The organism is Bacillus mesophilum, assembly GCF_008923265.1.
GTDB lineage: Bacteria > Bacillota > Bacilli > Bacillales > Cytobacillaceae > Cytobacillus > Cytobacillus mesophilum.
The window spans coordinates 1-57,671 of record NZ_WBOT01000007.1 but is presented as its reverse complement, the minus strand read 5'-3'; the positions used below and the strand labels follow the sequence as shown (position 1 = coordinate 57,671).

General features: G+C 40.1%; 55 protein-coding genes, 11 tRNA genes and 1 other annotated feature (1 of these 67 running past the window's edge). Of the genes, 55 read left to right on the top strand and 11 right to left on the bottom strand.

Annotation, left to right across the window (positions count from 1 at the left end; all coding sequences use genetic code 11):
• The 5 genes in view from F7732_RS18305 to F7732_RS18285 are tightly spaced (at most 12 nt apart) and all read left to right on the top strand, a layout consistent with a single transcriptional unit that may run on beyond the window.
• A protein-coding gene (locus F7732_RS18305; RefSeq protein WP_151575533.1) for a S66 peptidase family protein crosses the window boundary here: on the top strand, positions 1–154 show its 3' portion. It extends 788 nt beyond the left edge of the window; the window shows 154 of its 942 coding nt (coding positions 789–942); the start codon falls outside the window, past its left edge; its stop codon occupies positions 152–154.
• A 12-nt stretch (positions 155–166) separates the two neighbouring features.
• Entirely contained in the window at positions 167–1,288 is a 1,122-nt protein-coding gene (locus F7732_RS18300; RefSeq protein ID WP_151575532.1) for a dipeptide epimerase, read from the top strand.
• Positions 1,260–2,186 (top strand): C40 family peptidase, encoded by a 927-nt coding sequence (locus F7732_RS18295; protein WP_151575531.1) that lies wholly within the window; start codon positions 1,260–1,262, stop codon positions 2,184–2,186. Before F7732_RS18300 ends, F7732_RS18295 begins: the two co-directional genes overlap by 29 nt.
• Entirely contained in the window at positions 2,186–3,196 is a 1,011-nt protein-coding gene (locus F7732_RS18290; protein ID WP_151575530.1) for an ABC transporter ATP-binding protein, read from the top strand. Before F7732_RS18295 ends, F7732_RS18290 begins: the two co-directional genes overlap by 1 nt.
• Positions 3,193–3,975, top strand: coding sequence for a serine hydrolase (locus F7732_RS18285; protein ID WP_151575529.1), 783 nt, complete (start codon positions 3,193–3,195; stop codon positions 3,973–3,975). Before F7732_RS18290 ends, F7732_RS18285 begins: the two co-directional genes overlap by 4 nt.
• A 131-nt stretch (positions 3,976–4,106) precedes the next feature.
• On the opposite strand, the gene F7732_RS18280 is transcribed toward F7732_RS18285, so the two are convergent.
• Positions 4,107–4,841 (bottom strand): YqcI/YcgG family protein, encoded by a 735-nt coding sequence (locus F7732_RS18280; RefSeq protein WP_151575528.1) that lies wholly within the window; start codon positions 4,839–4,841, stop codon positions 4,107–4,109.
• A gap of 227 nt (positions 4,842–5,068) precedes the next feature.
• Between F7732_RS18280 and F7732_RS18275 the strand changes: the two genes are divergently transcribed.
• The gene (locus F7732_RS18275) at positions 5,069–6,559 is read left to right on the top strand and encodes a sensor domain-containing diguanylate cyclase (RefSeq protein ID WP_151575527.1); all 1,491 of its coding nucleotides are present in this window, start codon (positions 5,069–5,071) and stop codon (positions 6,557–6,559) included.
• Between the two features lie 164 nt (positions 6,560–6,723).
• On the opposite strand, the gene F7732_RS18270 is transcribed toward F7732_RS18275, so the two are convergent.
• The 4 genes from F7732_RS18270 to F7732_RS18255 all read right to left on the bottom strand — a co-directional run bounded on the left by F7732_RS18270 (position 6,724) and on the right by F7732_RS18255 (position 10,098).
• On the bottom strand, positions 6,724–8,043 hold the full coding sequence (locus F7732_RS18270) for a TrkH family potassium uptake protein (RefSeq protein WP_151575526.1): 1,320 nt from the start codon (positions 8,041–8,043) through the stop codon (positions 6,724–6,726).
• A gap of 156 nt (positions 8,044–8,199) precedes the next feature.
• Positions 8,200–8,826, bottom strand: coding sequence for a pyridoxamine 5'-phosphate oxidase family protein (locus tag F7732_RS18265; protein WP_151575525.1), 627 nt, complete (start codon positions 8,824–8,826; stop codon positions 8,200–8,202).
• 110 nt (positions 8,827–8,936) lie between these two features.
• The gene (locus tag F7732_RS18260) at positions 8,937–9,374 is read right to left on the bottom strand and encodes a Dps family protein (RefSeq protein ID WP_151575524.1); all 438 of its coding nucleotides are present in this window, start codon (positions 9,372–9,374) and stop codon (positions 8,937–8,939) included.
• Positions 9,375–9,501: 127 nt separating this feature from the next.
• Positions 9,502–10,098, bottom strand: a complete 597-nt coding sequence (locus tag F7732_RS18255; RefSeq protein ID WP_151575523.1) for a YqaA family protein — start codon at positions 10,096–10,098, stop codon at positions 9,502–9,504.
• A gap of 112 nt (positions 10,099–10,210) precedes the next feature.
• On the opposite strand from F7732_RS18255, the gene F7732_RS18250 reads away from it, so the two are divergent.
• The gene (locus F7732_RS18250) at positions 10,211–11,074 is read left to right on the top strand and encodes a sulfite exporter TauE/SafE family protein (protein ID WP_151575522.1); all 864 of its coding nucleotides are present in this window, start codon (positions 10,211–10,213) and stop codon (positions 11,072–11,074) included.
• 1 nt (position 11,075) lies between these two features.
• Here F7732_RS18250 and argS read toward each other — a convergent pair whose 3' ends face one another.
• The 3 genes from argS to mgtE form a co-directional block, all read right to left on the bottom strand.
• Entirely contained in the window at positions 11,076–12,758 is a 1,683-nt protein-coding gene (gene argS, locus F7732_RS18245) for an arginine--tRNA ligase (protein ID WP_192913059.1), read from the bottom strand.
• A gap of 62 nt (positions 12,759–12,820) precedes the next feature.
• Positions 12,821–13,036: a binding site (T-box leader), on the bottom strand.
• Between the two features lie 32 nt (positions 13,037–13,068).
• On the bottom strand, positions 13,069–14,244 hold the full coding sequence (locus F7732_RS18240) for an FtsW/RodA/SpoVE family cell cycle protein (RefSeq protein WP_151575520.1): 1,176 nt from the start codon (positions 14,242–14,244) through the stop codon (positions 13,069–13,071).
• A 982-nt stretch (positions 14,245–15,226) separates the two neighbouring features.
• Positions 15,227–16,585, bottom strand: a complete 1,359-nt coding sequence (mgtE, locus tag F7732_RS18235) for a magnesium transporter (protein ID WP_151575519.1) — start codon at positions 16,583–16,585, stop codon at positions 15,227–15,229.
• A gap of 401 nt (positions 16,586–16,986) precedes the next feature.
• On the opposite strand from mgtE, the gene F7732_RS18230 reads away from it, so the two are divergent.
• From F7732_RS18230 to F7732_RS18205, 6 genes are all read left to right on the top strand, one after another.
• On the top strand, positions 16,987–17,766 hold the full coding sequence (locus F7732_RS18230) for a hypothetical protein (protein ID WP_151575518.1): 780 nt from the start codon (positions 16,987–16,989) through the stop codon (positions 17,764–17,766).
• Positions 17,767–18,010: 244 nt separating this feature from the next.
• On the top strand, positions 18,011–19,060 hold the full coding sequence (locus F7732_RS18225) for a FecCD family ABC transporter permease (RefSeq protein WP_151575517.1): 1,050 nt from the start codon (positions 18,011–18,013) through the stop codon (positions 19,058–19,060).
• A gap of 2 nt (positions 19,061–19,062) precedes the next feature.
• On the top strand, positions 19,063–20,469 hold the full coding sequence (locus F7732_RS18220) for an ABC transporter ATP-binding protein (protein ID WP_151575516.1): 1,407 nt from the start codon (positions 19,063–19,065) through the stop codon (positions 20,467–20,469).
• A gap of 88 nt (positions 20,470–20,557) precedes the next feature.
• Positions 20,558–21,136 (top strand): cob(I)yrinic acid a,c-diamide adenosyltransferase, encoded by a 579-nt coding sequence (locus F7732_RS18215; protein WP_151575515.1) that lies wholly within the window; start codon positions 20,558–20,560, stop codon positions 21,134–21,136.
• 59 nt (positions 21,137–21,195) lie between these two features.
• Positions 21,196–21,579 (top strand): VOC family protein, encoded by a 384-nt coding sequence (locus tag F7732_RS18210; RefSeq protein ID WP_151575514.1) that lies wholly within the window; start codon positions 21,196–21,198, stop codon positions 21,577–21,579.
• A gap of 531 nt (positions 21,580–22,110) precedes the next feature.
• The gene (locus tag F7732_RS18205; protein ID WP_151575513.1) at positions 22,111–23,577 is read left to right on the top strand and encodes a SulP family inorganic anion transporter; all 1,467 of its coding nucleotides are present in this window, start codon (positions 22,111–22,113) and stop codon (positions 23,575–23,577) included.
• A 163-nt stretch (positions 23,578–23,740) separates the two neighbouring features.
• On the opposite strand, the gene F7732_RS18200 is transcribed toward F7732_RS18205, so the two are convergent.
• Positions 23,741–24,931, bottom strand: coding sequence for a dicarboxylate/amino acid:cation symporter (locus tag F7732_RS18200; RefSeq protein WP_151575512.1), 1,191 nt, complete (start codon positions 24,929–24,931; stop codon positions 23,741–23,743).
• A 407-nt stretch (positions 24,932–25,338) separates the two neighbouring features.
• Here F7732_RS18200 and F7732_RS18195 point away from each other — a divergent pair, with 407 nt between their 5' ends.
• The 16 genes from F7732_RS18195 (at position 25,339) to F7732_RS18120 (ending at position 43,165) form a co-directional block, all read left to right on the top strand.
• Positions 25,339–26,418, top strand: a complete 1,080-nt coding sequence (locus F7732_RS18195; RefSeq protein WP_151575511.1) for a D-alanine--D-alanine ligase — start codon at positions 25,339–25,341, stop codon at positions 26,416–26,418.
• A gap of 172 nt (positions 26,419–26,590) precedes the next feature.
• Positions 26,591–27,967 (top strand): UDP-N-acetylmuramoyl-tripeptide--D-alanyl-D-alanine ligase, encoded by a 1,377-nt coding sequence (locus F7732_RS18190; RefSeq protein ID WP_151575510.1) that lies wholly within the window; start codon positions 26,591–26,593, stop codon positions 27,965–27,967.
• Between the two features lie 440 nt (positions 27,968–28,407).
• Positions 28,408–29,943, top strand: coding sequence for a phytoene desaturase family protein (locus F7732_RS18185; RefSeq protein ID WP_151575509.1), 1,536 nt, complete (start codon positions 28,408–28,410; stop codon positions 29,941–29,943).
• A 1-nt stretch (position 29,944) separates the two neighbouring features.
• A complete protein-coding gene (locus F7732_RS18180; RefSeq protein ID WP_240056681.1) occupies positions 29,945–30,847 on the top strand; it encodes a phytoene/squalene synthase family protein in 903 nt (300 codons plus the stop codon).
• On the top strand, positions 30,844–32,337 hold the full coding sequence (locus tag F7732_RS18175; protein ID WP_192913054.1) for a phytoene desaturase family protein: 1,494 nt from the start codon (positions 30,844–30,846) through the stop codon (positions 32,335–32,337). The genes F7732_RS18180 and F7732_RS18175 overlap by 4 nt, the downstream gene beginning before the upstream one ends.
• 12 nt (positions 32,338–32,349) lie before the next feature.
• Positions 32,350–33,471 (top strand): glycosyltransferase family 2 protein, encoded by a 1,122-nt coding sequence (locus tag F7732_RS18170; RefSeq protein WP_151575508.1) that lies wholly within the window; start codon positions 32,350–32,352, stop codon positions 33,469–33,471.
• Positions 33,472–33,480: 9 nt separating this feature from the next.
• Complete coding sequence (locus F7732_RS18165) at positions 33,481–33,957, top strand: glycosyl-4,4'-diaponeurosporenoate acyltransferase CrtO family protein (RefSeq protein ID WP_151575507.1); 477 nt, start codon at positions 33,481–33,483, stop codon at positions 33,955–33,957.
• Positions 33,958–34,123: 166 nt separating this feature from the next.
• A complete protein-coding gene (locus tag F7732_RS18160; RefSeq protein ID WP_151575506.1) occupies positions 34,124–34,846 on the top strand; it encodes a hypothetical protein in 723 nt (240 codons plus the stop codon).
• Between the two features lie 27 nt (positions 34,847–34,873).
• Positions 34,874–35,272, top strand: a complete 399-nt coding sequence (locus F7732_RS18155) for a GntR family transcriptional regulator (RefSeq protein WP_151575505.1) — start codon at positions 34,874–34,876, stop codon at positions 35,270–35,272.
• Positions 35,273–35,274: 2 nt separating this feature from the next.
• Entirely contained in the window at positions 35,275–36,132 is an 858-nt protein-coding gene (locus F7732_RS18150; protein WP_151575504.1) for an ABC transporter ATP-binding protein, read from the top strand.
• A 1-nt stretch (position 36,133) separates the two neighbouring features.
• Positions 36,134–37,066: an ABC transporter ATP-binding protein gene (locus F7732_RS18145; RefSeq protein ID WP_066450677.1), complete on the top strand. Its 933-nt coding sequence runs from the start codon at positions 36,134–36,136 to the stop codon at positions 37,064–37,066.
• Positions 37,059–38,270, top strand: coding sequence for an ABC transporter permease (locus F7732_RS18140; protein ID WP_151575503.1), 1,212 nt, complete (start codon positions 37,059–37,061; stop codon positions 38,268–38,270). The genes F7732_RS18145 and F7732_RS18140 overlap by 8 nt, the downstream gene beginning before the upstream one ends.
• Before the next feature lie 179 nt (positions 38,271–38,449).
• The gene (locus F7732_RS18135) at positions 38,450–39,160 is read left to right on the top strand and encodes an alpha/beta hydrolase (protein ID WP_151575502.1); all 711 of its coding nucleotides are present in this window, start codon (positions 38,450–38,452) and stop codon (positions 39,158–39,160) included.
• Between the two features lie 376 nt (positions 39,161–39,536).
• Positions 39,537–41,027: a degradosome RNA helicase CshA gene (gene cshA, locus F7732_RS18130; RefSeq protein WP_151575501.1), complete on the top strand. Its 1,491-nt coding sequence runs from the start codon at positions 39,537–39,539 to the stop codon at positions 41,025–41,027.
• Between the two features lie 214 nt (positions 41,028–41,241).
• The gene (locus F7732_RS18125; RefSeq protein WP_151575500.1) at positions 41,242–41,721 is read left to right on the top strand and encodes a PH domain-containing protein; all 480 of its coding nucleotides are present in this window, start codon (positions 41,242–41,244) and stop codon (positions 41,719–41,721) included.
• Positions 41,714–43,165, top strand: coding sequence for a PH domain-containing protein (locus F7732_RS18120; RefSeq protein ID WP_151575499.1), 1,452 nt, complete (start codon positions 41,714–41,716; stop codon positions 43,163–43,165). Before F7732_RS18125 ends, F7732_RS18120 begins: the two co-directional genes overlap by 8 nt.
• Before the next feature lie 135 nt (positions 43,166–43,300).
• On the opposite strand, the gene F7732_RS18115 is transcribed toward F7732_RS18120, so the two are convergent.
• Entirely contained in the window at positions 43,301–43,885 is a 585-nt protein-coding gene (locus F7732_RS18115; protein WP_151575498.1) for a rhomboid family intramembrane serine protease, read from the bottom strand.
• 111 nt (positions 43,886–43,996) lie between these two features.
• On the opposite strand from F7732_RS18115, the gene acpS reads away from it, so the two are divergent.
• The 14 genes from acpS (at position 43,997) to F7732_RS18045 (ending at position 55,459) form a co-directional block, all read left to right on the top strand.
• Positions 43,997–44,347: a holo-ACP synthase gene (gene acpS, locus F7732_RS18110; protein ID WP_151575497.1), complete on the top strand. Its 351-nt coding sequence runs from the start codon at positions 43,997–43,999 to the stop codon at positions 44,345–44,347.
• Positions 44,348–44,548: 201 nt separating this feature from the next.
• Positions 44,549–45,562: a LolA family protein gene (locus F7732_RS18105; protein WP_151575496.1), complete on the top strand. Its 1,014-nt coding sequence runs from the start codon at positions 44,549–44,551 to the stop codon at positions 45,560–45,562.
• 369 nt (positions 45,563–45,931) lie between these two features.
• Positions 45,932–47,089, top strand: coding sequence for an alanine racemase (gene alr, locus F7732_RS18100; RefSeq protein WP_420837702.1), 1,158 nt, complete (start codon positions 45,932–45,934; stop codon positions 47,087–47,089).
• Between the two features lie 157 nt (positions 47,090–47,246).
• A complete protein-coding gene (locus F7732_RS18095) occupies positions 47,247–47,528 on the top strand; it encodes a CopG family ribbon-helix-helix protein (RefSeq protein ID WP_066451796.1) in 282 nt (93 codons plus the stop codon).
• Positions 47,529–47,532: 4 nt separating this feature from the next.
• Positions 47,533–47,883: a type II toxin-antitoxin system endoribonuclease NdoA gene (gene ndoA / locus F7732_RS18090; RefSeq protein WP_019156408.1), complete on the top strand. Its 351-nt coding sequence runs from the start codon at positions 47,533–47,535 to the stop codon at positions 47,881–47,883.
• 364 nt (positions 47,884–48,247) lie between these two features.
• Positions 48,248–49,081, top strand: a complete 834-nt coding sequence (locus tag F7732_RS18085; protein ID WP_151575494.1) for an RsbT co-antagonist protein RsbRA — start codon at positions 48,248–48,250, stop codon at positions 49,079–49,081.
• Positions 49,078–49,443, top strand: a complete 366-nt coding sequence (locus tag F7732_RS18080) for an STAS domain-containing protein (RefSeq protein WP_066450646.1) — start codon at positions 49,078–49,080, stop codon at positions 49,441–49,443. The genes F7732_RS18085 and F7732_RS18080 overlap by 4 nt, the downstream gene beginning before the upstream one ends.
• A 2-nt stretch (positions 49,444–49,445) precedes the next feature.
• Positions 49,446–49,847 carry an anti-sigma regulatory factor gene (locus F7732_RS18075; protein ID WP_151575493.1) on the top strand — a complete coding sequence of 134 codons (402 nt, stop codon included), beginning with the start codon at positions 49,446–49,448 and terminating at the stop codon, positions 49,845–49,847.
• Positions 49,848–49,858: 11 nt separating this feature from the next.
• Positions 49,859–50,869 carry a PP2C family protein-serine/threonine phosphatase gene (locus tag F7732_RS18070; protein WP_151575492.1) on the top strand — a complete coding sequence of 337 codons (1,011 nt, stop codon included), beginning with the start codon at positions 49,859–49,861 and terminating at the stop codon, positions 50,867–50,869.
• A gap of 60 nt (positions 50,870–50,929) precedes the next feature.
• Entirely contained in the window at positions 50,930–51,262 is a 333-nt protein-coding gene (locus tag F7732_RS18065) for an anti-sigma factor antagonist (protein WP_151575491.1), read from the top strand.
• A complete protein-coding gene (rsbW, locus tag F7732_RS18060) occupies positions 51,259–51,732 on the top strand; it encodes an anti-sigma B factor RsbW (protein WP_151575490.1) in 474 nt (157 codons plus the stop codon). The genes F7732_RS18065 and rsbW overlap by 4 nt, the downstream gene beginning before the upstream one ends.
• On the top strand, positions 51,710–52,504 hold the full coding sequence (sigB, locus tag F7732_RS18055) for an RNA polymerase sigma factor SigB (RefSeq protein ID WP_151575489.1): 795 nt from the start codon (positions 51,710–51,712) through the stop codon (positions 52,502–52,504). The genes rsbW and sigB overlap by 23 nt, the downstream gene beginning before the upstream one ends.
• Entirely contained in the window at positions 52,501–53,097 is a 597-nt protein-coding gene (locus tag F7732_RS18050) for a PP2C family serine/threonine-protein phosphatase (RefSeq protein WP_151575488.1), read from the top strand. The genes sigB and F7732_RS18050 overlap by 4 nt, the downstream gene beginning before the upstream one ends.
• Positions 53,098–53,293: 196 nt before the next feature.
• A complete protein-coding gene (locus F7732_RS18045; RefSeq protein WP_151575487.1) occupies positions 53,294–55,459 on the top strand; it encodes a Tex family protein in 2,166 nt (721 codons plus the stop codon).
• Positions 55,460–55,658: 199 nt separating this feature from the next.
• Here the strand turns inward: F7732_RS18045 and cmpA are convergent, their stop codons facing one another.
• Positions 55,659–55,769, bottom strand: a complete 111-nt coding sequence (gene cmpA, locus F7732_RS18040) for a cortex morphogenetic protein CmpA (protein ID WP_151575486.1) — start codon at positions 55,767–55,769, stop codon at positions 55,659–55,661.
• A 99-nt stretch (positions 55,770–55,868) separates the two neighbouring features.
• On the opposite strand from cmpA, the gene F7732_RS18035 reads away from it, so the two are divergent.
• The 12 genes from F7732_RS18035 to F7732_RS17980 all read left to right on the top strand — a co-directional run bounded on the left by F7732_RS18035 (position 55,869) and on the right by F7732_RS17980 (position 57,551).
• Positions 55,869–56,342 carry a SprT family protein gene (locus tag F7732_RS18035; protein ID WP_151575485.1) on the top strand — a complete coding sequence of 158 codons (474 nt, stop codon included), beginning with the start codon at positions 55,869–55,871 and terminating at the stop codon, positions 56,340–56,342.
• Between the two features lie 98 nt (positions 56,343–56,440).
• Positions 56,441–56,515 (top strand) — tRNA-Asn (locus tag F7732_RS18030).
• A 4-nt stretch (positions 56,516–56,519) separates the two neighbouring features.
• A tRNA-Ser gene (locus tag F7732_RS18025) sits at positions 56,520–56,610 on the top strand.
• A 13-nt stretch (positions 56,611–56,623) separates the two neighbouring features.
• Positions 56,624–56,695 (top strand) — tRNA-Glu (locus F7732_RS18020).
• A gap of 25 nt (positions 56,696–56,720) precedes the next feature.
• Positions 56,721–56,796: transfer RNA gene (locus tag F7732_RS18015), tRNA-Asp, on the top strand.
• A gap of 9 nt (positions 56,797–56,805) precedes the next feature.
• Positions 56,806–56,880 (top strand) — tRNA-Gln (locus F7732_RS18010).
• Between the two features lie 7 nt (positions 56,881–56,887).
• Positions 56,888–56,963: transfer RNA gene (locus tag F7732_RS18005), tRNA-Lys, on the top strand.
• A 15-nt stretch (positions 56,964–56,978) separates the two neighbouring features.
• A tRNA-Leu gene (locus F7732_RS18000) sits at positions 56,979–57,060 on the top strand.
• Positions 57,061–57,135: 75 nt separating this feature from the next.
• Positions 57,136–57,222: transfer RNA gene (locus tag F7732_RS17995), tRNA-Leu, on the top strand.
• A 63-nt stretch (positions 57,223–57,285) separates the two neighbouring features.
• Positions 57,286–57,362, top strand: a tRNA-Arg gene (locus F7732_RS17990).
• A 6-nt stretch (positions 57,363–57,368) separates the two neighbouring features.
• A tRNA-Pro gene (locus tag F7732_RS17985) sits at positions 57,369–57,445 on the top strand.
• Between the two features lie 32 nt (positions 57,446–57,477).
• A tRNA-Gly gene (locus F7732_RS17980) sits at positions 57,478–57,551 on the top strand.
• Positions 57,552–57,671: the final 120 nt, after the last annotated feature.

Here is a 57,671-nt window from a genome sequence, read left to right as displayed (position 1 = left end):
AGTAATTGACTATTATATACAAAAAACGAATAAACCGGCAGTGAAGGGTTTTAAAATTGGCCACTGTTCCCCTCACTTCTCTGTTCCACTTGGAGTGAAGGCAGTTTTACATGCTGATCAAAAGGAATTCATCATTGAAAATGGTGTGATATAAGGGTGGGAAAGAATGAAAATAGCAAATATAGAAACATACCGGCTAGCCGTACCGCTTATTAAGCCGTTTAAGACTGCACTGAGAACTGTAGAAACAGCATATGCCGTTGTGGTGAAAATATCCTGTGATAACGGAGTCGTGGGCTGGGGAGAAGCTCCTCCAACTGTGGTCATCACTGGAGAAGGAATGGACAGTATTGAGGCTGCAATCCACCAAGTCTTAAAACCATTTTTAATTCAGCAAGATTTAAATCAGTATGAAACGATTTTTCAAGGAATTCATACACTGCTTGTTGGAAATACGAGCGCTAAGGCTGCTATTGATATGGCTTTATACGATTGTATCGCTCAGCAATGTAAACTACCTCTCTATCAATATCTCGGCGGACATAAAAACGAGATTGAAACCAATTATACAGTTAGTGTAAATGACCCAAAAGAGATGGGGGAGGATGCCGTTTCATATGTACGGCAAGGCTTTCATGTGTTAAAGGTAAAGGTAGGCAAAGACTTAATCGAAACCGATATTGAAAGAATTCAGGAAATTCGCAGGAGAATCGGCAATCATATTAAAATTCGGCTCGATGCCAACCAAGGCTGGAAGGCAAAGGAAGCAGTACGAGCTATTCAAAAGATGGAAGACTTGGATTTAAACATAGAACTAGTTGAACAGCCCGTAAAAGCATGGGATATTGAAGGACTAAAGCAGGTTACTGATCATGTTGAAACACCGATCATGGCAGATGAAAGTGTGTTCACACCCAAACAGGCCTTTGAAGTAATCAAAACAAGAAGTGCGGATCTAATCAATATAAAATTAATGAAGTCAGGCGGCATTTATCAGGCACAAATGATTAACCAGCTCGCCGAAATTAATGGAATGGAATGTATGGTCGGCAGCATGATTGAAACACGCATTGGCATTTCAGCCGCAGCTCATTTTGCAGCAAGCAAGAAAAATATCACCCGTTTTGATTTCGATGCTCCGCTTATGCTGGCACAAGATGTTGTAGAGGGCGGCATTATTTATAATGGAAGAAAAATTACGCTTCCAAATTCATTTGGTCTTGGAATAAGCAATATACAGAAGGAGGGAGGTGCTGCAAATGTCAAACAAAGCAAAATGGCGAATTAATGTACCAGTAGCAACCGTTTGGACAACTCCGCAATCAGCGCGGGATCTAGATCAAAAAGCAATTAGCTCTCCAGCAGACATAACAGGATGGCTAAATGGATTATCTTATGAAAACAGTTTGGAACTTTGCAGCAGCAACCTTGTACAATCACAAGTTTTGTATGGCGGGGAAGTGCTAATCGATAGGATTGAAGGAGATTGGGCATATGTGTTCGTTCCCGATCAGCCTTCTTCTAAAGATGAAAGAGGATATCCAGGGTGGATACCACTGGCACAAATAACGAAGGAGATCATGGATATTAAATCTGATTTTTTTGCTGTAATTACGAATAAGAAGGCAGATCTTTTTTCAGAGGAAAATGAATGTCTGCTGGAGCTAAGCTATATGACGAAACTGCCTGTTATTAGTGAGGAAAAGGAATTAGTAAGAGTCAGTACACCAGGCAGCGGTGCGTACCTGCAAAAGCAGGATGTCAGCATTTTCAAATCCATTCAGCGGCCGCTGGGAAATGGAGCATCTATTGTTAAAGCGGGAGAGCAATTTATTGGTCTGCCTTATTTGTGGGGCGGAATGAGCAGTTACGGTTATGACTGTTCAGGATTTGCTTATGCAGCATGCCGGGCGAATGGCTATGATATTCCCCGTGATGCCTCTGACCAGGCGCAGGCAGGATTAAATATTGATTTAGAACAAATCCGGCCAGGCGATCTCTTGTTTTTTGCTTATGAAGAAGGCAAGGGAAAGATTCATCATGTGGGGATTTACTATGGTGATGGCCGATTGCTTCACTCTCCTAAAACAGGAAAAACAATCGAAGTGATAGAGCTGCAGAACACGATATATGAAAAAGAGCTTTGTACAGCACGGCGCTACTGGCGAGAGACGGAGGAATCATAATGGCACATGACGCTCTCTTGGAAGTGAAAAACTTAAAAAAGTATTTTCAGATGGAGAAAGGTGTAATGCTAAAGGCAGTTGATGACGTTTCTTTTGCGATAAAAAAAGGAGAAACATTTGGAATTGTCGGCGAATCTGGCTGTGGAAAATCAACGGCAGGACGCACAATTATTGGATTATACGATCAAACAGATGGAGAAGTACTGTATGATGGGAAAAATGTACATGAAATGAATGACAAGGAACGATTTTCTTTTCATCGCAAAATGCAGATGATCTTTCAAGATCCTTATGCTTCCTTAAATCCGCGGTCTACCGTTCAAGAAATTATTTCTGAGCCAATGGAAGTGCAAGGCTTATATAAGGATAAAAAGGAAAGAGAAGAGCGTATATACCAATTGTTAGAAGATGTTGGACTGAATCGGGATCACGCCAACCGCTATCCGCATGAGTTTAGCGGCGGACAGCGGCAGAGAATTGGAATTGCTAGGGCGTTATCCTTGGACCCTGAATTTATCATTGCTGATGAACCGATTTCGGCCCTTGATGTTTCCGTGCAGGCACAGGTAGTGAATCTGCTAAAAGGGCTGCAGAAGAAGAAAGGCCTGACATACCTGTTTATTGCTCACGACTTATCAATGGTAAAACATATTAGCGATCGGATTGGTGTCATGTATTTGGGGCATCTAATTGAGTTAACACAAAGTAAAAAATTGTATCATAAACCGCTTCATCCTTATACACAAGCTTTATTATCAGCCATTCCGATCCCTGATCCTGATGTGGAGGATACGAGAGAAAGAATCATCCTTGAAGGTGAGCTGCCTAGCCCTATGAATCCGCCTTCGGGCTGTGTGTTTCGAACACGATGTCCGCATGCGATGGAGGTGTGTGCGGCAGAAAAGCCGGAATGGCAGGAAATCGAAGATCAGCATTATGTGGCCTGTCATTTATATGACCCTTCTAAAGCAGGTGATCATGATTGGTCCCAGGTAGCGGCATCAAGATGAATTGGGATCAATTTAATAGAGACGTTCAAAGGCTTACTTCTGCCGCACATGGCAGAGTGAGCCTTTTTATAGAGTCAGATAAAGGTGTAATAGAAAAAGAGAGTCATACCGTTTATCCAGCAGCAAGCACGATAAAAGTCCCTATACTACTAGAGGCTCTTCAGCAGGCTGAGTCAGGGGGAATTGATCTGAAACAGTCTATATCGATTTCTCCTTCCCATATAACAGGAGGAGCAGGGATTCTGCAATCGCTATCCCTTCCAGCGGAGATGAAACTGGTTGATTTACTGTCTTTGATGATCGTTGTTTCCGATAACTCTGCCACAAACATTCTCATTGATCTTCTCGGGCAGAATCAAATCGAGCAGTGTATTAAAAGTATGAATTTGCAAGAAACGAAATTGCAGAGAAAAATGATGGATTTTGAAGCAGGAAGGAGAGGTTTTGAGAATACCACATCCGCTTATGACCTGGGAATTTGTTTGAAGTTTCTTACAGAAGATGGATTGTTAAATGAAGAAAGCCGGGCATTGGGACTGGAAATTATGGGGAGGCAGCAGCTCCGTAAGCTGGCTTATTCAGTATCGAGCAGCGAGATAACTGTGTATGGGAAAACAGGAGAATTGCCTGGTGTTAGCCATGATTGTGCAATATTGAAAAAAGATCATCATTTGCTTTACGGTGTGGTACTAATGGATGGAATCACACAAGCAGAAGAAGCCCTTATTTATTTCAGCCGCTTAGGAAGGCTGATTGAACAATATATGTCTAACCTTTGAAATTCTTTCCGTAGAATGATGAAAAAGGAGATCAGGACACTTGGCGAAGTGGCTTGTGCGTGAAAAAAGACCAAGTCATATTGATTTGGTCTTTTATTCTAAGTATTAACACAGTCATCTAGATTGTGCTGCTATTGATTACTTTTATGATGAAATGGACATTTTCCTGTAATCGGCTCAATGTCGTCTCCTATAAAATACTGCTTCCATTCTCTATGATTTGGATCCCCATAGTGGCTGATGTCAGGATGCTTCGGAAGCCCATCCCATTTTTCTACACGTTCTCTTACCTTTTCGCGTGACATAATACCGCCCTTTGATGTTCCTTCAAGACCTTCAAAGATTCTGCGAGGCTGAAAACCGAGGACAAGACTGTTGCCAAGATCACGCGTCTTTCTTTGCTTATAGGCTGGTGCATTGCCAAATGCGAAGAAAGGTTCGCCAGCAAAAGAAAATGCCCATAAATGGTGGTCAGGATCTGTCGGGTAATCCGCTGGCCAAGGTTTTTGATCTTGATCATGCAAGTATTGAAGAATATTCCAGAAATATTGACGGTAGTGTTCGATGCTCTTTTCTTCCATTTCAGGCTCCACAAATACAAATAAGCCATGGCGTGTTAGTTTAGGTGCATCAAATAGTTTAATAAATTCCTCAATCGCTTTAGGCAATGAAGACCAGTCGTCTTGAGAAATATAGGCATAGCGAAGTTCGCCCTTTTTTTCAGCACTCATCCCAAAATAACAAGGGAACGTTTTATCCGTTACCGTTTTTCTGAAAGTATCATATTCCCGAATGACCCATTCAGGAACGATTTGTTCATTAGTCATATCTTCCTTTTCCAGTAAAAACTTTTGCGATGTTTTCATCGTGCACCTCCAAAAATAAATACATAGATCAATATATGCTCTTATAAACGAGTCCAATTCACACTCTTTTATACCCTCCGCTGCTATAAAACTAACGTGAAAAAATCGATAATATATGCAGCAGAAATCGGAGTTTTCAAGTCTGACAGAATAAAAATTTATATGTATGCAAATTGAAACATATGGTAAAATAATTTGAATGAACATGAAAAGGGATATGATGTCAGTTGAATTTGCCATTTTTCAAAAGTGCTTATGATTCTTTGTCAATGCTTTCTGTATCTCAAGGTTTATTAACAAACTTAAATAATATTGCCTATAAAAGAATTAAGGCGATTTCATGGCTTGTTGTCATTACATATGCTGCACTCCTCTATTTTGGCTTTGTGATGATGGGAGATGTAGCCGATCAAACGTATCTATTTGTTTTGCGATCCTTTCATTTCTTGGTATTTGTCCTATCCGCTTTGTTTCTCCTATTTCATTATTACCGAAAAAAAAGAGCTATTATTTTATCACCGAAAACGTTAAATAACATTGTACATATCTATGCTGCCTGTTACGCCTTTATCGGTTCTGTTTCTTCTATTAATAGTCAGAGGCTGACTGGAAATATAGATTCATATGTTATTATCATCCTTACAATAGGTGCTTTTCTTCCGCTGAAATTTAGAAATATATCCATGATATTAATGGTCAATCATTTCTTGTTTTTAACAGGATTATTTCTTTATGCAGAGAATCAGTATGAGTTTCTCACAAAAGCTTTTAACTCTACTGCGGCTTTAGTTTATGCTTTATTACTTGCTGGAGGAATTTTTTTATATATTAAAAGAGATTATACGCATGTAGGGAAGCTGAAAGAAAATGAGCAAAACTTCAGGAAAATGTTTGAGGTTAATCCCTATCCGCTCATATTGACGAGTTATGAGGGGAAACCGATCTTAACCAATAAAAAGGCTTCACTTTATTTTCAAAGCTTAGTTGAAGATATTCATCTTCTTGGTACCCTCAGCATCTACAATAATCCTTCAGAAAGAGAGCATCTTGTAAGAGAAGTAAAGGAGCGGGGAAGTGTTCATCGCACGCTTGAACTGAAGGGATCAGATGGAAGAAATGTGTGGGCGCTCGTTTTTTGTGAGAAAGTGATTTATGGCGATCAAGAGTGTATATTAACGGGAATTACTGATATTACTCATATGAAAAAGCTGGAGAATGAATTGATGCAAAATGCTTCTATTGATTCTTTAACAGGGCTGATGAACCGCAAATACGGACTCAATCACCTGCAGCTGGAAATAGATCGGGCAGATCATTCAAATAGCACTATGGTAATAGGCTTTATTGATATCAACAAGCTTAAAATGGTGAATGACCGCTATGGTCATTTAGAAGGAGACAATTTAATCAAGTCTATTTGCCAAAGCATTCAGGAAGTCATTGATGAAGAAGATCTGTTTTTCAGATATGGCGGAGATGAATTTGTACTAGTGTTTTTAAACAAAGATTTATTTGGAGCAGAACGCATATGGAAGCAGGCTGAACAGAAATTTGCCGAATTAGATCATCGTGATCATCGGCCTTACAAGGTATCAGCCAGTATCGGCTACTTTCAGTATGAGCCCAATTCTCAATTAACTATTGAACAGATACTGAAGTATGCAGATGATGCAATGTATAAAAATAAAACAGCGAGTTATGAAAGCTTAAATAAGTAAAAGGCAGTGTGGTGAATGGTGCTTCCCATGCTGCCTTTTTTGTAGTGTGTCAAGCTTTAATTGCGCCACGTTATACTAAAAACTGGAAAAACAGTCGCGAATAATCTATAATCGCCCACAATATATCATAAAACTCCATAGCGTGATCTCATTTTCTCAAGTAATCAGCCTGTCAGCACATCTTCCTGCGGATAGCGGATCTTTTGCTGGTCCGGTTTTGCCAGGGTGTATGCCAGTGTTAGCGGACCGATATTTCCTAAAAACATAATAAACATAATAATAAGTTTCCCGATTACCGACAATTCAGGCGTAACCCCCATTGAAAGACCGACAGTGCCAAAAGCTGAAATCACTTCAAAGGCAAGCGGCAGAAAATCTCTCTCTTCAAAAATGGTCAGTAAAAATATAGCCATACAAATAAAGATGAGACTGGTAACAGCGATGGCCAGTGCTTTCATGATGGTCGTCTCCTGTAATCTTTTTCTAAAAATAACTGTATCCTTCTTGCCGCGAATAAAGGTAATGGCAGCTAATAAAAGAATCAGGAAGGTGGTTAATTTAATGCCTCCCCCTGTAGAAGTGCTGCCTGCCCCAATAAACATCAGCATCATCATAAAGAAGGCGGTCGGATCTTCTATCGCAGAAATATCCACTGTATTAAATCCTGCTGTTCTTGGACTTACACCTTGAAAATAAGAAGCAGCAGCTTTTTCCCATAATGAAAGAGGAGCGAGTGTGCCTTCATTATTGTATTCAAGGAAAAAGATGACAAACATCGCCACAATATTTATCACAAAGGTGCCTGTAATCATCATTTTAGAATGAAGTGATAGTTGTCTAAATCGTTTAGCGTAAATGAGGTCTGCAATGACGGTGAAGCCGAGACCTCCAAAAATAAATAGCATCGTAATAACAATATTCATGACCGGATCCCCAACAAAGCCCATTAAACCGTCAGACCATAAAGCTAATCCTGCATTATTAAAGGCGGAAATAGAATGAAAAAGGCTGTAATAAAGACCTTGGCCAAACCCATATTCCGGAACAAGGCGAATGCTGAGTAAGAGCGCAGCTGCAGCCTCGATAACAAAAGAGTAAATCAAAACACTGCGGGCAAGCTTGATAACGCCTCCGAGTGAATTTTGATTCAGCGCTTGCTGTATTAACAGTCTTTCTTTGAATTTAATTCTTTTGCCGATAAGGACATAAATTAAAACCGCATAGCACATAACCCCAATGCCGCCTATCTGCATGAGAAACATAAGAACAATTTCACCGAATAGAGTAAAGGTAGAGCCTGGGTCAACTGAAGCGAGCCCGGTAACAGTAATAGCTGAAGTCGATATAAAAGCAGCATCAATCCAAGATACGCCTTTCTCCGTTGCAATCGGCAGCTTCAATAGGACAGTGCCTGCCAATGCGCATAAAGCAAAAACAGAAACAATCAGCTGGGCAGGATTTAATGTCCAGTATTTAGTGTTCATTGGATACCCTTCTATCTCCCAATGGTTGTGGGGTATTATTTGATTCTAAAAATACGCCCGTCACTAAATATTGTCAATATCTATTTTTAAGGAACATCTCAAACAGAAAAAGACACAAACCGAATCTAGTAAATCGCGGTTTGTGTCTTTTTCTGTTTAATATAAGTTGTGCTTGTAGCTTAGGTCTAAGGAAGTTTGAATTTTTTCACTATCAAGGTCTTCCATGTTGATGTGGGCTGCGAGCATTTTAGCAGGCTGCGGCAGCTGCTCCTTTGTGCTCCAGGATTCTGGCTCCCATAGTTGAGAGCGCTTAAAGGCTTTAGCGCAGTGAATATAGCACTCTTCTACTTCTACAGCGATGCCGAGCTGAGGAGACTTTCCGTTAACAGCCATCTTTTCAAGAATTTCAGCATCTTGAATAATAGTCGCAGAACCGTTAATCCGCAGCGTTTCTCCTAATCCAGGAATGACAAAGATGAGTCCGATATTTGGGTTTGAAAGGATATTGATGAGTGAGTCCATTTTTCGGTTCCCAGGTCTTTCTGGAATAACCAAATGTTTCTCATCAAGCACATGTACAAAGCCTGGAGCATCCCCGCGAGGCGAGCAGTCACAGCGTCCAGTTGAATCAGAAGTTGAGATAAACACAAAAGGTGATTTCTCCATAAAGCTTCTGCAATGATCATCTAAGAAAGATATCGTTTTATTTAACACCGTGATTCCTGGTGTTCCTGCAATACTATGAAGCTCTTCTATTGACTTTACAACCTGATTAAACTTAATGGTATTCTCCCCCTAACATGTTCTTATTTAAATAGTAACATGCTCAAGGTGGAAATTGGGCAAAAAAAGAAGTCAGTGATAATCATCACTGACTTCTTTAGCAATTTCTATTATTCTCCTAAGTAAGCGTTAAACATCCAGATATGTGTATCTAGTGCAGCCATTAAGCCTACTGCGAAGTCGTTTGTTAAATCATCGTTTTGTTCTGCTGCAAGTGAAGCTAAGTCTTCCAGTTCTTTCTTTAACTGAGTGTAATCTGCTGCTAAGTTTGCAACCATCTCACTAGCTGTAGCAGGTGCTGTATCTTCCGTTAATGTGGAAGTGTTTAAATACTCCTGCATAGTCGATACAGGCTTGCCGCCGATTGCAAGTAAACGTTCAGCAGCTTCATCTACAACGTTAGCTGCTTCATTATATAATTCTTCAAATTTAGCATGCAGTGCAAAGAAGTTAGGACCTTTTACATACCAGTGATAGCGATGCAATTTTGTGTAAAGAACACTCCAGTTAGAGATTTGTACGTTAAGTGCTGAATATAATTTTTCCATTATAAAAGCCTCCTTATTAATCTTATAAGTTAATTATAACAAATATAAAAATAAAATCAATATTAAATTATAATTATTTTAAATTAATATTTATAATAAAAAACAAAGCGCTGACATCTTGAGAATGTCAGCGCTTTGTTATGTTAATAGGTTTCGTCCTATTTTTTATCAGCAGGTAAAGCAAATAAGCAATAATAACGACGCCTCCGCCAATCAATGTAATTTGTGTAAAATGTTCCTGGATATAGGGTCCAGCTTTGGCACCAAGGTAGAGAATGATCGTTGCTTCTAAAAAGAACCGTGCGCCTCTGCCAATAATAGACCAAATAATTAATACGTTTAATTTAACATTTGAAATCCCAGCAAAAATGGTGAAAATTTTAAAAGGGAATGGTGTAAATGCAGAGATTAATATAGCCATTGCTCCGTATTTAGCAAAGTATTCTTCTACTCTGATAATCTTGCTTTCCGAGATAATGAATTTTAAAACAGGTCTTCCAAGTCTTTTTCCTATTACCCAGCCAAATGCAGCACCAAGTACTGAGGCTGCAGTGGTTAACAATGCATAAGCAAAGACTTTGTCCGGATTGGCAATCCCAAGAGGAATTAAGAGAACGTCAGGTGGAATCGGAAAAAAAGAAGAATCTGCAAAGGAGATAAACAATAAACTAAAGACACCATACTCCATTAACCAAACTTCAATACTATGTATAAACGCAGACATATTCTAATGCTCCTTTCATGATCATCATATGCTTGTTCAATCGGGGTTAGACATGTCTTTTTGGCAGGTGTACAATGTTGGGAGTATATGTTTCTAAGCAGAGGGTGATATCGTGGAATACTTTTTCTTTTTTTTATTAGGTGTTTTAGTAAGTGTCATGTCGGGCTTCTTTGGGATTGGCGGGGGGTTTATTTTAACACCATTTTTAATGCTGATTGGTTATGAACCAGTTGAAGCGATCACGACGAGCTTGTTATTTACGATAGGGAGCTCTCTTTCGGGGATCGTTGCCCATTTAAGGATGAAAAATATATATTGGAAGGAAGGTTTGCTGCTGGGAATTAGCGGCATGCTGGCAACACAGATTGCTAAGCCATTCGTTCTGTTTCTTGAAGCACGCGGCTATGATGAATGGGTTATCCCCATGCTGTATATTGTCATGCTTTCCTATTTCTCCATACAGATGCTAAAAAAAGAGAAAGCAGTTCAAAAGGGAATGCAGAAACGTTCACCTGGAATTGGAAAAGTATTAATCATTGGTTTTGGAGCAGGTTTAGTTTCTACAACCCTCGGTGTAGGGGGAGGCTTTATTATTGTTCCATTAAGCGTTGCTTTCCTTGGTTTTCCGTCTAAAAAAGCGGTGGGCACCAGTTTATTTGCCGTGTTGTTCATTGTTTCATCCGGTTTTGTCTCGTATTCCTTTGATGTTCAGATTGACTTGCTCGTAGGTTTAATCTTAGTCGCCGGCGGTCTAATCGGCTCCCAATTTGGAGCCCGTTTAACCAATTTCTTTGCAAACGGGGAAATTACCCGCCTATTAGGAGTATTGTATATATCTACTGTTATTAGTGTCATCATGAAGCTAGTAAACTTCAATACAGCAGGTTTGGCGATTACCGCACTTTTCTTGCTGAGCTTTTTTGTGATTGCCTTTGTGAGAATGCGCAGCAAGAAAAAAACAGCAGGAGAGCAGTAAGTTACATTTTTTCTGGAGCTTCCATTCCGAGGATTTTCATGCCGTTGGAAAGAGTTATGGTAACGGCTTTGACAAGGGCAAGTCTGGATGGAAGCAACTCATCATTTTCCAGAATGTGAACTTTGCTGTAGTATTTGTTAAAGTTTTTGCTGATTTCTAAAAGATGTTTTGCCAGAATAGCAGGGGAGTGCAATGTATAGGACTGGATAATTTTGACAGGATACGAGTTAATGCTTTTTAATACTTCCCAGCTGGCAGAATCAGAAAGTCCGATCACAGAAGCTGGTTCTAATGATGATTTGCGCAGAATGGAGAATGCCCGTGCGTTCGTGTATTGTAAGTAAGGACCTGTTTCGCCTTCAAAGGTCAGCATATCTTTTAGAGAAAACTCGATAGAATTCATCCGGTCATTTTTAAGATCATGAAAAAGAATGGCACCAACTCCAACCGCTTTAGCAATTTCCTTTTTGTTCTCCAGATTAGGATTTTTGTTATCTATGTTTATTTCAGCCAGTTTAATCGCCTCAAGAACGACCTCTTCAAGAAGAATGACTTTTCCTTTTCTTGTCGACATTTTTTGCCCGTCTTTTAAATATAAACCAAATGGGATATGAAAAAGATCATCTGCCCAGTGACAGCCCAGCTTTTTTATGACTTGTTTAACTTGCTTAAAGTGAACTGACTGTTCCTGGCCAACAATATATAAAGCATGATCAAATTGATATTGAGTTTTGCGATACAAGGCTGCTGTAATATCTCTTGTTGCATACAATGTGGCACCGTCCGATTTTTTTATTAAGCAGGGAGGGAGCCCGTCGTCTAAATAAACAACCTCGGCACCTTCCGAGTCCGATAGTAATCCCTTGTCTCTTAGCGCTGAAACGGCGTTCCCCATTTTATCGTTATAAAAGGCTTCCCCCTGATAAGAATCAAAGGAGATATTTAATAGTTTGTAAATGCGCTGAAACTCAGTCAGTGATTCATCTCTAAACCATTTCCAGAGTTTTTCTGCTTCTTGATCTCCATCTTCTAATTTCTTAAAAGAACGTCTTGCTTCTGCCGTAAGTTCTGTATCGTTATTTTCTTCTTCATGAAAGCGGACATATAATTTAAAAAGCTCTTGAATGGGCTGCTTTTCAATTGCTGAAGGGCTTCCCCATTTTTGGTAAGCAGTAATGAGTTTTCCAAACTGTGTTCCCCAATCCCCGATATAGTTGATTCGTACAGTTTGATATCCGCATGCTTCTGCAAGGTTGGCCAGAGCATTGCCGATGACTGTTGAACGTAAATGTCCCATTGAAAATGGCTTGGCAATATTGGGAGAAGAGTAATCCAGTAAGGCGGTTTTGTTTTTCCCGGATTGATTGGTGCCGAATAATCTGTTTTGTTTAAGAACCTCTTCTAAAATCTGTGCAGATGCTGCTTCTTTGGAAAAGAAGACATTCAGATATGGCCCAACTGCATTAGCCTGATGGATTAGGGAGCCTTGAAGCTCCAAAGCGGCTTTTTGTGCAATTTCAGCGGGGTTTTTTCGCAATGCTTTAGCTAGTTGAAAACATGGAAAAGCTAAGTCTCCATGCAGCGGGTTTTTGGGCGTTTCAATAAGTGCTTCAATTTGATCCAGTGACATATGATCATGAAAATGAAGGTTTAAAGCAGAACTGAATATTTTCTTGAAATCAATCATACGAGCTGCCTCCTTAAGATTAAATGTTCTTTTAAAAAACAAAAAAACCCGTCTCTAAAAATAGAGACGAGTTTGAAATACCCGCGGTACCACTCTGATTGTCCAATAGGACCCCTTGAATATACATGTCTTAACGGTCATCACCGCCAGAGCCTACTGATTTTTCAGCACTGGACTCAGAAGTGCGTTTCGAATAAAGGCTACCAACAGGCTCACACCATCCCTGTCTCGCTTTGGTAAACACAGTATCTTACTCTCTTCGTCATTGATTTTAATATTAATACCGTATTATACGTGATTGTAAAATTTAGTCAACATAATTTTTCCCAGATGAGAACATGTAATTTTTCTGATGAAATCTCATTCCAAAGACAAGTCCCATTGCCATCATATTCCCCATAATCGAACTTCCGCCATAACTGATAAAAGGAAGCGGAATCCCCGTAATCGGCAGCACTTGGATGGTCATGCCGATATTCTGGAAGACATGAAAGGTGATCATGCCAATAATGCCAACACAAATATACGTATTAAAAGGATCTGCAGCTTCTAAGGCTGTCTTCGTTAAATGATAGATCAGCAAAAAGAATAATCCAATGACGATACTGGCGCCAATAAAACCATATTCTTCCCCAATGACACTAAAAATAAAATCGGTATGAACATCGGGGATATACACTTGCCGATCATAAAAGCCTTTTCCGGATAGAAGACCAGAGCCGATTGCATGCAAGGAATTATATAACTGCAAGCCATCTCCCTGACGGTGGCCAACGGGATCTAACCAGGCATAAATGCGATACATCTGATACGTATCAACGTATTTCTCAAGGTATTGCGGCGCCCGGATCACAAGATATAATATACCGGCAACAGCTGCGCTTCCAAGAGTGATAATCGGAAGAATCAGCTTCCACGTAATTCCGGAAACGAGAATAATCCCAGTCATGATCGCCAAAATAACAAGCGCTGTCCCTAAATCCTCGACCACAATTAATGCAAATGGAATAAAGGTCAAACCGCCGATTTTTAAAAGGAGCAATAAATCCGTTTGAAACGTTTTGGACACATACTTTTTATGATGACCAACGGTTACTTTAGCTAACGCAATAATTAAAAAGATCTTAAAGAACTCAGAAGGCTGGACAGAACCCAAGAACTTTATTTGGTACCATAGTGTTGCTCCTTTTCTCTCCTCAGCAAGCCATTCTGGAGCAACGAACAATCCAGCCTGCAGAATGAACCCAAACCCAAACAAATACCAGGCAAGCTTCTTTACCTGTTCTGTATCAAAGTACATCACAATGGCTAAGATGACGGTCCCGGCCACATAATTTTTAACTTGGGCGAGAGCGAAATTGACATTATATTGAGAAGTTGATTGCCCGCTGTATATAGCAACACAACTAATGATAAAAAATAAAAACAGCAGCAAGCTTAAATTCCAATCAAAACGTTCTGCAATCCTGTTTTGCCGATTCATTAATAACACCCAGTTCCCTTTTTATCATCTCTATATCTCTATGATATCTCAATGCCAGCAGTCTAAATTAAACATTATTTTCCTTTAGACTAACAAAGCAGAGATAGTCATTCAATACAATCTTTGCAGCAGTGAAAATAATAATCTATCAGTATAGACGAAAATGGAATTAGGATAGTTTCCTTTTTAAATAGAAATGACAAAATGGTTTAAACCAGGTATAGGGAGAAGGGGGAATTCCCGAAAGAGAGGGCGGGTGAGGATTTGGGGAAATAGAACGGCAAAGTAATTCCCGAAAGAGAGGGCGAAGGTCAGTTTGGGGAAATAGAACGGCAGAGTAATTCCCGAAAGAGAAGGCGAGTGTCAGTTTGGGGAAATAGAACGGCAGAGTAATTCCCGAAAGAGAAGGCGAGTGTCAGTTTGGGGAAATAGAACGGCAAAGTAATTCCCGAAAGAGAGGGCGGGTGAGGATTTGGGGAAATAGAACGGCAGAGTAATTCCCGAAAGAGAGGGCGAGTCCCGGTTTGGGGAAATAGAACGGCAGAGTAATTCCCGAAAGAGAGGGCGAGTGTCAGTTTGGGGAAATAGAACGTCAAAGTAATTCCCGAAAGAGAGGGCGAGTGTCAGTTTGGGGAAATAGAACGGCAAAGTAATTCCCGAAAGAGAGGGCGAGTGTCAGTTTGAGGAAATAGAACGGCAAAGTAATTCCCGAAAGAGAAGGCGAGTGTCATTTTGAGGAAATAGAACGGCAGAGTAATTCCCGAAAGAGAGGGCGGGTGCCGGTTTGGGGAAATAGAACCACTGAGTCATTCCGATCGCGAGAGTCCTCCCTATTAAGGGAAGTCGAGTCCCGAATAACCCCCAAAAACAGTTTAAGTGTCAAAGCAAACCATGCTATTCGAGGTTTAGGCCAGCAGAGATAGGGGATTGTTCAAATATAGTAAAAAACCCCTTGATATCAAGGATATCAAAGGGATATGTTTTACGTTAAGTAGCTAATAAACATGGTGGCAATGCCGAAATATGTTATTAGTGAAAAGATGTCATTTAATGTGGTGATCAGCGGACCAGATGCGATCGCTGGGTCGATGTTAAGCCGGTAAAGGATCAGTGGAATAACGGCGCCGGCTAATGTTCCAATAATGAGAGTTAAGAATAAAGAAACACCGACAACAAGGCCTAGTACCGCATTTCCTTGCCAAAAATAAGCAATAAGAGAAATTAAAATACCGCAGGTTAATCCAATTAAAAGACCTACAAAAAATTCACGGAGTATAAGCTTAGTGACAACTTTTTTATTAATATCATTTGAAATAAGTCCACGAACAACAACTGCAAGTGATTGTGTACCAGTGTTCCCTGTCATGCCTGAAATCATCGGCATAAAGAAGGTTAATGCGACTACCTGTTCAAGAGTTTGCTCATAACCGCTAATAATTCCTCCTGAGAGAATACCGATGAACAGAAGCAGGATCAGCCATGGTAACCGCCGATAGGCAGCAACAAATGCTTTCGTATCAAAGTCAATGGATTTACCAGAGGCGGAAAGCTTTTCAATGTCTTCATTCGCTTCTTGGATGACTACATCGATTAAGTCATCGACCGTGGCTATTCCCATTAATACATTTTCTTCATTTACAACTGGAATAGCAAGGAAGTCGTATCTCTCAACCATACGTGCAACCTCTTCCTGGTCGGTTGTGACGGTGGCGGCAATTACACGCTCATACATGACATCGCTGATTTTTTCATGCGGTTCAGCAATCAGTAAATCACGATAAGACACAACACCAACAAGCTTGCGGTGCTGATCTATAACATAGAGGTAGTTAATCGTTTCAGCATACTCAGCAAAAATCTTCAGTTTTTCAACTGCCGCTTTAACACTATAGTAATCGCGAATCCAAACAAAACGGTTTGTCATAATCCGGCCGGCGGTTTCTGGAGGGTAATTCATGATGTCTTGTACAATTTGAGACTCGCTTTTTTTCATGCCGGAAAGAAGCGAAGCGATTTTTTCAGGTGATAACTCGTCAAGCAGCAATGCCAAATCATCGTTATCCATCTCATCAAGTACTTTACCTGTCCGTTCTTTCCCTATCTTGTTCAGTACCTCCAGCTGCTTTTCCTTGTTCAGTTCTTCCAGCAAATCAGCTAGCCTATCCACGGATAAGAACAATAGGAAACGAGGCTGATGTTTTTCGGGAAGGTTTTCGTAGAGCTGCGCTATATCATACGGCTGCAGTTCATCTAGAATTACGTCGAAATCCTTCTTTTTGTTTTCTTTTAACGTTTTAATAATATAAAGTGTGATTTGATTTTCGGTCATGTTTTGGATCAAAATCGTCACGCCCCTTTCTGCAAGAAATTATTAGAGTATAACATATCTTCGCCTGCTTTTATTCTGTTTACATTATAAGAAATAAAAGAGTTGTATGGAATGCCGGCAACCGCTTACCTAAAAAAGAATTTTAAATCAGAATTGTAATATTTTTTTAATAAGCAATTTTAGTGCCTTTTTGCTAAAATGAAGGTAATTGTAATTAGGTATTTCCAAATTTAAACAAGTTTCTTATGTGTATTGTATGCTAATAAATAGAAGTAGTGCGATCATATGTATGTGACCTGTTTTAAATATACCCATTAAGAAGGCTGCTGAAGCTTGGTGTTTGAAATCTATCATTTTTGCCACTATAAATACAAAGCGGTATTCGTATTTTTATTTACCCGGGGGTTACATGTATGAAGAAAAAAAATCAGGATATTCGGGATCTCGTTTATATTTTGTTAAATGAACAAGAGCAATATGTGATGACATATGGAATTGAATTTGCCGAATTCGCGCAGTCATTATCCGATTCCTTTAATCATCTCCTGCTTTTAAAACATAATTTTGATCATGGTGAATTCCACGTGCATACGATGCTGGATTTTGTCACGAAAGAAAAGCTTTCAAAATTAGTAAATGATGATGTGTATTCATATGGTGATTTTTGCTGGATTGATTTTGAAGAGGTGGAAGCCTTAAATGAACTGCCGGGACAAGTGTTAGCAGAGTTATTATACCTTGGACATACAAAGGATCACCTGCGGCAGCCGTTTTATAATATTTTAAGCAATCGTTTCGTTTATTTGGCGCATGATGATGGCTGGCTAAACAAAACATATTACCGTGATATGCAAAATTTTTATAATATGCTTGGTGACTGTCTGCCTGGAAAATTAGAACAAATAAAAATTGAGAAAACCTTGCTTGGATTTAAGCGGAAGAAAACATATCCGCTTATCCCGCGCGAGATCTTAAAAGATTTAAGACCATTCATGAAAGAAGGCATTGTCTTATCTTTTAAAGATATGGTTCAAAATCGAACTAGAATTGAAGTACCAATTTGGGTAATCGGTGATTTTGTTAATATGGACAATATGATGGATGAATATGAAGAAACTTCAAAAAAGAGAAAATGTGAAGCGAAACTCGTAATTGACAAGAAGACGAGAGAATGGCGAATCTATAGCAGTTAAGCGGGTGCAAGTCTAAAGACTCACTTGACTTGTCATATTGAGGAAATAATGAGATGCTATGGATACTATTTATTTATGAAATGTGACGGCATTAGAGCGTTGCTTTATTCTCTACAATGCTTAAGCGTAATTGCGGCAAGCAGTTTATGGAGATCTATATTTGTACACTGACATCTCCGGAATAGCTGCGGAGGTGTTTTTTTATTTATTCCTAACAGGCTTTCAAAGGCAGAGAGAGGTACAAATGCAATTCATACGAAAGTTTATAAGAAACAAAGGGCTGGCCTATCTGCTGGCTGCAGCATTTTTAGTTATTTCAATTCTGCTTGGTGTTTCCATTGGCAGTGTTTCAGTGCCGATCATGCAAATTTTGCAGATCATCGGAGCAGAGATCTTTCATTATAAACCAGATGGTGTCGATCCTTTGTTTGAGAATATTGTCATGAATATCCGCTTGCCTCGCGTGGTGCTGGCTGGACTGGTAGGAGCCTCACTTGCCATAGCGGGAGCGGCATTTCAAGGTTTATTAAGAAATCCATTGGCAGATCCTTATACACTAGGGGTGTCATCTGGAGCCTCCGTCGGTGCAGTGATGACTTTATTTTTTGGAATAACACTTCCTGCAGCGGGGCTTTTTACATTGCCGATATTAAGCATTGCATTTGCTTTTATCACCATCTTATTTGTGCTTATGTTTGCCCGGCAAATCGACCGTGTAATGAGGGTGGAGACCATTATCTTAACTGGCATTATTTTCAGCTCATTTTTAGGGGCAGTGATTTCGCTGATGATCGCGTTAACAGGTGACGAGCTTCGTCAAATCATCGGCTGGCTCCTTGGCAGCGTTTCTATGAGAGGCTGGGATTATGTGTTGATTCTGCTGCCTTTTTTGATCGTTGGTTCTGCTATTTTATTAAGCAGCAGCCATGAGCTTAATGCGATGTCATTTGGAGAAGAGCGTGCTTTTCATATCGGAGTCAATGTACAGAGAAAGAAGATGCTCATTTTAATCGGCGGCTCAATCTTAACGGGTGGGGCTGTAGCGGTTTCAGGGACAATCGGTTTTGTAGGTCTGGTGATTCCGCATTTGACTCGGCTCATGTGGGGACCAGATCATCGCCATTTGCTCCTTTTATCCATGCTGACAGGCAGTGGCTTTTTAATTCTTGCCGATTTGCTTGCACGCACCATTATTTCTCCTGCTGAACTGCCGATTGGTGTCATTACAGCATTGATTGGTGCACCAGTTTTTGCGGTTATTTTAATGAAAAGACGATCTGAAAGAAGAGGATAGATGTGATCAGTGTTCAGAATGTTACAGGCGGGTATGCAAATCAGTTCTTCATACAAAATGTTACCTTTGAAGTTGAAAAGGGAAAATTGTTTGGCATCATTGGACCGAATGGAAGCGGAAAAACGACTCTTTTAAAAATGTTAAGCGGAGTACATAAAGTCGCAGCTGGAGATATTTTTATAAAAGGGAAAAGTCTCGAATCTTATAGTCCTAAAGAGCTGGCCAAAGTGACGGCTGTGTTATCTCAGCATTCCGAAGATCACTTTTCCTACTCAGTTAAAGAGACCGTTTCACTCGGTCGCTATGCTCATCAGAGGGGCTGGTTTCAGACTTTATCAGATAAGGATGAACAGATTGTGACTGAGGCAATGGAACTGACAGGCATAAGCCGTTACGCGGATGAGCAGTTGCAGCATCTTTCAGGAGGGGAGCGTCAGCGTGTGTTTCTGGCACAAGCATTGGCGCAGGAGCCGGAAATCTTATTGCTTGATGAACCAACCAATCACTTGGATCTATCCTTCCAAAAAGATTTATTGGATATGCTGCAGGCTTTAACGAAAAAACAAGGCTTAACCGTCATTTCTATATTCCACGACCTTAATTTAGCTGGCCTTTATTGCGATCAATTATTGCTGATGGACGATGGCTACTTGCTGAAGAATGATGTCCCGTATAGAGTGCTGAGAGAAGAGGTCATTTCCTCCGTTTATGATACAGAAATAAAAAAACAGCCACATCCGTACGTCCCTGCACCGCAGCTGGTTCTGTTGTCAGAAGGAATGCAGGGTGAAAGCAATTCAGGAAAGATAGGATCAGAGCAATTAACGATTGAACAAAACCAGTTTTCATTACAATCTCCTTTCTATCTTAAAACCATTTCATCTGGTGAATCGGGCTCTGGAATCGGATGGCACCGCTCCTTTGTCAATTGGCATACAAATGAAAATCAATCGCCTATAAAAGGTACCGCTGAAATGGAAGCCTATTTAAAAGCCCAGGGCTTTGAAGCGGGAGAAACGGTCGGCATGATTTCAGCTGGCAAACCAGAGGATGCCAGCTATTCATTATACGAAGGGGAAGGTTTTTCGGTCTTTACAGTGGTGATAGCAGATGTGTCTATTGAGCATGGTATAAATACATGGATTTTTATAAACGGGATGTTTTCAGACGACGTTTATATTCAAAGTATTATAACGGCAACTGAAGCGAAGGTAAAAGCGCTTGAGCAATTCCATGACTTTGATATGCAGAACGATTGCATTTTAATTGCAGGCACTCAGCGAGGTGAGAGATTAACTTCAGCAGCACGGAAATCTCCTCTAGGGAAGCTAATCAGCCAAGGGATTTATGAGTGTACAACAAATGCTATGGTGGAAAATATAAAGAGGATAAATGGCCGCTTCTGTTGAAGGTTAGTAAGACTGAATATGTGTGGATTATAAGCTGTATTAACAGGAATGGGTAAAAAGAAAATGTGAATATAAAGGGGTTTTAGGTATGCTTTTATATACGAAAACAGGTGACAAAGGAAAAACAAGTGTTATTGGCGGCAGAGTGGAAAAAGATGATATACGTGTTGAGGCATATGGTACAGTTGATGAAGTAAACTGTTTTGTTGGACAAGCAATGACACAGCTGGATGGTTCTCTTTTTGGCGATATTCTAGATGATCTTGAGAAAATTCAGCATGAGTTATTTGATTGTGGCGGAGATTTGGCTAATGTAACAGAAAATAAAGAGTCTAAGCTTGATGCTGCAGCAGTCGAATATCTTGAAGGAAGGATTGATCAGTTTATCGAAGAAGCGCCAACACTGGAAAAATTTATATTGCCGGGCGGCTCGCCTGCTTCTGCAACCATACATATCGCCCGCACAGTAACAAGAAGAGCCGAGCGCCTTGTCGTCAAGCTGGCAAAAGCAGATCCGGAAATTTCTCCAGCAGCATTACCCTATTTAAATCGATTATCTGATTATTTCTTTGCTCTTTCTCGCGTAGTAAATTTTCGGCTGAATGTTAAGGATGTAGAGTATGCCCGCAGTGCAAATGTATTTAAGGGTAAAAAAAGAAATAATTGATCAATAAAACCATTTTAAAACGTTTTCTTCATAAAAAAGTGATTAAAGGAGCGGTCAAAATGAATTTAAAACTTGGATATGTTATTTTATATAGCTTAGATCTAAGTAAAACAAAACATTTTTATCAAGAACTGCTTGGTTTAACATTAAGAAATGAAATTGGTACTTATATTGAGTTTGAAACAGGTAATACGATCTTAGCCTTTAACACCCGTGAAGATGGCCGTGCCATCACAAAACTCCCGATTCCTGATGAGTTGAGTAAAGAGCAAACGTTTGAACTTGGATTTGTGACAGAAGATGTAGAAATGATGATTGAAAAGTTAAGAGCAGCAGGTGTGCCGATCCTCTTAGAACCAGTTGAAAAGCCGTGGGGGCAAAAAGTTGCTTATGCGGAAGACCCAGATGGTCACTATATCGAAATATGTACGCCAGTAGGCTAAGGGACTCTTTAAAAGGGTTCCTTTTTTCTTTACATTTATATTGCCGACAATAAGTTGTTTATATTGTTTGATAGAATGTCAAAGAAAAACACCAATAAAAGAAGAAATCAATATATTTAACCGCTTACATGAAACTTGTAAATTATCAATTATATGATATGATACATATGTTTTTAACGGCCCCGACGTCGATGAGAGTTCGACGTCAACTAAATAAAAAGTAAGTGTATGTGAGAAGCACTATTTTAAGGAACTTAACTATCTTTATACTGACAGAAGTATAATTGCAAAGCTACACCTAATCGTTGCCTTGCAGGCTAGTCTTTATGTTCAATTTTTAAAAGCAAAAAGAGTGCTTTTAAATGGACTTAAATGCCGTGATCCTTACTATGACAGCTAATCTAACACTGAGTTTGCGAATAAAGGGTGCAGCACTTTTTTTCTTCAATGAAAGGTGTTGTTATTTTGTCTGTTCGCTTTTTTTGTGCTCTTCTTTTATACACTTACAATTTTAAAAAATGAGGTGGAATATTGAGAGTATTATCTATGAAAGAACAATGGTTTGGGAATGTGCGAGGAGATATTTTGTCTGGAATTGTTGTCGCGCTTGCCTTAATTCCGGAAGCAATCGCCTTTTCAATTATCGCGGGTGTTGATCCGATGGTAGGCTTGTATGCTTCTTTCTGTATCGCTGTCACCATATCAATCGTGGGAGGCAGACCTGGGATGATCTCAGCTGCTACAGGAGCGATGGCTTTATTAATGGTAACACTTGTTGCTGATCATGGTTTGCAATATTTATTTGCGGCAACGATTTTAACAGGTGTCCTGCAAATTTTGTTTGGGGTATTTAAGCTTGCGAGGTTTATGAAGTTCATTCCACGTTCTGTGATGATCGGTTTTGTAAATGCCCTGGCGATTTTAATTTTTATGGCTCAGCTCGAACAATTCGTAGATGCAACTTGGGTCATGTATGCTATGGTAGCAGGCGCATTGGCTATTATTTATCTTTTTCCTAGAATGACAACGGCGATCCCTTCGCCGCTAGTGGCCATTGTGGTGATTACCATAATTGCGCTTATGACAAATAGTGATGTACGTACAGTTGGTGATATGGGTGCTATTACTTCTTCGCTTCCTGGCTTTCTGATCCCAGATGTGCCATTTACTTTTGAAACACTGCAAATTATTTTTCCTTACTCGATTGCATTGGCAATTGTCGGCTTGCTGGAATCCCTTCTGACGGCATCAATTGTTGATGACATGACAGATACAGCAAGTGATAAAAACCGTGAAAGCCGCGGACAGGGAATTGCCAACATTGTAACAGGCTTTTTCGGAGGCATGGCTGGCTGTGCGATGATTGGCCAATCTGTTATTAATGTGAAATCAGGGGGAAGAGGAAGACTTTCTGCACTCGTCGCAGGGTTGTTCTTAATCTTTCTAATCCTTGTACTTGGTGATATTGTTGTACAAATTCCAATGGCGGCACTAGTAGGCGTTATGTTTATGGTTTCAATCGGAACCTTTGATTGGGCGTCACTTAAAGGGCTTGCCAAGGTACCGGTAACTGATTCGATTGTAATGGTAACAACTACTGTCACGACAGTTGTTACACATGACCTTTCAAAAGGGGTCTTAGCTGGTATTATTCTAAGTGCAATTTTCTTTGTAGCAAAAATATCAAAGGTGCAAGTAAACTCCACAACACAAGGTGTGAAGAAGCTATACACTGTTACTGGCCAGATATTCTTTGCTTCAGTTGATGAACTAGTCGCATCTTTTGATCTATACGATGAGATTAAAGAAGTCGAGATCAATTTCAACGGTGCTCATATCTGGGATGATTCTGCGGTTGCTGCGATTGATAAAATTGTCATTAAATTGCGGGAGAATGGAAAGCAAGTACAATTAACTGGCTTGAATTCACCAAGCATGAAGTTAATGGAGAGACTTTCTATTCAGCATAATCCAGGTGCTAAGCTGTCTGGACATTAAAACACGCGTCTTAGCGTGTTTTTTTTGCTGTTTAAGAATAAAACGATTCATATACTGCCTGCAGAATGAGTTCAGGTCACCTATGTTGTTCTAGTTGTTACGAAATTAACAAAAAAAACGCAAGTAGCCTTGGCGGCTTCTTGCGTTTTCTCTAAAAAGAGTATTAAGCACTCTGGGAATCGATGCTGTTTTTCTTAGCTGATTTTCCGCTAATCTTATCTGCAAGCACCGTTAGTGCACCGTCTCCTGTCACATTACAAGCTGTACCGAAGCTGTCTTGTGTTAAATAAAGAGCGATCATTAGTGCGATCATTGTTGCGTCAAAACCTAGCATGGATTCAAGCAATCCAAGAGCCGCCATAACCGCACCGCCAGGAACTCCCGGTGCAGCAATCATCGTAACACCTAGCATAAGGATGAAAGGCAAAATCTCGATAAAGGAAATGCTTTGTCCCTGAAGCATGATTACAGCAATAGCACAGCTGACAATTGTAATAGTACTCCCTGAAAGGTGAATGGTTGCCAATAAAGGAACAGAGAAATCAGCTGTTTGTTCACGTGCCCCAATCTTTTTCACTTGCTTTAAAGTGACTGGGATTGTTGAAGCAGACGATTGGGTGCCGAGTGCTGTGAAATAGGCTGGAAGCATTTGTTTAATCATAATGAATGGATTTCTTTTTGCTGCAGTTCCGGCAGCTGTGTATTGAATGAATAAAATGATAAGATGAAGTGCGATAATCATGATAAATACTTTTGCGAACACACTCATGATAGTTCCGATTTGTCCGCCTTGTGTCATGTTTGAAAAGATCCCAAAGATATGGATCGGCAATAATGGAATGATGATTTTTTCAATTAGTTTCTCTACAATGGCTTGAAAATCGTTTAATGCATTCTGTAATGTGCTTCCCTTAATAGAGGCAAGGCCTAGACCTAATGTGAAAGCAATTAGCAGGGCAGTCATTACACCCATAATTGGTGCCATTTCAACTGTAAAAATTGGCTCAAGCAAAGCTTCCTCAGGATTATCGAATTGTGTAAAGCTTTGGTTCTTTAACATCATAGGATAAAGAGAGCTTGCAGCAATATAAGCTAGAATACCTGCTGCAATGGTTGAGATATAGGCAAGGCCAGTTGTAATCCCAAGCATTTTCCCTGCCCCTTTGCCCATAGAACCAATTCCTGGGGCAATAAAACCAATAATAATAAGCGGTATGGCAAATCCAAGAAAGTTGCCAAACAAACTGTTAAATGTGGCAAACACCCTAATTGCGATTTCTGGCAAAAAGGTGCCGGCAATAATCCCTAAAATAATAGCAATAATAATTCGCGGCAATAGGCCAAATTTCCTCATCCTTCTGTCCTCCTCTAAAATACAATTGTTTTTAATAGAAGGATTATAACGCATGATTTACAAAAAGTTAATAGAAATAAATTATTTTAGAATAATAAAATTATTCCATATATTCAGATTAATAAAATGTAATGGAAAAATAGGCTCAATGTAACTTTTCTTTAATGTTGTCATGATTTAATAGGGTAAAATGAAATAAAATCACTTAGAAAAGCTACATTTAACACTCTGGTTCATACATATACGTATAGGCGAATATTCACTTTTCAGTAATGAGCAAATAAAGTGCCATACTTGCTCTAAAACAATTGTAAGCTGACCTTCTTTAACAGCAGGTATCAGATGGAACTTTTACGCTCAAAAGTGTAAAATGATTTTGTGCGATTTAAAAATGGAGGTTCAACAAAATGAAAACTAAAATTGGCTTGTTATATGGCGGCAAATCTGCGGAGCATCAAGTGTCTATGCAAACAGCGCTGGCTGTCATTAAAGCTTTAAATCCAGATAAATTTACAATTCATCCTATTTATATAACTGAAGATGGCCGCTGGGTCAAAGGGAACGAGTTAATTGGACCTGTTGAGGAAGTGAAGGAGCTTGCGTTTGAGCAAGGAGAAGCTTTGACTCCCACAGCATTGGCACCAACCCTGTTTAAAGCATCTAATGAAGATGCAGGGCCATTTGATGTGATTTTTCCGTTATTACATGGACCTAATGGAGAAGATGGCACTGTTCAAGGGATGCTTGAATTGCTGAATCTTCCCTATGTAGGAAACGGTGTACTTGCTTCATCTGCCGGAATGGATAAAGTGATTATGAAAAATATTTTTGCCCAAGCAGGGTTGCCGCAAGTAAAATATGTTTGGTTCATTCGCAGCGAGTGGAAAAAAGCCGAGAAAGCTGCATATGAGAAGGTGGAAACAGAAATAGGATATCCTTGCTTTGTGAAACCTGCAAATCTTGGATCAAGTGTGGGAATCAGCAAGTGTGAAAACCAGGAAGAACTTTCGGCAGCATTTGAGGAAGCGTTTCAATTTGACCGGAAAATCATTATTGAAGAAGGAGTAACAGCTCGCGAGATTGAAGCGGGAGTTATGGGCAATGATGATCCCGAATGCTCTGTTGCAGGTGAAATTATTCCGAAAGCATCTTTTTATGATTATAAAGCGAAGTATCAGGATGGAGATACAGCAATGATGATCCCAGCTGAGATTACTGATTCGGAATATGCTGCGCTGAAGGAAATGGCCATAACAGCATTTAAAGCCCTTGATTGTTCAGGGTTGGTAAGAGCAGACTTCTTTTTAACAAAAGAAGGTCAGTTTTATATTAACGAAGTAAACACAATGCCTGGTTTTACTCCGTATAGCATGTTCCCGCTGTTATGGAAGCATTCTGGAGTAGAGTATCCTGAGCTTATTGAACGCCTTGTTCAGCTTGCGCTCGAGCGGCATAATGAAAAACAGCAGATTAAGCACACGATGTAATCTGGATGTTTGTGTTTACTGAAAAAACTTAAAGTTAAATAGTGAAGCATTGCGCCTCCCTAAACTGTCTACTGCAATATAGACCGATGAACAAGGCGTGTATGCTTTCTACATATGTTTATATTGATAGGTGTACACAAAGTAGATGACCCATGAAAATAGGAGGCAGGCCATGATAAAGAGAACCTTACAAGAGGTAGCCGGTATGATTGGTGTGGGCGATTTCGAATCTCAGCATTCGAACGTGCTTATTACCGGGGTAACCATAGATACTAGAAAAATTACAGCTGGAAATTTATTTGTTCCTTTTAAAGGTGAGCGTGCTGATGGGCATGCATTTGTTGAGGAAGCTATAAATCAAGGAGCAGCCGCTGCATTGTGGCAAAGTAATGTTCCTAATCCGCCCATGCATTTGCCGATTATTCTCGTTGAAGATACATTGATTGCATTGCAGGAACTTGCCCGGAGCTATCGAAAACAGTTAAATGTTAAAACAATTGGGATCACTGGCAGCAATGGAAAAACGACTACCAAGGATATGACTGCTAGTCTATTATCGCTGAAATACAAAGTGCAAAAGACAGAAGGAAATTATAATAATCATATAGGCCTTCCGTTAACTATCCTCGGCCTTGAAGAAGATACTGAGCTGGCCGTTTTAGAAATGGGGATGAGCGGAAAAGGAGAGATTGATTTTCTCAGCCGACTTGCCCAGCCAGAGGTGGTTATGATTACAAATATCGGTGAAGCCCATCTTCAGGATTTAGGATCCAAAGAAGGGATTGCACAAGCGAAGCTTGAAATCATCAATGGTCTAAAAAGTGATGGATGTATTATCTATATTGGAGATGAGCCGCTCCTGCAGCAGTACTTTGAACAGTATAATGGCGGAGCAGTGCTGAAGACCTTTGGTTCAAACACTTCCAATGATTTATATCCGACACATATCAGTCAAAGCGATGATGGAAGCTGCTTTAAGGTGAATATCTCAGATAGGGAATTCAAGCTCCCGGTGCTGGGTACTCATAATGTTCTTAATGCTCTTGCAGCCATGACAGCAGCCTCTTTTTATGATATTTCCTTTGAGGATATGAATGAAGGACTATCTAAAATTAAGCTGACCAATATGAGAATGGAACTTTTACAAGGAAAGAAAGGCGAGCGAATCATCAATGATGCTTATAACGCAAGCCCAACATCCACGAATGCAGCGATTGAATTGATTGCGAACCTTCCTGGATATCAAAATAAGATTCTGGTCCTAGGCGATATGCTGGAATTAGGCGAAGAGGAAAAGGAATATCATATCAAGGTTGGCGAGTCTATTGATCCGAATAAAATTAGTGCTGTTTTCACATATGGAGAACTTGGACAATTCATTGCAGAAGGTGCCCGCCGTGTTTTTCCGGAAGATAGAGTATATTCATTTAAGGAGAAACAGCCGCTTATTGTGCAATTGCAAAAACTGGTGAATCAAGAAACAATTGTACTGGTAAAAGCATCAAGAGGTATGAAGCTAGAAGAAGTTGTAGCAGGTCTTCAGGAATAAAACTGTACTGCTGATATTTAAGGATTCAAAGCAACAGATATTGAAGAAATGTACGAAAGCTTTGCTGAGCAAGAATAATTTAATAATCTGTTCTACTGGAAAAACCACCCTGTTTCATGTGAAACAGGGTGGTTTTTTTATTCATAGGTTTTAATGTGAAATTGTATCAGCAGGAAGGGGAAAAGGGGTTAAAGCTGAATACCAAACATGCGATTGATCTTAGTAAAAGTTAGAGAATTGCATGATAAAATAAGCCTTCAAAGTATTGATTTTTAGCGCCAATACATTAAAAGTCCTTGTCGAATTTTAAAAAAACATCTTAATTGACACTAGTGTCACTTTGGATAATAATAAACTTACATTTACGAATTTAATACGATTTTCCTACCCACCTCTTCCTTACCACAAATAAGAAGACATTAAACCTAAAGGAGTTTACTATGAGAAAAAAAGTTATTGTGATTGGTGCAGGAATTGCTGGGTTGGCCAGTGCCATTAGGCTTCAGCATGCAGGTTATAACGTGGAAGTTATTGAAAAAGGGAAACTGCCAGGTGGGAAAATGAACAGAATTGAAAAGGACGGCTATTCATTTGATTTAGGTCCTACACTAGTCATGATGCCAGAATTGTACAGAGAAGTGTTCGAACTCACTGGAAAAGATCCTGATGATTATATTCCGATGCAAAGGCTAGACCCTATGTATACGGTATTCTTTGGCAATGACAAAGAGGATCGTTATGAAATCTCATCTGACCTGACGCATTTAATGAAAACATTGGAAACAATCAGTGATCGTGACGCGCAGGGTTTCTTAACATATATTCAAAAGATTTATGAGCGTTTTATTGTTGCAAAGGAACACTTCCTTCAGCGTCCATTTCGTAATGGCAGCGATTTTTATAACCCATTTATGCTTCGGCAGGCGATGAAGTTAAGAACGTTAAGCAGTGCTGACAAATTTATTGGCAAGTATGTCAAAAATGAAAGATTAAAGCATATGCTCAGTTTTCAAACTTTATATATAGGTGTTTCACCCTATAATGGCCCATCATTGTATTCCATCATACCGATGATTGAACTTCTTTATGGTGTTTGGTTTTTAAAAGGAGGAATGCATACAATGGCAAAGGCTCTTGAAAAATTGCTTGTCGAAATAGGCGGAAAGATCACCTATCAAACGGAAGTCGAAGAAATACTGATTGAAAATGGAACGGCAAGGGGAGTCAAACTTAACGATCAAATCATCCACAGTGATTTTGTCATGTGTAATGCTGACTTTCCCCATGCAATGAAGAACCTGGTGAAGGATCAGAAGGCAAAAGGCAAGAAATACACAGATGAAAAGATTGATAGAATGAAATATTCCTGCTCTTGCTTCCTCATGTATCTGGGAATGGATAAGAAGTACGATCAGGTTGATACGATTCACAATTTCTTTTTCAGTGAACATCTAAAGGATAATATTGATCAAATCTTCTCAGGACACCGCATCGAACATCCTTCTTTTTATGTGTATATGGGTTCAAAGATCGAGCCTTCGATGGCCCCTGAAGGCAAGGAGGGTTTGTATGTTCTTGTGCCTGTATCTGATTTATCAACAGGTGATGAGAAATGGGATGAGGAAACGATTCGCTATTATCGCACAAAGGTGCTGGATACGCTAAAGACCATCGATGGATTCGAAAATATTGAGAATGAAATAGTTTCCGAAAGCTATATGACGCCAGTGGACTTTAAAGAAAAACTGAATGCCTATAATGGAGCCTGCTTTGGGTTAAGGCCGAACTTAATGCAAAGCAATCATTTACGCCCGCAGAGCAAGGCGAAAAATTGTGAGAACCTCTACTTTACTGGAAGCAGCACCCATCCAGGTGCCGGAGTGCCGATTGTATTGCTCTCTGCCAAAATTGCAGCAGATGAGCTGATGCTTGATGATGGAACACTCGGCAGTGCTTTAACTGAAGGAGGTGCCTGAAGTGATTAGCCAAATGAAGGTACAGATCGATCAAGATTACCGTTATTGCGAGAACATTATCAGGCAATACTCGAATAGCTTTTACTATACCTTTAAACAGCTGCCGGAAGAAAAGGCGAGAGCGGTCTTTGCTATATATGCGTTTTGCAGGAGTGCAGATGATATTTTAGATCAAGCGCTTTTGACTAAGGAAGAAAAAGTACAGCAGCTGCAGCAGCTTGAGGATGATCTTCGCTCCTTTGAACACTTCGAGGAAAAAAGCACGCCATTATGGCGGGCACTACGTGATGTGTTTAATCGTTATCCCATGAAAGTAGAACCTTTTTATCATCAAATTCAAGGTCAGAAGATGGATATCCATTTTAACGCCATGAACACCATAGATGATGTCGAGATGTATAGTTATCTTGTTGCAGGATCTGTAGGATTAATGCTTCTTCCTATCCTGACAGATGAGGTAAAGCCAGAAGCAGAGAAAGCGGCTGTTCAATTAGGCATTGCCATGCAGATGACAAACATTTTACGAGATATCGGCGAAGATTTCGATATGCTCGAGCGTGTCTATCTGCCAGTAAGTGAAATGAACCGCTTCAACTATTCAATGAAAGACTTAGAGAAGCATAATATTAATGATTCATTTATTCACCTATGGGAAAGATTAGCAAGGAGAGCGGAGGAGCAATATGACTTCTTTGAAGACCATATTTCACTTTTCGCAGCAGATAGCCGCTTCCAGGTTTTAATGGCAGCTCGTGTTTACCGGCAATATTTATCCATTATTCGTCATAAGAACTATGATTGCTTCACTGAAAAGAATTCAATTAAACGGGCAGATGTTGAACGAATTGCGACTTTAACTATGCTCGAGTTTGAAAGCAAGCGGGAACGGAGCGGGTCTAGATGATGAAAAAAAAGGTGATTGTCATAGGAGGCGGATTAGGTGGCTTATCCGCAGCAATTTCTCTTGCACAAAGTAATTACGATGTAACACTTCTTGAGCAAAACATGCATATTGGCGGAAAGCTGAACCGTTTGGAGATGGAAGGATTCGGTTTTGACTTGGGGCCCAGTATATTAACCATGCCGCATATTTTTGAAAAGCTTTTTATCAGCAGCGGCAAGGATATGAAGGATTATATTCATATTGAAAAAGTTGAACATGAATGGAGAAGTTTTTTTCCGGATGGTGAAATCCTCGATTTATACGGTGATTTAAATACGATGGCAGCCGAGAATCAATTTCTAACGGAGAAAGATATCCGTGAATATAAAAGATTTTTAGAATATGCCAAGGGTTTATACGAAATCACGGAAGAAGGGTATTTTAAAGATGGATTGGATACAACACTCGAGGTAATAAAAAAGCATGGACTATTTAAGTCTATGAAAGGGTTTGATATGTTTTCAACCATGTCAGAAGCAATTGACCGTTATATCACCAATAACAATTTAAAAACCATGCTGTCTTATTTTATTAAATATGTCGGTTCTTCGCCGTATGATGCACCTGCAATTCTAAATATGATGATTTATATGCAGCATGCTCAGGGAGTCTGGTATGTGCCAGGCGGCATGCACCGTATCGCAGATGGCATGGTGAAGCTGGCAAAGGAAATAGGAGTCGATATTCAGCTTGGCAAGAAGGTCGCACAGCTCATAAAGAATTCCAACTCAATTGAAGGCTTGCTTCTTGAAGATGGAACCAAGTATGAGGCGGATTATTATATCTCCAATATGGAAGTAATTCCAGCATATGAAAAGCTATTAGGTGAGTCAAAAAGCTATATTAATAAATTAGAAGAAAAGTTTGAGCCCTCCAGTTCAGGACTTGTTCTCCATTTAGGAGTAAAAGGGCATTATCCGCAGCTGGCACATCATAATTTCTTCTTTTCCAGTAATTTAAAAGAACAAATGAATAAGATTTTTCATCAAAAGAAATTGCCAGATGATCCAACGATCTATTTGGTCAATGTGAACAAAACAGATCCAGCCCAGACATTGCCAGATCATGAAAACTTGAAAGTGCTTCCCCATATTCCTTATATTCAGGATCAGCCTTTTACTGAGAGTGATTATAGGGATCTCCGCGAGAAGGTATTAATAAAGCTGGAGCATATGGGGTTGACGGATTTACGGAAGAATATTGTCGTTGAAGATATGTGGACACCGCATGATATTCACAGGATGTATGGATCTCATAGAGGTTCAATTTATGGTACGGTCTCTGATAAAAAGAAGAATAAAGGCTTCAAGCATCCTAAGAAAAGCCAGTTATACGAAAATCTTTATTTTGTAGGGGGAACCGTCAATCCAGGCGGTGGAATGCCGATGGTTACGTTAAGCGGGCAACAAGTCAGAGATAAAATCTTACAGGCTGATACCAGCTCGTTCTAAAGGGGTGTAAGGATGCTGATTGTTCTTATGTATATTAGCGCCATTCTTACGGTCATTGGTCTTTTAGCAGGAGCACTAATGTTATGGCGTATTCCTGCTATTCCTCCTGGTCATAAAGAAAAGCAAATACCAGCGGTTTCAATAATTATTCCTGCCAGAAATGAAGAGGTGCGGATACCGCCGCTGCTGGAAAGCATCACTAGGCAAGAAGGAGTCCGCTATGAGCTGATTGTGATTGATGATGAATCGACAGATGATACAGCAAGGATTGCGAGAGAGTATGGTGCTTTCGTTTTTAACAGTTCAGAAATAGAGGGAAGCTGGAAAGGAAAATCAGCTGCCTGCTGGTATGGTGCACAGAAAGCTGCTCATCCTCTTCTCTTATTTTTGGACGCTGATACGCAATTCGTTCATGCCGATAGTTTAAGAGATTTAGTGCATGAATATGTAATCAAAGGGAGCAGAGGCATTTTATCCCTGCAGCCTTATCATGTTTTGAAAAAAGGATATGAGCAATTATCTGCTGTCTTTAATATGATTGTTTTTGCTGGAATGAATACGTTCACCCCTTTTCAAGCGAAGCTGAAAAGTGCCGGTTCGTTTGGTCCGTGCATTTTAACGAATAGGGAAGATTATTTTTCTGCCGGAGGACACAAGGAAGTTGGAGAAGCTGTAATGGATGATCTTGTACTAGGTGAGCTATATATGTCATCTGGTTATCCAGTAAGATGTGTAAGCGGAAAAGGAACAATCCTATTTAGAATGTATCCAGAAGGAATGCGAACGTTGGTTGACGGATGGTCAAAAAGCTTTGCAACAGCATCTAAATCCACACATCCATTCGTTACCACGCTCATCAGCATTTGGATTGCAGGTGCTTTTGTGTCAGCGGCATTATGGGCTGCATCACTGCTGCTTTTATCATCGGCATGGGTTATGATCTCAAGCTTGCTGTATGTTTTGTATACTATGCTCTTATACTGGCATGCCAGAAGGATCGGATCCTTTCACTGGCTGGCGATCCTATGCTATCCACTACTATTTATCTTCTTTACATGTATTTATATTCGTTCCTTTTATCTAACGAATATAAAGCGTACTGTGGAATGGCGGGGAAGAAAAATTCGAGTGTAGGTGATAGACATGCCGATTGTAGAGTTACCTTTATTGTGGCTTTTGGTGATCAATATTCTTGCATGGCCGTTTATCCATATTATTCTTTCGTTATGGACCGTCACCATTCCGATTGAAAAATTTATGAAGAATAAAGGTTTATATAAGATTCGAAACTGGGAACGGTCTGGCGAATTTTGGGATCGCTATTTTCATGTGAAAAGGTGGAAGGATCGCATACCAGATGGTACAAAGATTATTGGACGGGGGTTTGAAAAATCAGCCATAATGGGCAAGTCGAAAAATCACCTTCGTTTATATGTTTATGAATCGCGGCGGGCAGAGTTTAATCACTGGCTTTCTATGCTTCCAGCTCTTTTGTTCTTTTTATGGAATCCTTTATGGGCAGGAATGCTTATGATTGCATATGCATTGTTTTTTAATATACCGATCATTATCGTACAGCGATTTAACCGTGCGAGATTAGAAAAAATCTTAAAATTATAGCAGAGCCGATGGCAGAATCCATCGGCTTTTTACTATGCTTTTCGCCCCCTAACAAACTGAAATTTTCTAAAAATAGTAAAAAAGGGGTTGCATACTGTTATTACTTTTCATATACTGTGTATATAGATATAAACAGTATAACAGTTAAAGCAAGGAGGTTTTTCTATTGGCAGAAATCAAGCAAGCTTGGTGGCTCGCAAAATTTGAAGTGAAAGAAATAGCAAAAAGGCTTTGGCTTATCTTACCTTTTGCACTTGTATTTGGCTTTTTTTTCACGGTAGCAATTGAGGAAGAGATCAGCTTTTTGTATGACATATTCTTTATTATTTGTTTTTGGTGTATGACCTACTGGATGAGACCAAAAGAAATCCAGTTTCAGAAAGTGGATGAAGGTGTCTATGCATCGCCTTACTTCTTAATGCTTAATCAGCTTGCGGTAAAAAGAGAAGCATTAATTGTCAGTCGATTTTTGATTTATTTCATTTTTGCAATCCCGTTTAATATCATTGTCCTGACCATTATGCTTGTGTTTTCAGACTTTTATAGAACTGAATTGCAAGGAGTTTCCTCAGCAGCATTTTTCGTCATATGGCTGAGTTTTGGGATTATAGGAGGAGCACTGTTTCCTGCGAGTGATGTTGGAGATACTACAACAAAAAACAAATGGTTTTATGCAATCTATACGATCTTATTCTTTGGTATTCTGCTTGGCGCTATTTTGGGAGTACATTTCTGGGCTGGAAAAGGCGTTGTGCTATTAAGTATAGAAGCGGCGCAAAAGTGGCCTGCGATTGCTATTATCAGCAGTGTAATCCTTTCCGTCATATCGATTGTATATGGTAAAAAATATGCTGAAAAGCAAATCAGAAGAATGAATTACTTAAAATAATGAATGTAAATGGAAGGAGGCGAAGGAGTGCAATTACCAATTCGTCTTTCAAAAGATTCCAAAACACCGATTTATCATCAAATTGAAGAGCAGGTGAAAGCGTTAATCGCCGGCGGGCAGCTGCCTGCAGGAACACCGCTTCCCTCTATTCGAGCTTTGTCAAAAGATCTTGAAATCAGTGTAATTACTACAAGAAGAGCCTATTTAAATCTGGAGCATGGAGGCTTTATTCAAACATCACAAGGAAAAGGGACATTTGTAGCAGATGTTTCTGCGTCCATTAAAGAGGAGGTTAAGGTTTCTGCCGTGTATAAAGCAATTGAGAATAGTGTTGAAACAGCGCTTCGTCATGATTATACATTAGAACAAATTGAGGAAGTATTTAAGGAAGTCATAGCGGCTTTGAAAGAGAAAGGAGTGAATTAGGCATGAATGACGTTAAGGTGAAATCTGCATCGAAAAGAATAGAAGATTTTCAGCTTGGACCCATTGATCTGCAATTTGAGACAGGAACCATTACCGTTATTGCTGGAGACAATGGAGCAGGCAAAAGTACGCTGTTAAAAATGCTGATGAACTTAGCACCAGCTGACAGCGGCACGATTGAAATGGACGGGCAGGCTGTCAGCTTTGAAAATGAAGAGTGGAAACAGCTTGTCGCATATCAGCCGCAGACAGTAATAGGCTGGGATCTTTTTCGGGGAAGAGAGCTTGTTTCTTTAATGGCAGGTCTTTACCCAAGCTGGGATCAGCACTTTTTTGACAAAATCGCAAAGTCTCTGAAACTTCCGCTGGATAAAAAGTTTGCAAAGCTTTCGCAAGGGGTGCAGCAAAAGCTTTGTCTTGCAATAGCTTTAGCACGCGATACAAAATTTATTATTTTGGATGAACCGACAGCGCATATTGATATTCCTGCGAAAAGAACTTTACTCAACTTCTTTATTGAATGGATGGACCGAGGAGACAAAGTCATGATTATTTCCAGTCATCAGACAGAGGATATCCGCAAGCTTGCGGATTATATAGCAGTCATGAAAAATGGCCAGATTATCGGTCATTATGTAAAGGATGAATTAGACGGTTCATATGTACGCTACTGGCTTGAGGAGCCACTATCAAGCTATCTTCCGGGTGAAGTGAATCGTGAGAATGATAGAGTCATATGTGTCAGCGAACCGGAAAAAGCTGAGCAATATATGACTGCGAAGGGAATCAATTGGCTGCAATCAGAACCACTGGATATTGAGGAAATCATTTCGTATATACTTTCAGAGGAGGCGGAATAAAGTGACTGCAGAAACATTAAGAGTCGAAGGTGTAGGGAAATCGTTTAAAGACAAACGAATTATTAAAGACATTTCATTTGAAGTTAGAAAAGGAGAAATCCTTGCTATTCTCGGACCGAACGGTGCAGGTAAATCTACAACCATTCGAAGTATTGTAGGTATTATGTATCCTGATGAAGGCTCTGTTACTTACCAGGGAATGAAAACTGGAGAGATTCCTAAAAATAAAATTGGCTATTTGCCGGAAGAACGCGGTTTATATAAGAAAGTGTCAATTATGGATATCATTCTTTATTTTGCAGAATTAAAGGATTATCCAAAAAAGAAGGCTAGAGAGAGAGCTCTATATTATTTAAAAAAGCTAGGTTTGGAAGGAAAAGAGAAAAGCACGATTGAGGAATTTTCAAAAGGGATGGGTCAAAAAGTTCAATTTATTGCTTCGATTATCCATGAACCAGAGCTGCTGATCCTTGATGAACCGTTCTCTGGTCTTGACCCGGTCAGCCAAGATGTGATGAAAAACGAAATTAAAGAACTGGCTAAAGCCGGTACGGCCATATTGCTGTCTGCACACCAGATGAATGTAGTTGAAGAGTTATGTGATCGCCTTTTCATGATTCACCGCGGTGAAAAAGTAGTGTATGGAAAACTTGATGAAGTTAAGGCGCAATTCGGCAGCTATAAGTGCACATTAAGAGGTCAGAATACGATCGCTAGTCTGGAAAAGCTGCCGCAGGTGAACAGAGTAGAACAAAACGGCGAAACATCTGCTCTTTATTTGCAGCAGGATATCAATCCGGCTAAGTGGCTGCGTCAATTGCCTGAAACGATAAACATTCAGGAGCTTTCCATCAGCCGTACTTCCCTTCATGAAATCTTTATTGATATTGCAACGGATAAAAACTTACTGGAAAGGAATGATCAGCATGCGTAACAGTATGAAAGTGGCTAAGTGGGAATTTAAAAAGAATGTTAAAAATAAATCCTTTATCATTTCTTTGCTGATTACTCCGCTTATGTTTATCATATTCTACTCCCTTCCCAATCTATTAGATTCATTTGAATCTGAACCAGAGGCTCCAACTGTTTATATCCAGGATGATTTGCAGATTTGGGAGAGTGTAGGTGCACTTGTTGAGACACAAGGCATTGAATGGGACACTGAGATTACCTCGGAGAACCCGGAAACCATTTTAGATGAAGTTCAAAATCATGAAAATACAGCCTATATTGTGTTTGATGAACAAGCTTTAGAAGAAGGTTTACTGACCGTTTACACGAACGAAAGCATGGAAGGCGAATTCAGCCAGGAAGTAAATATTCTGCTTCAGCCGCTCCAGCAGTTCAGGATTAGTCAGTTAGAATTATCTGATGAAGAAGCCGCTTATATTGCAAGAGATATATCGATCAATCAAACTGAAATGAGCCAAAATACAGATGAGGGAACAGATCCTCTAACGCGATTAGTGCCAGGAATATTTGGCGGTGTCATCCTGTTTTCGATCGTCATGACAGGAATGATGGTTTTCCAGAGTGCTTCACAGGAAAAAAAGGAAAAAGTAGCAGAAATTATCCTTTCTTCTCTAAAGCCGACAGAGCTTATGCAAGGGAAAATCATTGGTTATTTCGCAGTTGGTATGTCACAGGTGCTTGTATGGGTGATTATTCTACTTCCATTCTTACTGTGGAAATCAGATTTCCCGATTGCTGAATATCTATTTGTTCCGGAGACATTGTTCTTCGTCTTTATCTCTATTCTGGGCTATCTGCTGTTTGCAGCAATTTTCGCAGGAATTGGCGCTACATTCGAAGATGTTGATACGACAAGTAATTTTCAAGGTTTTGTTTTTATGCTGCCATTTGTGCCACTGCTCTTTATCGGCCCTGTATTATCAGACCCAAGCGGAATCATTGCCCAAATCGGTACGTACTTCCCTCTTTCTTCACCGGGTGTATTGCTTATGAGACTATCTATGCTTGACAGCTGGCCATGGGTCGAGATCGGCATTTCACTTGCAATCCTGGTCGCAAGCATCTGGATTTGCATGAAGTTAGCAGGCAAGATCTTCTCCATCGGAATTCTGATTTATGGCAAAAATGCTTCATTAAAAGAAATGGTGAAATGGTTAAAATACTAGCTCGGCCAAAAATCCCCTTAGTCAGGGGGTTTTTTTGTGCGACTAGGAGGCCCCCGCCGCGCGGAAATGTGAGTACCATGGAGTGGAAAACACTTGCAAACATAAATGGGTTTCAGTAGTAAGAAATAGAGGAAAGAGATACAATAATAACAATTATGGAGATAGGCGGGTGGCTTAAGGTGATTGGATGTATGTGTATTCATGGATTTACAGGTGCTCCATTCGAGGTAGAACCGATTGCTGCTTACTTAAGAGAGCATACGGATTGGGAGATCGCTGTTCCTACCTTGCCTGGGCATGGAGAAAGCTTGGCGCTAAAAGGCATTGAATATAGTAAATGGATCCAGCATGCTGAAGATGAATTGGAAAGATTAAGTGCAAAATGCGACAAAGTGTATGTAATCGGTTTTTCTATGGGCGGTTTAATCGCCAGCTATCTGGCTGTAAATCATAAAGTGGACCGTCTGATTCTGCTTAGTGCAGCTGCTTATTATGTAAATCCCCGGCAGCTTTTGAAGGACGTTCGAGAAATGTTATCTGATGCTTTTCAAGGAAAACTGCTTAAAAATGAAATGTTTGTCCGCTACTCCAGGAAAATAAAGGCTACACCCATTACAGCTACACTTCAGTTCCGCCGTCTTGTTGGAGCTGTAAGGCCGATCTTAAAACAAGTGCATGTTCCTACCCTAATTGCTCAAGGTGAAAGTGATGGGGTTGTTCCTCCTAAAAGCGCTGAATTCCTATATCGCCATATAGGAACAGAAACGAAGAAATTAATTTACATTAAAGACTCAAAACACCTTATATGCCATTGCAGTGAGAATGAGAAATTATTTGAAGAAGTATTAGAGTTCTTAGAAAACAAGGGAGAAGACGTGAAAACGTCTTGAGTACCGCGACCATATCATTGCAATGAACCTTTATCGGTGATAAGATTAAAGTTATAGTTTTCACAGGACTTCTCAGAAACCCGGACATACTCCAGTATTAGGAGAATGTCTTTTTTCATGAATAACGGTCTAGGATGACAAACGTCTTCGTGTTATAAGTTAGGTAAAATGGACCGGTCAAAACCGGTTTCTAAACAATAACAAACTTGATAAAAGTGCTTTCTGCATAAATTTGAAAGGACCTTCGTTTTCTCATCCTTCCTCAAGCGGGTTTCAGTGATCGGCAGCATCCACATGGGAGCGGCTGGCTTATGAGTGTTAATCCTGCATGCATCACAGAAAATATTTTTCAATTGATAGAAGGAGAATGAATATAGTGACAAAGTTTCAAGATTTGGGCATAAGCCCAGCTACAATGAAGTCTTTAACAAGAATGGGATTTGAAGAGGCGACGCCAATTCAAGCGCAAACCATTCCACTTAGCCTGGAAAATAAAGATTTAATCGGTCAAGCCCAGACGGGAACCGGGAAAACAGCTGCATTTGGAATTCCAATGATTGATAAAATTGATTATGAAAAAAATGTAATCCAAGGAATTGTCATTGCTCCAACTCGTGAACTGGCGATTCAAGTATCTGAAGAGCTGTATAAGATTGGCTTTGGAAAACGCACAAGAGTTCTTTCTATATACGGCGGCCAGGATATCAACAGACAGATCCGCGCTTTAAAAAATAAGCCTCATATCATTGTAGGAACACCTGGACGTATTCTGGATCATATTAAGCGTAAAACACTTCGTTTAGACAACGTGCAAACTGCGATCCTTGATGAAGCGGATGAAATGCTGAATATGGGCTTTATTGACGATATTGAAGCGATCCTATCCAGCATTCCTGAAGAACGTCAAACACTTCTATTCTCAGCTACAATGCCAGAGCCGATCCGCAAAATGGCAGCCCGCTTCATGAAAGAACCGCAAATTGTTCGTGTAAAAGCAAAGGAAATGACAGTATCGCTTATCGATCAATATTACATTGAAGTACAAGAGAAGAATAAATTTGATGTGCTGACACGACTGCTTGATATCCAGTCACCTGAGCTTGCGATTGTTTTTGGGCGGACAAAGCGCCGGGTTGATGAGCTTGCAGAGGCTTTGACGCTAAGAGGCTATATGGCTGAAGGAATTCACGGTGACTTAAGCCAGGCAAAACGCATTTCGGTTTTACGCAAGTTTAAGGAAGGTTCTATTGACGTTTTAGTTGCTACAGACGTAGCTGCACGCGGCTTGGATATTTCAGGAGTAACACATGTTTACAATTTTGATATTCCTCAAGATCCAGAAAGCTATGTTCACCGCATTGGCCGAACAGGGCGTGCCGGCAAAGAAGGTGTGGCAATGACGTTCATCAACCCGCGTGAAAAATCCTATTTGCAAGTGGTTGAGCGTACAACAAAGCGTAAAATGGAACGCATGGAAGCTCCAACACTTGATGAAGCATTAGAAGGCCAGCAAAAGGCTGTCGTTGAAAAAGTGGCGCAAACAATTGAAGAAAATAATCTTTCTTATTACAAGCAAACAGCAGAAGAATTACTGGCAAATCAGGATGCTGCTGCAGTTGTTCAAGCAATGCTTAAGATGCTGACGAAGGAACCGGACACAACACCTGTTAAATTAACAGAAGAAAAGCCGCTGCCAATGAAGCGCGACAGAAAGCCTTATGATCGCAGCAAAAGTTATAATGGCGGACAAAGAAACCGTTCAAATGGACAATATAAACCTCGTCAGGGGCATGCAGGCAAAAGATCTAATTATAATAACAGTAATAATAAATCAAATTCAAATTCAAATTCAAATACGTATCGTTAAAGAGGAGGGCCTTTTGGCTCTCTCTTTTTTTAGGGTTTAAAAAGTACAGCGATGTTCACATGCTTAGGATAAGAGATAGCTGCATTAAGTGATCATTCTGCCTTTTATGCGTATAATAAAATTCAATAAGAGAAATTCCACTTAAAGGAATACAACGAACTTATATGTCATGTATACTAAATGTATCAATGTTTAGACTTTCAGGAGGTACCGGATGATTACAAAACCGCAAAAACGCATTTCAAAGAGAGGCTTAAAGGTATGGCGAATTGCGGGCGCCATTCATTCTATCCTTGCTTTTTTAGCTGCCGGGGGAGCTATTGCCCTAACCATTATTTTTGATTGGCCTTTTTGGATTATTGGAGCAGCGCTTATTTTTTTCGCTGCCTATGCCTATGTGTTTATTATGTTAATTCCAAGTTTAAGGTGGAAACGCTGGCGCTATGAAGTAAGGGAAAATGAAATCGAGGTTCAGCATGGTGTATTCGTTATTAAAAGCACATTGATCCCAATGATACGTGTGCAGCATGTAGATACACAGCAAGGCCCCATCCTGCGCAAATACCGATTAGCTACAGTAGCTATTTCGACTGCGGCGACTGTTCACGAAATTCCTGCTCTTGATGTGGATGAAGCAGAGCAACTGCGATTTTTCATTTCAAATTTAGCAAGGGTGGCAGCAGATGATGTCTGAACCAAAAAGACTTCATCCGATTGCCGCAGTGGCAAATTTTTTACAAAGTCTTAAGGAATTGCTGCTGCCCGTCTTTGTCCTTATTATATTCGGGGGTGAGGGAGTATTCTTTCAATTTATTACCTCTGGAATTGTGATTCTCCTGCTATTGCTTTCAGGTATTATTAGATGGCTGCGGTTCACTTATCGAATTGAAGAAGGTGAACTGCGTATAGAATCAGGGGTTTTTGTCCGCAAGAAAAGGTATATTCCTTTTGAAAGGATCCAAAGCTTGGATACATCAGAAGGCATTCTTCAGCGTCCATTTAACTTGGTCAAAATGAAGGTTGAAACAGCTGGCTCAAGTGGAAAAGGTGATGCAGAGGCGGTTTTGACAGCCATTAACAAGCAAGAAGCTTCGCTCATACAGCAGGCTCTTCTGCATTCTAAAGGTCAAGCATCGGCTGCGGGTGATGACGGGGACCTGTCCGCAGAGCCTAAAGAAGATATTGTATACAAAATTTCACCAGGGGAGCTGCTGCTGCTTTCATCCACTTCTGGCGGTGCTGGGGTAGTAATTTCTGCTGTAGTGGCTTTCATCCTGCAGCTTGATGAAGTACTTCCATATGAACGGATTTTTGTTCAATTTGAACATTTTATTAAAAACGGAATCCTATTTATAAGTATTGTCATTTTTATTATTTTCTTTATCGCATGGCTAATTGCACTTATCGGTTCTTTATTTAAGTATGCTGATTTTACAGTGAAGAAAGTGGATGATGATTTAATTATTACAAGAGGTTTGCTGGAAAAACGGCAATTTACAATTCCGTTTAACCGGATTCAAGCAGTTAAGATAACGGAAAACTTACTGCGGCAGCCTTTTGGATTTGCCAGTGTATATGTGGAAAGTGCAGGGGGTTCCCTGCAGAATGCAAGCAGTTCGAGTGTTTTGCTGCTGCCTATTACAAAAAAAAGCCGCATTGCAGACATCTTAAAACCATACCTGACAGATTATGCTTTTGAACCGATATTAACGCCGGCGCCTCGCAGATCATGTGTACGGTACCTATTTCGCGGGTTCCTGACATCTATTTTGCCAATCGTTTTGCCGCTTCTTTTTTTCAGACCTTGGGGGTATTTTGCTCTTCTTTTGTTGCCGTTCTCTCTTTTTCTTTCTTATTTAAAATATAAGGATGCGGGATGGGGAATAGATGGGCAGCAATTAACATTGCGGTACCGCGGTCTCCTTAAAAATACGGTATTTATGAAGAAGAATCGTATTCAAAAGCTATCAATGGAACAGAGTTATTTTCAAGAAAGAGCCGATTTGGCAACTGCGGATGCAGCAGTCATGTCAGGTTTTGGCGGAAGCGGCGGCACTGTCGCTGACTTGGAAAAACGAGATGTACAGCAGGTATACGAATGGTATTCGTATACTGAAATAGCGGAGGATCGATTGTAATTTACACTAAAAATGATGCTGAAACACAAAAATACCCGAGCGAATAGAAGATATTTTCAAGTCATCTCCTATCTTGCGTTCGGGTTTTTTTGTGGAGCAAGGCCAATTAATGATTTGAGTTTAGCTGAGTCCTGCCTATTTTTTAAGAGTAGCAGCGCCAATTAAAAACCCAGCAAGCAGCCCGAATAAATGCCCGGTAATATTGATGTTTGACTGCATGAACGTCATAATGACAGCAATAACAGTAATGGTGATAATCAGCTGTTTATTTTCGTTTGATAAAAGATCTTTACGGAAAGCAATGATTGATGCGAAAAAGCCAAATAAGCCAAAAATAGCTCCGCTTGCCCCAACATGTATATACGTTAAAGGCTCAATCAGCAGCGTGGCGAGATTGGCTGCAATTCCAGCCGTCAAATATAAGAGTACAAACTTCCCTTTCCCAAGCATTCTTTCTAATACAGGTCCGAATAGAATGAGAGAAAAACTATTGAATAGGACATGAGCAAAGCCGCTATGCATAAAAATGGGGGTAAGTATTCGCCAATACTCGCCGTTTACAATATAAAGATTTACTCCAGCGAAGCGTTCCATCAGCCAGCCAGGTGGAAAAATCGGCAATGCTGTCAGAAGATAGAGTACAATGTGAATGGCAATAATAGTTGAAATGACAGGATAGTAGCGGATAAATTCTTTAAAACTTTCCGTTCTTACAAACATGGATAGCCCCCTTAAAATTCGTTATGAGTCCCTTAAGTGATTTAGTATCATAATAGCCCGAATTGGCTGTTTCAGCACCTTTTTTGCATGAAAGAATAAGGAGGAAAAAAGATGATAACAGGAATCGGCATAGATATTGTTGAATTGCATAGAATTCAAAAGCTTGTGGACAAGCAGCAAAAATTTGCACTGAGAATCCTGACCCACTCAGAATTTCAGCAATTTGAGCAGCTGCACGGTAAGCGTCAGGTTGAATTTCTGGCAGGCAGATTTGCTGCTAAAGAAGCATATTCTAAGGCAATCGGAACAGGGATCGGCAGTGACCTCTCCTTTCAGGATATAGAAATAGCCAAAGATGAGAGAGGTAAACCATCCATCATGAAACCGATTCAGCATGGTGTCCACCTTTCTATTTCTCATAGTAAAGACTATGCAGTCGCACAGGTTATTATTGAAGATTAATAATGAAATTAAGTAAGAACTAAAAAAGTCTCCCATTTTAAATGCTAAGTTTGAAACATACTCAAATGAAAAAATAAAAGCTTGTCATTCCTCCTAGCATATTTCCTAAGGTTGTCTCATATATTCGTAGTGCGTAGAAGAGACAAGGCCAAGGAAACGCATAAGGCGAAAAGCCGAATCGAGACAAAAGGGGTTGAAGGAATGAAGAAGAGGTTGTTGCTGCTGCTTGCCGGTCTGGGTATTGTTTTGACTTTAGCAGCCTGTGGCACGAAATCACAGGAGGATGTTACAAAAGATCTTAGCAAAAAAGTGGAAGAGGCTGAGAGCTATAAGGCAAAAGCGAAGATGACACTGCAGATGGGCACAGATCCGCAAACATATGATATTGAGGTTTGGCACAAAGACCCTTCCTATTATCGTGTGAATTTAGTCAATGCCCAAAAGGAACAAAGTCAAATGATCCTTCGCAATGAAGAAGGGGTGTTTGTATTAACGCCTGCCTTAAATAAAAGTTTCAAGTTCCAAAGTGAATGGCCTGAAAACAGCAGCCAAGCGTATTTATATGAGTCACTGGTCAAGGATATTTTAGAAGATCAGGAAGCTAAATTTACGGCTAAGGAAGATCAGTATGTTTTTGAAACAAAAACAAGATATCAAAACAGCCAAATGCTTCCGACTCAGGAAATTACTCTGAAGAAATCAGATTTATCACCAGTGAGTGTTAAAGTAATGGATACCGAAGGAAATGCTCTTGTAACCGTTGATTTCACAGAAGTGAAATTCAATGAAAAACTAGATCAAAGCGACTTTGATATGCAGAAGAATATGACTCGTGCTCAGCTTAATACGGTTCCAGTTTTAGCAGAAAATGAGTCTGATGAATTTTCTGTTATGTATCCTGAATATGAACTTCCAGGTGTCGAGCTTCAGGAAACAGCCGTTGATACTGAAGATGGAAAACGAGTTATCTTAACCTATAAAGGCGAGAAGTCCTATACGTTAATCCAAGAAAAAGCAGTTGCTATGGAGACATCCAGCATGGCGACTTCCGTAAGCGGAGAGCCTGTTGATCTTGGCTTTACAATCGGCGCTATGACTGATAATACAATCTCCTGGACATATCAGGGAGTTGAATATATGCTTGCTTCCAATGATTTAACGGAAGAAGAAATGCTTTCGGTTGCTCAATCCGTTCAAGGTGACGTAGTAAAATAAGAAGGCAGGCTGGTTTCAGTCTGCTAAAGCAGACAGGCTGTTTAATAGCAGCCTGTTCTTTTTGTGCTGATATTCAAATAAGCAAAAAACTCTCCTGTTTTCCACGAAATGATTAAGATCAATGAAATAGAAGGAAGTCACCCGTTTATATTTCACAGATTTTAATATAGGATATATAAAACCTTTTGCAGACACAATGTGCTGCAGATTGGGCAGCCTAATTGGCTGAACAGTGGTGGCGGAAAACAGAGCTGCCTGTTTTGTGCATAAATAAGAAGATTCCTTATCATTTCTTGACATTCCCCCTGCAAGAGACTGATAATTTAACATAATATTTTAAGGGAAGAATGAGGAAGTGAAGGTATGGAAATGGATAAGAATCAATTTTTCAGAGATACTTGGGCAGAAATAAATCTTGATAAGATAACATATAATGTAGAGGCAATGAAGAAGCATGTTCAAAAAGGGACGAAAATAATGGCGGTTGTTAAAGCGAATGCCTATGGGCATGGAGATTTAACGATCGCTAAAACAGCCTTAAAGGCAGGTGCCGAATATTTGGCTGTTGCAACGCTGGATGAAGCATTTGCTCTTAGAAAATCAGGCATTACAGCTCCGATCCTTGTATTAGGCGCAAGCAGACCGGAACATGCATGTTTTGCGGCAAAGGAAAATATTGCTCTTACCATTTTCCAAAGCGACTGGCTTCAAAAAGCAAAAGCCTATTTACATGATTGTCCTTCTCTTCGAATTCACGTCAAGTTTGATACGGGGATGGGGAGAATTGGCATCACTTCACAGGAAGAATGGGCAAAGATCGAGAGTGTGCTGATGGATGACGATCTGTTTACATTTGAAGGTATTTTCACGCACTTTGCCACGGCGGATGAACTGGAGACAGAATATTTTTCAAAGCAGCTGCAGCAATTTGATGAGATGCTCTCATGGATAAAAGATCTTCCTCCGCTGATCCACGCAAGTAATAGTGCAGCGGGATTAAGATTCGCCCGAGCTCATTTTAATGTAGCGCGGTTAGGGATTGCTATGTATGGACTGACACCTTCGACAGAGATGGAAAAGGTACTGCCTTTCCCTTTAAATGAAGCATTTTCACTCCATAGCAAGCTAATCCACGTCAAAAGACTGAATAAAGGTGATAAAGTAAGCTACGGAGCGACTTACACGGCAGAGCAGGATGAATGGATTGGAACACTTCCAATTGGCTATGCAGATGGCTGGATCCGGAAATTACAGGGGCAGGAAGTACTTGTAAATGGGCAAAGGGTTCCAATTGTTGGAAGGATCTGCATGGATCAATGTATGGTGAGACTTCCATATCAAATGGAAGTTGGCACCACGGTTACCCTGATTGGCGAGCAGGGCGATGAAATAATTCCGGTGAACGAAATTGCTGCAAAGCTTGATACCATCAACTATGAAGTTACTTGCTTAATTTCAAGAAGAATACCAAGGGTGTATAAGCGAGATGGCAGCATCATAGAAATTAGAAATGATGTTTTATTATAAAGAATGGCTTTATTTTTCTAATTCCTTGAATAAAATCTTATTTTCTTAGCAGATAATACAGAAGAATTGATGAAGAGTCTTTGCAATTGCCCGGAATAATGGTACTATTAGAAATGGTAGATATAAAATGGTGTAGCGATGGTGGAGGTGTATGTTTGTGTCTGAGTCCAGCACAACAACAGAGATTATGGTGGAGCTGCCGCAGCAGCTTTTGACCGAGTTAGACGGCTTTGTAAAGCAGGAAAACGTTAATCGGAGTGAACTCATTTATCAAGCGACCAAAATGTATTTGCGTGAACGGAAAAAAAGACAGATTCGCGAATCCATGAGACGCGGCTATATGGAAATGGCAAAAATAAATTTGACGATTGCATCTGAAGCATTTCAAGCGGAATATGAGGCAGAACACACAGTTGAACGTCTTGTAAGCGGAGGCTAATAAATTGATTGTCAAACGTGGTGACGTTTATTTTGCAGACCTATCCCCAGTTGTTGGTTCCGAACAAGGCGGCGTACGTCCAGTATTGGTCATCCAAAACGACATCGGGAATCGGTTTAGTCCCACAGTAATTATTGCAGCAATAACGGCCCAGATCCAGAAAGCAAAGCTGCCTACTCACGTTGAAATTGATGCGAAACGTTATGGGTTTGAAAGGGATTCAGTCATCCTCTTAGAACAGATTCGTACAATTGATAAACAGCGCTTAACCGATAAGATTACCCATCTCGATGACGAAATGATGGAGAAAGTGGATGAAGCCCTGCAAATAAGTTTAGGACTCATCGAATTTTAATTATAAATGTGATCGCTCCATAGCAGGGGGCGATTTTTTTTTTTGATGACTTAAAAATGAAGGTTTTATAATAGGAAGAAAAGAATATATGGTTAGAGATTTTTGGCTCATTTCAGTAGAATATAAGTAAAGATAGTTGAATAGATGCTTTATGAGAAAATAACGCAAAAAAGGTTTAACTTATAAGCAATGCGGGTATATAAAAAAGTCATAACTATCATTTATTTCCACTTACGAAATATAAGTAATGAATTTGTTATAAAACTACATATATGTTTATTCTTTTACAAATTTTGAGTTTGTTTTACAATGCCAAGTATTGGGAAAGTGCATATTCTTTATATGATAAAATGGGGAGGACATGATGAATAACGAAATCTTAAATTATATTCAAGAACATAAAGATCAAATATTCAATGATTGGAAAGAAAGCTTGAAAGAAAATGGAGATGACCGTGTTGTTAAAGTTGTTTCTGATCAAGTGTTTAATTCCACCAGCTATGAATTTATTGATGTCATTATTGCCAGTGTGAAAAGTTCCACTGAGGAATTCACTGCAAGGTTATCGGATTTTTCGGAAAAAATCGTTCGTCTTGGCTGGCCGCTTAGTTTTGTCACAAAGGCACTGAATCTCTTTGAAAAAATTGTTTTTAATAAAATGCAGGATGACGGAATTGTAAACGTCGAAAATCAAATGGAGGCCGTTTTTGAATTTGACCGCTGGATGAATCCGATGGTGAACGAGATGGTCAATATGTATTCTTCGACCTGGGAAAGAACAGTTTCAATGCAAAAAATAGCTCTTCAGGAGTTATCTGCTCCGCTTATTCCCGTATTTGACAATATAACGGTGATGCCATTAGTTGGAACGATAGATACTGAGAGAGCGAAACAGATTATGGAGAACCTTCTTCAAGGAACAGTCAAGCACCGTTCGGAAGTTGTGTTAATTGATATTACGGGTGTGCCTGTTGTAGACACAATGGTGGCACATCATATTATACAGGCTGCAGATGCAGTAAGGCTCGTAGGTGCAAAATGTATGATCGTTGGCATTCGTCCAGAGATCGCTCAAACGATTGTGAATCTAGGAATTGACTTAAATCAAATTACGACCAAAAATACGCTGAAAAAAGGTGTAGAAGCTGCACTTGAGATAACAAAAAGAAAAATTGTTAAGGTGGAGGAAGCAGAGTGAGAAGTCCAAGAATTCCTATTTTAAAACTGCATAACTGCCTGCTTGTATCCATTCAATGGGAGTTGGATGATAAAACAGCACTGCAATTTCAAGAGGATTTACTGAATAAAATCCATGTTACAAGCGCAAATGGAGTTGTTATTGATTTAACATCCATTGATTTTATAGACTCTTTTATTGCTAAGGTACTTGGCGATGTAATAGATATGTCCAAACTGATGGGAGCTAAAGTTGTCATTACTGGCATTCAGCCTGCTGTTGCTATTACGCTCATTGAACTGGGCATTGGATTGAATGATGTCCTTACTGCCATTGATCTAGAAAAAGGTTTGGAGAAACTACAACAGGAATTGGGGGAGTAACCATGGAAAACCAATCCTGCGTAAAGATCATTAACGAATGGGACATTGTTGCAGCACGGCAGCTGGGACGGAATGTTGCAAAAGACCTTGGTTTCGGTACGGTCGATCAGGCGAGGATAACTACAGCAATTAGTGAGCTTGCACGGAATATTTATTTATATGCCGGCCAAGGTCAAGTGTGCATCGAAAAGATATACGACGGGGGAAAAGCAGGGTTGCGGATATTGGCAGCGGACAGCGGTCCCGGGATCAGTGATTTGCGTCAAGTTATGGAAGATGGTTATTCCACTTCAGGTGGACTTGGAGCTGGACTGCCTGGAGTAAAGCGGTTAATGGACGAATTTGTCATTGACTCAGAACCTGGAAAAGGGACAGATATAAAAGCAACCAAATGGCTCCGTTAGGGGGAGTATAAATGGATTTTCGAGAAATAATTGCGGATAAATACCGAGATATTCTCGTTAATTATCTTAAAGACCAATCGGAGCAATCATTATATAGCAGTCAAAAATTCAGCCGGAAATCAATTGAACATATGATTTCGCCTGAGGAGATTATAAGTATTCATAAACAGCTAATCGTAGAACTATTTCCTGATATAGAGCCTGAAATTGCTCATTCATTTGACATTCTTTTAGAGGTAATGGTTGGGTATGGTTTTGCGCTGCGGGAGCATCAAAATTTAAAGCATATCCAGCAGGAGCTTAGAAGTGAAATGGAGATTGCTGCAAATGTCCAGAAAACACTATTGGGGACATCGATCCCAAACATTGATTGTCTAGATATCGGGGCGATTAGTGTGCCTGCCAAACATATGAATGGAGACTACCATCATTTTGTGCAGGATGAAAACAATAGCGTAAGTATTGCCATTGCAGATGTTATTGGGAAAGGTCTCCCGGCTGCATTATGTATGTCCATGATAAAGTATGCGATGGATAGTTTACCCGAAAATAGAAAGAATCCAAGGGATGTCCTCGAAAATTTAAATCGCGTTGTTGAACAGAACGTTGACCTAACGATGTTTATTACCATGTTTTATGGAATATACGATACAGAAAAACACGTGTTTTCATACGCTTCTGCGGGTCATGAACCTTGTTTATTCTACAATGCTGAAAGTGCTGAGTTTACTGAGCTCCCTGCGAAGGGTTTGCTTCTGGGAATCGAAAAGAAGACGAAGTACAGCCAATATGAGCGATCAGTTGATGTTGGAGACATGATCATTCTTATGTCTGATGGTGTGACGGAATGCCGAACCGAGGATGGTTTTATAGAAAGGGAATCGCTGCTTGAACTCATTAAGAAATTCATCCATTTAGAGGCACAGGACATTGTGACTAGTGTTTATAAAGAGCTTGAGAAAATGCAGGATTTGCAGCTGCGTGATGACTTTACTTTAATTATTTTTAAAAGAAAGGTTTAACGCAGCCCAGATCGGGGTAATTAAGAGCATGGAGAAGACATGTATAAAGGTGGGTCTAGTATGAATATTACTATAGACGTTAAGGAAAATGAGAAGCTGGTTGAAGTAAAAGTAAGCGGAGAAATTGATGCATATACAGCACCTAAACTCCGTGAAAATCTCTTTCCGCTAGCTGAAAAGGAAGGCGTCCAAATGGTTGTGAACTTATCGGATGTTTCCTACATGGATAGTACAGGTTTAGGCGTTTTTGTTGGTGTTTTTAAAAACGTCCGTGCAAATAATGGAGAATTTAAGATCATTGGTTTATCAGATAGGCTAAAAAGACTTTTTGAGATTACTGGCTTAGCCGACATAATTGATATTAACACCCAGATTGAAGGTGGAGTACAATGAACGAACCATTCGATTATATTGAAATGAAAATCCCTGCAAAACCAGAGTTTGTTGGGATTATACGCTTGACGTTATCGGGGATTGCGAGCAGATTGGGCTTTTCCTATGATGAAATAGAAGATTTAAAGATTGCAACGAGTGAAGCCTGCACCAATGCGGTGCAGCACGCGTATAAGCAATCTGACGAAGGTGAAGTCCTAATTGGATTTGGTCTTTATAATGACAAGCTTGAAGTTATGGTGGCTGATAATGGAAAAAGTTTTGACTTTCAGCAGGCGAGAGAAGGGATCGGCCCTTATCATGAGACAGATTCAGTGGAATTTTTACGTGAAGGGGGACTGGGCCTATATCTGATTGAAACATTGATGGATGAAGTTCGAATTCATCATAAAGAGGGTGTGACGGTCTTCATGACTAAATACCTAGAGGGAGAGCAGGTGGAGAGGGATGCAGAAACAATCTCAACCTAATCACAAAACCAAAGAAGAAATTAATCAGCTAATTAAATCCTATCAAGAATATCAGGATGAAGTTGCCCAGAATACACTCGTATTACAATACAAAAATTTAGTAGAGTCGATTGCCCGAAAGTATTCTAAGGGAAGGTCTTACCATGAAGATATCGTACAAGTCGGTATTATCGGTCTTCTTGGTGCGATCCGCCGCTATGATGAATCTTTCGGGAAATCTTTTGAAGCTTTTGCGGTTCCAACGATTATCGGAGAAATTAAACGATTTCTTAGGGATAAAACCTGGAGTGTCCACGTACCACGTCGTATTAAAGAATTAGGTCCAAAAATTAAAACGACGGCTGAAGAATTAACCATACAGCTTCAGCGCTCACCGAGAGTAGATGAAATTGCTGATTATATCGGGGTTTCGGAAGAAGAAGTATTAGAAGCGATGGAGATGGGGAAAAGCTATCAGGCGTTATCAGTTGACCATTCAATTGAAGCAGATTCAGATGGCGGAACCGTTACGCTTCTTGATATTGTCGGAAACGAAGATGATGGATATGAAAAAGTGAATCAAATGCTTGTTTTAGAAAAAGTCCTTCATGTTTTAACTGAACGAGAAAAGCAAATTATTCAATTTACTTACTTGGAGAACTTGAGTCAAAAGGAAGCTGGGGACAAGCTTGGGATTTCGCAAATGCATGTATCCAGATTGCAAAGGAGAGCGATTAAAAAACTCCAAGAGGCAATCCATGCAGAAACGGATAATTCGGAGTGCCTTTCATGACAGAAAGGTTAAACGATAAGGTTGAAGTCGTTGCGTTTCAAACGGCAAAAAAAGGCAAGGATTATTGTGGTGACAGCTATTACTATGTAGCTACTGATGAATACTATATATGTGTACTGGCAGATGGCCTTGGGAGCGGACAGTATGCAAATGAAGCTTCTGCAGCTGTAACAGATATAGTAGAAAAACATCACAACATGGATGTTGATTCATTAATGAAACTCTGTAATCAGGCACTGCTTCAAAAAAGGGGAGCAGCTGTTTCGATATTTAAGTTCTCTTTTGCAGAGAAAGAACTTACATACAGCTGTGTAGGCAATATTCGCTTCTTTTTGTATTCTCAATCCGAAAAGCTCACGTATCCATTGCCGGTGACAGGGTATTTGTCAGGCAGAAAACAAATCTTCAATACCCAGCGGTTTAAATACGAAGACAAATCTAAATTTCTTGTATACTCAGACGGAATTAATATAACTGGAGTTAAAAGTTTACTCAAACCATTTGTGCCGATCTGCCATATTGCTGAAACAATAAAAAAGGAAAGTGCCACAAATGATGACGATGCTACATTTATTATTGGAAGCCTGCTCTAATGAGAGCGGGTTTTTTTGTGTAATCAGAAGTATGTGTGAAGTGTGAGTTTAACTAATCCATCATTCACTTTGCAGGTTTGCCAAGCGGCAGAGATCTGTATATTTAACTTGAAGGTAAATAGCCACGAATACAGGGAATATATGAAATCCGCTTCATCTTTTGTTAAAATAAATATTAAAAGCAAAATGTGGAGGAATGGAATTGGAAAATCGACAAGAAATCTTGCAGCAGATTGCGAAAGAAGAAGGACTAACCAATAAACAGGTCAACAGTACAATTGCCCTTCTGGAAGAGGGGAATACAGTTCCTTTCATTTCACGTTACCGTAAAGAAATGACCGGAACCCTTGATGAGGTGCAAATCCGCAATATTATGGAACGCTGGCAATACATACAAAACCTGCAGCAGCGTAAGGTAGAAGTCATCAGATTAATTGATGAGCAAGGAAAACTTACAGAAGAGCTTTCAACATCAATTCAAAAAGCTGCGAAGCTTCAAGAGGTAGAAGACCTTTATCGCCCGTATAAGCAAAAAAGAAGAACGAAGGCAACCATCGCAAAAGAAAAAGGATTAGAGCCATTTGCGAAGTGGCTTGCTGATTTGCCGCAAAATGTGCAAATAGAAAAGAAGGCAAATGAATTCCTGTCAGAGGAACATGAACTGCTTACAGTTGAAGATGTGCTGGCTGGTGCAAAAGAAATTATTGCAGAATGGGTTTCAGACGATGCTGAGAGCAGAAAATGGATACGGCAGGAAACGGCTAAGAACGGAAGAGTTGAATCAAAGCTTAAGAATCAGGAGAACGATGAAAAGAACGTGTTTGAAATGTACTATGAGTATGAGGAGCCGATCAGCAAGATTGTCCCTCATCGTACATTAGCGCTAAACCGCGGTGAAAAAGAAGAAGTGCTGCGAATTAACGTTAAGCCAAATGATGAAGTGGTTGTCGGATATTTATTAAAAAAGTGGATAACTGATGACCGTTCTCCTGCAGCAATCTATCTAAAAGAAGCGGTTGAGGACAGCTATAAACGATTTATTCAGCCATCCATCGAGAGAGAAATACGTGCGGAGCTGACAGAAAAAGCCGAAGAACAGGCAATTCGAATTTTCTCAGAGAATCTTCGCAAGTTATTGCTGCAGCCGCCGCTAAAAGGAAAGGTTGTTCTTGCGGTTGATCCGGCTTATCGGACAGGATGTAAGCTTGCAGTGGTCGACGAAACGGGCAAGGTATTAAAAATAGATGTTATTTATCCGCATCCGCCTGTTTCTAAAAGAAAGGAAGCAAGTTCTAAAGTCGTTGATATCTTAAAAGTATTCCGTGTAGAAATGGTTGCGATTGGTAATGGTACGGCTTCGAGGGAAACAGAGCAATTTATTGCCGATATTTTAAAGGAGATAGATGAAGAGATCTATTACTTAATAGTAAATGAAGCAGGGGCGAGCGTTTATTCCGCATCAGATCTTGCGAGAGAAGAATTTCCTAATCTGCAGGTGGAAGAAAGAAGTGCTGTATCCATCGGGCGCCGCCTTCAAGACCCCCTGGCAGAGCTGGTGAAAATTGATCCGAAATCGGTAGGGGTAGGCCAGTATCAGCATGATGTTTCACAGAAGAAATTGAGTGAATCTTTAACATTTGTTGTTGAGACAGCCGTTAACCAAGTGGGTGTTAACGTCAATACAGCATCTTCTTCATTGCTTCAGTACGTTGCAGGTCTTTCCAAAACAGTAGCAAACAATATCATTAAAAAGCGAGAAGAAGAAGGGAAGTTCCTGCAGCGAAGCCAGCTGAAAAAAATCCCCCGCCTGGGAGCGAAAACGTATGAGCAGGCGATTGGGTTTTTGAGGATCTTAGATGGTTCAGAGCCTCTTGACACCACAAGTATTCACCCGGAATCGTATCCGGAAGTAATGAAATTGCTGCAGAGTTTAGGTTTCTCTACCGCGGATCTCGGGACAACCGCACTTGTTGATGAATTAAAGGGACTAGACATTGAAAAAACGGCTGATGAATTAGGGGTTGGTGTGCCGACACTTAAAGATATTATTGAGGCACTTGTACGTCCTGCCAGAGATCCAAGGGACGATTTAGCGAAACCCTTACTGAAAAAGGATGTACTCCAGCTTGAGGATTTGGAAACAGGAATGGAACTCCAAGGAACAGTCCGCAATGTGGTCGATTTTGGGGCGTTCGTAGATATCGGAGTAAAACAGGATGGGCTTGTTCATATCTCAAAGCTCAGCAAACAGTTCGTCAAGCATCCGCTCAATGTTGTTTCTGTTGGAGATGTTGTGACGGTTTGGGTTGATTCAGTGGATAAAAATAAAGGAAGAGTGGCTTTAACAATGCTTAAGCCTTAATGAGAAAGAGGGTGATTCTGGGCAGTTTGCTTAGGATCACCCTCTTTTCTGTTAGTATGAAATAGCAGTGCCGTATTGGCTGACATAAGAGTAGAAGATATAAGCTCAGCTAGTTGCTTGAATGCCTATTTTATATGAACTTTAAGATATATTAATTTTTTTGTGCAAAATCGAGATAGCAAAAGAATGCAAGGTACTATTAACTGTACTTTTTTCGATAAAAGTACCAGCATTGATTTAATAATTTTATCTGGTACCGATCTTTTTCATAAAAAGCTCGCTGAATTTGATTTTGAAACCATACAGGCATGATGATTCCTCCAATATGTTTCATTCGCAGTTCTCTGGGGTCTTATAATGTATGCTATAATAGGTTGTCATGTTTACAAGTTTAAAAGGGGATTTTCAAATGGAACAAGCAGAATTGCAAAAGCTGGTTGAAACGATATCACTTGAAAGTTTTCAAAAGCCATTTCGGCATAAAGCTTTTTTTAATAACCGCCTTCGGACAACGGGCGGGAGATATATGCTGAGGGATCATCGAATTGAATTAAATAAAAAGTATCTAGAACAATTCGGTGTCGAAGAATTAATTGGCATTATCAAACATGAACTTTGTCATTATCATTTGCATTTAGAAGGCAAAGGATATAAACATCGAGATCAGGATTTCCGGGCATTGATGAAAAAAGTAGGAGCTCCGCGGTTTTGTTCCACATTACCTATGCATACTAGCAAAAGCAGAAAACAAGTTTTGTACCGCTGTAAGAATTGCGGTCACTTATATGAAAGAAGACGAAAGATTGACACACGGAAATATGTTTGCGGCAAATGTAAAGGGAAGTTAGGCTTCGTTAAGGAAACTACTTTAATTGAGCAATAGTATTAAGAAAACAGTCAGGTAAAATATCTTCAAAACATGCTTGACTTTTAAAATAACGGTCATTATAATGTAAAGAGTCGATAAGATGTTAGTGTTATTCCGCAGTAGCTCAGTGGTAGAGCATTCGGCTGTTAACCGAACGGTCGCAGGTTCGAATCCTGCCTGCGGAGCCATTATGGGGAAGTACTCAAGTGGCTGAAGAGGCGCCCCTGCTAAGGGTGTAGGTCGCGTAAGCGGCGCGAGGGTTCAAATCCCTCCTTCTCCGCCAGTTTATTTTTTTTGGCCCGTTGGTCAAGCGGTTAAGACACCGCCCTTTCACGGCGGTAACACGGGTTCGAATCCCGTACGGGTCACTTTAATATACCTGATGCATCACATGGTCCCGTGGTGTAGCGGTTAACATGCCTGCCTGTCACGCAGGAGATCGCGGGTTCGATTCCCGTCGGGACCGCCATTCTAATATTGGGCTATAGCCAAGCGGTAAGGCAACGGACTTTGACTCCGTCATGCGTAGGTTCGAATCCTGCTAGCCCAGCCATTATTTTGAGCCATTAGCTCAGTCGGTAGAGCATCTGACTTTTAATCAGAGGGTCGAAGGTTCGAGTCCTTCATGGCTCACCATTTTCATTTTAATATGCGGGTGTGGCGGAATTGGCAGACGCACCAGACTTAGGATCTGGCGCCGCAAGGCGTGGGGGTTCGACTCCCTTCACCCGCACTTCTACTTTAATCTTAAAAAGTGCTTGCGCTGGATAAAACGTTGTGTTATGATTGATCTTGTCGCTCTTAATGAGCGGTCGTGGCGGAATGGCAGACGCGCTAGGTTGAGGGCCTAGTGGGAGTTAATCCCGTGGAGGTTCAAGTCCTCTCGGCCGCACCAAAAAAAGTTGTTGACAAGAACAAAACGATGTGATAAGATATAAAAGTTGCTTTAGAAATATATGCGCCCGTAGCTCAATTGGATAGAGCGTCTGACTACGGATCAGAAGGTTATGGGTTCGACTCCTTTCGGGCGCGCCATATATACGGGGAGTAGCTCAGCTTGGTAGAGCACTTGGTTTGGGACCAAGGGGTCGCAGGTTCGAATCCTGTCTTCCCGACCATCGAGTCTTCCTAAAGATATCATTATTATAATGCGGGTGTAGTTTAGTGGTAAAACCTCAGCCTTCCAAGCTGATGATGAGGGTTCGATTCCCTTCACCCGCTCCAAAAATTGCTCTTTGAAAACTGAACGAACAATAAAACGTCAACGTTTAAAAAAGATTCTTCGGAATCAACAATGTACATTATGTACACAAGAGCTAATCAACTCTTTCTTGGAGAGTTTGA

Excerpts from the sequence above, each read along its gene's own strand:
- sigB (WP_151575489.1), top strand. The coding sequence starts at position 51,710 with ATGCAGAAACAATCTCAACCTAATCACAAAACCAAAGAAGAAATTAAT.
- F7732_RS18295 (WP_151575531.1), top strand. The coding sequence starts at position 1,260 with ATGTCAAACAAAGCAAAATGGCGAATTAATGTACCAGTAGCAACCGTT.
- F7732_RS18190 (WP_151575510.1), top strand. The coding sequence starts at position 26,591 with ATGATAAAGAGAACCTTACAAGAGGTAGCCGGTATGATTGGTGTGGGC.
- cmpA (WP_151575486.1), bottom strand. The coding sequence starts at position 55,769 with ATGCCTGTATGGTTTCAAAATCAAATTCAGCGAGCTTTTTATGAAAAA.
- F7732_RS18230 (WP_151575518.1), top strand. The coding sequence starts at position 16,987 with ATGAAGAAAAAAAATCAGGATATTCGGGATCTCGTTTATATTTTGTTA.
- F7732_RS18120 (WP_151575499.1), top strand. The coding sequence starts at position 41,714 with ATGTCTGAACCAAAAAGACTTCATCCGATTGCCGCAGTGGCAAATTTT.
- F7732_RS18200 (WP_151575512.1), bottom strand. The coding sequence starts at position 24,931 with ATGAGGAAATTTGGCCTATTGCCGCGAATTATTATTGCTATTATTTTA.
- F7732_RS18285 (WP_151575529.1), top strand. The coding sequence starts at position 3,193 with ATGAATTGGGATCAATTTAATAGAGACGTTCAAAGGCTTACTTCTGCC.
- F7732_RS18050 (WP_151575488.1), top strand. The coding sequence starts at position 52,501 with ATGACAGAAAGGTTAAACGATAAGGTTGAAGTCGTTGCGTTTCAAACG.
- F7732_RS18185 (WP_151575509.1), top strand. The coding sequence starts at position 28,408 with ATGAGAAAAAAAGTTATTGTGATTGGTGCAGGAATTGCTGGGTTGGCC.
- F7732_RS18225 (WP_151575517.1), top strand. The coding sequence starts at position 18,011 with ATGCAATTCATACGAAAGTTTATAAGAAACAAAGGGCTGGCCTATCTG.
- F7732_RS18065 (WP_151575491.1), top strand. The coding sequence starts at position 50,930 with ATGAATATTACTATAGACGTTAAGGAAAATGAGAAGCTGGTTGAAGTA.
- F7732_RS18215 (WP_151575515.1), top strand. The coding sequence starts at position 20,558 with ATGCTTTTATATACGAAAACAGGTGACAAAGGAAAAACAAGTGTTATT.
- F7732_RS18210 (WP_151575514.1), top strand. The coding sequence starts at position 21,196 with ATGAATTTAAAACTTGGATATGTTATTTTATATAGCTTAGATCTAAGT.
- F7732_RS18240 (WP_151575520.1), bottom strand. The coding sequence starts at position 14,244 with ATGAATCGGCAAAACAGGATTGCAGAACGTTTTGATTGGAATTTAAGC.
- F7732_RS18140 (WP_151575503.1), top strand. The coding sequence starts at position 37,059 with ATGCGTAACAGTATGAAAGTGGCTAAGTGGGAATTTAAAAAGAATGTT.
- F7732_RS18150 (WP_151575504.1), top strand. The coding sequence starts at position 35,275 with ATGAATGACGTTAAGGTGAAATCTGCATCGAAAAGAATAGAAGATTTT.
- F7732_RS18075 (WP_151575493.1), top strand. The coding sequence starts at position 49,446 with ATGGAAAACCAATCCTGCGTAAAGATCATTAACGAATGGGACATTGTT.
- alr (WP_420837702.1), top strand. The coding sequence starts at position 45,932 with ATGGATAAGAATCAATTTTTCAGAGATACTTGGGCAGAAATAAATCTT.
- F7732_RS18045 (WP_151575487.1), top strand. The coding sequence starts at position 53,294 with ATGGAATTGGAAAATCGACAAGAAATCTTGCAGCAGATTGCGAAAGAA.
- F7732_RS18105 (WP_151575496.1), top strand. The coding sequence starts at position 44,549 with ATGAAGAAGAGGTTGTTGCTGCTGCTTGCCGGTCTGGGTATTGTTTTG.
- F7732_RS18255 (WP_151575523.1), bottom strand. The coding sequence starts at position 10,098 with ATGTCTGCGTTTATACATAGTATTGAAGTTTGGTTAATGGAGTATGGT.
- F7732_RS18260 (WP_151575524.1), bottom strand. The coding sequence starts at position 9,374 with ATGGAAAAATTATATTCAGCACTTAACGTACAAATCTCTAACTGGAGT.
- F7732_RS18165 (WP_151575507.1), top strand. The coding sequence starts at position 33,481 with ATGCCGATTGTAGAGTTACCTTTATTGTGGCTTTTGGTGATCAATATT.
- F7732_RS18035 (WP_151575485.1), top strand. The coding sequence starts at position 55,869 with ATGGAACAAGCAGAATTGCAAAAGCTGGTTGAAACGATATCACTTGAA.
- F7732_RS18290 (WP_151575530.1), top strand. The coding sequence starts at position 2,186 with ATGGCACATGACGCTCTCTTGGAAGTGAAAAACTTAAAAAAGTATTTT.
- F7732_RS18300 (WP_151575532.1), top strand. The coding sequence starts at position 167 with ATGAAAATAGCAAATATAGAAACATACCGGCTAGCCGTACCGCTTATT.
- F7732_RS18280 (WP_151575528.1), bottom strand. The coding sequence starts at position 4,841 with ATGAAAACATCGCAAAAGTTTTTACTGGAAAAGGAAGATATGACTAAT.
- F7732_RS18115 (WP_151575498.1), bottom strand. The coding sequence starts at position 43,885 with ATGTTTGTAAGAACGGAAAGTTTTAAAGAATTTATCCGCTACTATCCT.
- rsbW (WP_151575490.1), top strand. The coding sequence starts at position 51,259 with ATGAACGAACCATTCGATTATATTGAAATGAAAATCCCTGCAAAACCA.
- F7732_RS18125 (WP_151575500.1), top strand. The coding sequence starts at position 41,242 with ATGATTACAAAACCGCAAAAACGCATTTCAAAGAGAGGCTTAAAGGTA.
- F7732_RS18085 (WP_151575494.1), top strand. The coding sequence starts at position 48,248 with ATGAATAACGAAATCTTAAATTATATTCAAGAACATAAAGATCAAATA.
- F7732_RS18270 (WP_151575526.1), bottom strand. The coding sequence starts at position 8,043 with ATGAACACTAAATACTGGACATTAAATCCTGCCCAGCTGATTGTTTCT.
- F7732_RS18195 (WP_151575511.1), top strand. The coding sequence starts at position 25,339 with ATGAAAACTAAAATTGGCTTGTTATATGGCGGCAAATCTGCGGAGCAT.
- F7732_RS18170 (WP_151575508.1), top strand. The coding sequence starts at position 32,350 with ATGCTGATTGTTCTTATGTATATTAGCGCCATTCTTACGGTCATTGGT.
- acpS (WP_151575497.1), top strand. The coding sequence starts at position 43,997 with ATGATAACAGGAATCGGCATAGATATTGTTGAATTGCATAGAATTCAA.
- F7732_RS18175 (WP_192913054.1), top strand. The coding sequence starts at position 30,844 with ATGATGAAAAAAAAGGTGATTGTCATAGGAGGCGGATTAGGTGGCTTA.
- F7732_RS18070 (WP_151575492.1), top strand. The coding sequence starts at position 49,859 with ATGGATTTTCGAGAAATAATTGCGGATAAATACCGAGATATTCTCGTT.